The organism is Noviherbaspirillum malthae, from assembly GCF_015352985.1.
Taxonomy (GTDB): Bacteria; Pseudomonadota; Gammaproteobacteria; order Burkholderiales; family Burkholderiaceae_D; genus Noviherbaspirillum; species Noviherbaspirillum malthae.
Genome location: NZ_JACYXF010000033.1, coordinates 1 through 57,671, shown reverse-complemented (window position 1 = coordinate 57,671; position 57,671 = coordinate 1). Strand labels below are relative to the sequence as shown.

The following is a 57,671-nucleotide window of genomic DNA, read 5'->3' as shown; positions in this document are numbered from 1 at the left end:
GGACACTGAGGTGTGGATATCCATGGAATTCAGATCATTCAGATCAATACGGTGAAAAGCGGACTTGGTTTCATTCTACACCGCCGGTTTGCAGTCGAGACCGGCAGTCTGCCTGCCAGCCCGGCATCGCGCCGGCGCCATTCCGGCCCTATTTGTCGCTGCCCAGGATGCGGATCATCGAGTTGTTGATATGCGCCCGCATCGCAGCCGATGCGGCGGCGGCATCCTGCCTGACGATCGCGTCGATGATCGTCCGGTGCTCCTTGTCCGCCGAGGCCATTCTTTGCGGTCCCTGTTCGCGCGACAGATTGCGAGACAGCGACATGCTGAACAGTGTCTGGCTGCGTATCGCCTCCAGAACCGATTGGAAGAATGGATTCTTCGCCGCCATGGCGATCGCCATGTGCAGGGCGAAGTCTTCTTCCACGGCGATGTCTCCGCGCGCAATCACCGCCTGCAAACGCTGGTAGGCGGACTGGATGCGTTCGAGATCGGTATCTTCGCGCATCCGCGCTGCATGGTACGCCGCGCCGGCCTCGATGCCGCGCCGGAATTCGTAGCAGCGCTGGAAGTCGGCGACGCTGGCGATTTCGCTGAAGCTGAGCGCCGGCGCCTGCTGCGGCCGTCCGACGTAGCTGCCTGAACCCTGGCGCGAGACGATGATGCCGCCGGCCCGCAGGCGCGCCAGCGCCTCGCGTATGGTCGGGCGCGATACGCGGTACTGCTCGCTCAGCGCCTCTTCTCCGGGAAGACGATCGCCTTCTTTCAGCTCGCCTTCGAGGATGGACTTCAGAATCGCGTTATAAAGCACATCGGCAAGCTTCTCGCGCTTCTTGGTCGGGTATGGAGCATTAAGAACAAGTTTGGACGCCACGGCGAAATCACGATTCCTGTTTGGCTAACAGATGCGCTGGCCGCTACGGCGGGCATTTCAATGTGCTTGCAATAAGCAGACACCCGAGCATGCAATGCAGACAGAGATCTGATGGCGGTTGTAAGTACAGACATCTTACAACATTGTGGCGATGAAGTCATTCTCGGCCGAGTTGTAAAAACCTTTGCCTTCAATAAACACCTTGATCGCGAGCGCCATGAGCGCGTTTGCAATTGGCAATGACGTAAAGCTAACGTATCTGTAACTGCAGGTAAGAGTGTGAACGAGATATGTTTCAAGCTGACAGCTGTTCCGTGATGAAACTATTCTTTGCCATCGCCTTTACCTGGAAGCATCATGACCACCGCAGCCAATTTCCAACCCTGTCCCTTGTTTCATTTTCCTGGTTCGAAGCGCAGCACCATCGCCGCCTCCATCGCTCTGCTTTTCGCGGGCATGGCCGGCACCGCGTTCGCTGCCACCTTGGCGGTCGGCCCGGGAAAGCCGTATGCAGCCCCGTGCAAAGCCTTTGCCGCCGCCCAGGCAGGCGACATCATCGAGATCGATGGATCGGTGGCCTATACCGGGGATGTCTGCGGCATCTATGCGCATAACCTGACCATTCGCGGCGTGAATGGACGCCCGAAGATCGACGCGGGCGGCAAGAATGCGATGGGCAAGGGAACATGGGTCGTCGTCGGCAATGGCATCACGATTGAAAATGTCGAGATGTTCGGCGCCAAGGTCCCGGATCGCAACGGCGCTGCGCTTCGGCTCGAGGGTACCGGGTTCACCCTGCGCGGCAGCTACCTGCACGACAATGAAAACGGCATACTCTCGGGCGTCAACACGGCATCCGACATCCTGATCGAGAACACCGAGTTCGCGCACAACGGCTACGGCGATGGCTACTCGCACAACCTCTACATCGGCCAGGCAAGAAGCCTGGTGTTCCGCCACAACTATTCGCACGATGCCAACGTCGGCCACAACCTCAAGTCGCGCGCGCACACCAATACGATTCTGTACAACCGCTTCTCAAGCACGGTGCCCGGCCAGGCAGGCAGCGCGGCTAGCGGACAGCCAAGCTATGAAATCGATCTGCCCAATGCAGGCACGGCGTATGTCATCGGCAATGTGATCGAACAGCCTTCGATGAACCAGAATCCGGGCATGCTGGCCTTCGGCGAGGAGGGGGTGACGAATCCCGCCCAGGATCTTTATGTGGTGAACAACACATTCCTCAATAACGACAGCACGCGCGGCACGTTCATTCTGGTCGGATCATCGGTAACGACGCCGATCCTCATGCAGAACAATATATTCTCGGGTGTCGGAGAAGCCACGACTCAGGTATCGGCCATCGATAAAACCAACTACCGATCGCTCAGCCCGGCGTTCGTGAATCGCGCCGCTTATGACCTGCACCCGGCGGCCGGGTCGCCTGTCATCAACGCAGGATCTCCGGCCGGCAATTCGCGGACAGGCGTGTCGCTGACCGCAGTGTCGCAGTACAAGCATGTCGCGTCTGGCGAGCAAAGGCCGGTTGAGGGGCAGATCGATATCGGCGCGTATGAAGCGATGGCACCGACGCCAACACCAACACCAACACCAGCACCAGCACCAGCACCAGCACCAGCACCAGCACCAGCACCGAGTGCCGACACAACGGCACCAAAGGTTTACTTTGCGAGCCCGAAAAACGGGGCAGTGGTTTCCGGCACCGTCCGGGTGTCGGTACGCGCAAGCGACAACCGGGCCGTATCGAAAGTCGTATTGATGATCAATGGGAACCGGGTGGCGACGGCCGCAGGCGGCGCGCTGGACTATAGCTGGAGCACGCGCCGGCTGAGCGGAACGTACAACCTGACCGCCATTGCCTATGACACCTCGAACATCGAAGCGCGCAGCACGATCCAGGTCAAAGTTCAGCGGTAGAGGAATAGCTCAATCAAGCGCATACAGTGCCGGCGGCCGCTCACCGGCCAGCGCCTGCAGCAGATTGGTCGTTGCCAGTTCGGCCATCCTGTAGCGGGTCTCGTGCGTCGCCGATCCGATATGCGGCAGGGCGGTGACGCGCGGGTGCAGGCGTAGCGGTGAATCGAGCGGCAAGGGTTCGACGGAGAACACGTCGAGCCCCGCCGCCCGCAGATGTCCCTGGTTCAATGCCTCGAGCAGCGCATCCTCCTGCACGATGGGGCCGCGTGCGCTGTTGATCAGGATCGCTCCCGGCTTCATTGACTGCAGCTCGCGCCTGCCGATCAGGCCGCGCGTCTGTGCAGTGAGCGGCAGCGTCAGCACGACGATGTCGGAAACCGCAAGCAAGGCCTCCTGCGTGACGCGCGTGGCCTTGCCGGAAAGCTCCGGCATGTCCGACTCGCGCCGTCCGCAGTACAGCACCCGCATGTTGAAACCGAGCGCGGCACGCCGCGCCACCGCCTGTCCGATGCGCCCGAAGCCGATGATGCCGAGCGTCTTGCCATGCACATCCCAGCCGAACAGGTCTTCTCCGATGTTGCGGTCCCAGCGGCCTTCCCGCACATGCAGCGCCAGTTCCACCAGCCGCCGCGATGTCGCCATGACCAGCGCAAAGATGGTGTCGGCCGTGGTCTCGGTCAGCACGCCGGGCGTATGGCAGAGCAGGATGCCGCGCTCGCGCAGCGCGGGCAGCGCATAGTTGTCGACTCCGACCGAAATGCTGGAAATCACTTCGAGACGGGCGGCGCGCGCCAGCAGCTCGGGACCGATTGCATAGCTGGAACCGATCAGCCCATGTGTGACAGGCAGCGTCGCCTCGAACAGGGCGAGTTGATCCGGCTTGCGCGGATTGGCTACCGTGACGTCATGAACAGCCTGAAGGCGCGCCAGCTGGTCCGGCGGCATTTCGCGAAATACCAGAACCTTCTTGCGCGGCGCCGTGTTCATCTACATGCCCGCTTCGGTCAGCTGCGCCCTCGTCGGCAAGCCTTCGGTGTCGCCGAGTACCTGCACCGCGCGTGCGCCTATCCATGTAGCCCGGCGTACCGCCTGTGTAAGCGGCAATCCTTCCAGCAGCGCGCTGACGATGCCGACGGCGAAGCCGTCGCCGGCGCCGACGGTATCGATCACCTCCTCGACCGGGAAGCCCGGCGCATAGCCGCTTGATCTTTCATTCCCAAATTCGCCGTCGTAGTAGGCGCCGTCCGCGCCGAGCTTGACGACCACGAGTTCTGCGCCGCGTTCCCGGTAGAAGCGGGCAATGCCTTCGGGCGTCTGCTCGCCGGTAAGAAAGCGGCCTTCTTCCAGGCCGGGCAATACCCATTGGGCATGCGCCGCCATGCGGTTGATGCTGTCCCGCATCAGCTCCGGGGTGGCCCACAAGGTGGGGCGCAGGTTGGGATCGAAGGAGACGGTGCGTCCCGCCTCGCGCATCAATGTCATGGCGGCGAGGGCCGCCTCGCGGCAGGAATCGGATATGGCGGCGAACACGCCGGTCGCGTGCAGGTGGCGCGCCGACTGCAGCCAGGGCACATCGATATCGGCGACCGTCATCCGGCTGGCGGCGGAACCCTTGCGGTGGTATTCCACCGGCGGATCGCTGCCGTCGGTGACGCGGCCCTTGAACTGGAATCCGGTACGCTGCTCCTGATCGCAGACCACATGCGAGCAGTCGATGCCTTCGTTCTGCATCGCCTTGAGCAGATAGCGGCCCATGGAGTCGGTGCCCAGGCGGCTGGACCAGCCCACCTTGAAGCCGAGCCGCGCCAGTCCGATAGCGACATTCGTTTCGGCGCCTGCGGTGCGCTTGTGCAGTGTTTCGGCGTCCTCGATCGGCCCCGGGCGGTCCGTCACCAGCAGCAGCATCGCTTCGCCGAAAGTCACCACATCGAGAGCTTGTTTCATTGCATTGTCTCCTCGGCGTCCGCCGCCGCGATGGCGCGCAGGCTGCTGATTTCGGATTGCGTCACGGCGAGCAGGTCATCGCCGATCAGCGGATATTCGATGGCGCACGGCAGGCCGTTCGGCAGTGCGCCCAGTATCGACCGCCATGCGGCGCTCGACCGCGTCATCGGCACCGCGGCCCAGCGCTGCGCCTGATGCTGCACGCCCTTGCAGTGAATGTAGGCAACGCGCGAGCCAAAGACCGATGCTGCCTGCTGCGGGCATTCACCCGCCCAGTGCCAGTTGCCCATGTCGAAGGTCATCGGCAGCGCAAGCCCGGCCGCATCCGCCGCTCTGAAAAATTTCCGGAGCGCGCCGAGGGTGCCTGCAGTATCGGTCTGGTCGTTTTCGATAACTAGTTCGATGGCGGATTTGTTCAACTGGGTCTTCAACACAGGAAGAGAAGCGATCGATGCCGGGCTGAACTTCCCGATCGACATCTTCAGCCGCGCAGCACCGAGACGGCTTGCAATGCTCAAGCCCCGGTTGATTGCCGCCGTATCGAGTTCGCCGTCCTCTCCGAACATGCCCTCAGGGCTGGAGTACACGACGCGCAGCTTCATCCCGCGCAAGCCGCCGGCAAGGTCATCGACCTCGCCGGATTCGCCGCCGAGGTCCCGCAGCAATTCTCCGCGCACCTCCACGCCGTCGGCGCCGGCTTCATGCGCAAGCCGGGCGAACCAGAGCTGGCCGTGACGCCCGACTTCGGCGGCGCCGAAGGAGGACAGGGAAATGAAAACGGCGGAAAACTGATTCATTGTCGGATAGCGTAATTCTAGTGGGAAGCCAGGATCTGGCCGAGGAAGCTGCGGGTCTTTTCATGCTGCGGCTGGCTGAAGAACTGCGCGGGCGCCGCCTGTTCGAGTATGCGGCCGTCGGCCATGAAGATCACGCGGTCGGCGACGCTGCGCGCAAAGCCCATCTCATGCGTCACGCACAGCATGGTCATGCCGTCTTCGGCCAGGCCGACCATGGTGTCGAGCACTTCCTTGACCATTTCCGGGTCAAGGGCGGAGGTCGGTTCGTCGAACAGCATCACCTTGGGTTTCATGCACAGCGCGCGGGCGATGGCCACGCGCTGCTGCTGGCCGCCCGAGAGCTGGCTGGGATGCTTGTTAGCCTGGTCGGGGATGCGCACCCGCGTCAGGAAATGCATTGCGATGTCCTGCGCTTCCTGCTTCGTCATGCGTCCCGACTGCACCGGTGCCAGCGTGCAGTTTTCCAGCACCGTCAGGTGCGGAAACAGATTGAACTGCTGGAAGACCATGCCCACTTCGCGCCGCACCGCTTCGACGTTGCGTCCGCCCGCGGTGAGATCGATGCCGTCGACCATGATGCGGCCCTGCTGCACGGTTTCGAGCCGGTTGATGCAGCGGATCAGGGTTGACTTGCCGGAGCCGGACGGTCCGCAGATCACGATGCGTTCGCCGGCCTTCACCTGCAGGTTCACATCGGTCAGCACCTGGAAGCTGCCGAACCACTTGTTGATGCCTTCGAGGCTGACGATCGTCTGTTCCGATGCAGCATGGCTGGCGGCTGCGGCGCTTGCGCTTGCGGTCATGGCAGCCCCGCTCAGCTTCCGGACATGGCCGGCATGTCGGTCTCCAGCCATTTGCGGTACAGCTTGTTGAGCTCGCCGTTGGCCTTGTTGCGGGCGACGAAATCATCCACCGCTTTCTGCAGCTCGGCCTGACCGGGACGCATGGCAATGCCCATCACCTGCTGGCGCAGCACGAACTTGTTTTCGAAGCTGTTGGCGGGTACGCGCTTTTCGATCTGGGCCGCCACCGTGGTGGAGCAGCCGATCGCATCCACCTGTCCGGACATCAGCGCCTGCATGGCAGAAGCGTCGTCATCAAAGCGGCGGATCTCTGTGCCTTCCGGTGCGACTGCGGTCAGCGCGATATCCTGGGTGCTGGCGCGGGCCACGCCCACGCGCACACCCTTCAGGTCGGGCGCCGCCTTGACGTTGGCCTTCTTGCTGCCGTAGACCACGATGGTGGCCGCCGCATAGGGCTGCGAGAACTGCACCTGCTTCGAGCGCTCCGGCGTCACCGCCAGCGACGCCACCAGCACGTCGACCTTGTTGGTCAGCAGGAAGGGAATGCGGTTGGGGCCGGTCACCGGCACCAGCTTGAGATTGACGCCCATGTCCTTGGCCAGCAGGCGCGCCACATCGGCGTCGTAGCCGTCGGGCTGGTTGCTGCTGTTGAGGATGCCGTAGGGCGGGAAATCGACCAGCATGCCGACCGTGAGCTCGCCCTTTTTCTTGATGTCGGCCACTGTCTGCGCGGATACCGGCGAAGCGTTGATGCCCAGCGCGGCGATGCCAAGCGCAAGCATGGATGAAGTTACAAGGCGGCGTTTGGATAAGAAGGTCATGGCAAGTCTCCTGTGGTCGTCTGTCATCGATCTGGCGATGTGTTGTTCAAGATGTAGGGTGTCGAAAAGCGACGTGAATGCCTTCAGCGTGCCAGCGCGGCACTGCGCCGCCTTTCCATGTGCCCGGCCAGCAGCGACAGCGGCCAGCAGAGCAGGAAATAAATGACCGCCACCGCGCTGAACACGATCAGCGGCTGGAAGGTCGCATTGTTGATGATCTGCCCGGCGCGCGTGATTTCAGTGAAGCCGATGATCGCCGCCAGCGAGGTGCCCTTGATGATCTGCACCATGTAGCCCACCGTGGGCGGCAGCGCGATCTTGAAGGCCTGCGGCAGGATCACCTTCATCATGCGCGATTTGTAGGACAGGTTCAGCGCTTCCGCCGCCTCCCACTGGCCGCGCGGAATTGCCTCGATGCAGCCGCGCCAGATTTCGCCGAGGAAGGCGCTGGTATTGAGAATCAGGGCAACGCCGGCCGCCACCCAGGGATTGATGTCGAATCCGAGCACCGGTGCGCCGAAGAACACCAGGAACAGCTGCAGCAGCAGCGGCGTGCCCTGGAAAACGAGGATGAAGACCCGCGATGCGTTGCGCAGCAAGGGCAGGTCGGAGGTGCGGCTCAGCGCAATGGCGAGGCCGCCGAGCGCGCCGCCGATGAAGGCGATCAGGGACAGCGCCACCGTCCATTGGGCGGCTTCGAGAATGAACCACAAATCGCCGATGCCGAAGGTTCTCATGATCTGCGCTCCGGATAGCTCAGCCAGCGGCCGGAAATGAGCTTGAACAGCGCCGAAAAGGCCAGCGACAGCAGCAGGTAGATGACCGCCACCACGATATAGATTTCGAAACTGCGGAACGTCTGCGACTGCAGGTTGGCCGCGACCGAGGTGAGGTCATCGGCGGAGATCGCCGACACCACGCTGGAACTCAGCATCAGCAGGATGAACTGGCTGGTCAGCGCGGGGAAGATCGCGCGCAGCGCCGGCTTGAGAATGATGAAGCGGAAGATCTGCAGCCGGTTCAGGCTGAGCGCCAAGCCTGCCTCGATCTGGCCCTTGGGGATGGATTCGATGCCGGCGCGGATGATTTCAGTCGCGTAGGCGCCGAGATTGACCACCATCGCCGTCAGTGCGGCGGTATGCGCCGACCAGCGAAGGCCGAGCGCGGGCAATGCGAAGAAGAAAAAGAACAGCTGCACCAGGAAGGGCGTGTTGCGGATGATTTCGATATAGGCATTGACCAGCCAGCGCACCGGCGCCGGGCCCTCGGTCTTGCCCCAGGCACAGACGATGGCCACCACCAGGCCGATTGCCATGGCCAGGAAGGAAAGCTGGATGGTTACCCAGACGCCCTTCAGCAGCAGCGGCCAGGCGGCCAGCACGTCTCCGAATTGGAATGTGTAATTCACGATGCTCCCGACATGATGCGGTGGCTCATAAAAGACCTTCGCTGAGGCCTCGAAACCGATTCTACTGAAACCGGTTTCAAAGCGCAAGAAACCGGTTTCAGAAAAATGGATATTTCACTCCGGCATGGTCGAGCCGCGCGCCACCAGCTTGCCGGTCAGCAGGATCTGCCGCGGCGGCAGGTCGAAGCCGCCGATGCGTTCGATCAGGCAGCGCGCCGCCATGCGGCCCAGCTCATCGGTCGGCTGCGCGATGGTGGTGATGCCCGGGCCGACGAGAGGCGCCCACTCGGCATCGTCGAATCCGATCAGGCCGATATCCTTGCCTAGCGTCCAGCCGAGGCGCGCCGCGGCAGCCGCCACACGCAGCGTCATCACTGCATTGCCGGTGATGATCGCCGGGCGGCGGGAAGCGCGCTTGCCCAGCTTGCGCAGCGCCTGTTCCAGCGACTCGATGTCGTCTTCGCCGATTTCCTGGCTGGCGCCCCCGACCTTGGCGGAGCGGCCGGCGATGCAATGGCGGAAGGCGGTCTCGCGTTCGATGCGGGAGCTGACGTTGGACAGCGGCTGGGTCACGAAGAGCAGTTCGCGGTAGCCGGCGTCGATCAGGTGGTCGACTGCCGTACCCATGGCGCTGGCATTGTCCAGCGAAACGAAGTCTTCCTGCATGTCGGCATGGCGGCGGTCGACCAGCACCGCCGGCTTGCCGTAGTGATCGGACTGGCGCGCCTTGCCAGGCAGGTAACCGGAGGTATTGAGGATGAAGCCTTCGACCTGGTAGGAGGTGAGGGCGGCAATGGCTTCCTGCTCGCGCGCCCGGTCATTGCCGATGTTGAACAGGATCACCAGGTAACCCGCCTCGCGGCAAGCCGTCTCCACGCCGCGCAGCACGGCCACCGAATACGGATTGGCCACGTCGGCGACCACCAGTCCGATCAGGCCCGACTTGCCGCGCTTGAGCGACTGCGCCATCGGGCTCGGCGTATAGCGCAGGCTGGCGATGGCGGCTTCGACGCGCCTGGCGATGTCGGCGGACAGCAGCTTGTCTCCGTGATTGAGAAAGCGGGAAACCGTTGCCTTGGAGACGCCGGCTTTCCGGGCAACGTCGGCGATGGTGGTCTTGGCTGCCGCCGCTCGCTTCGGCGCGCCCTGCAGGGTCTTGGATGGCATAAGGAGTCGAAATGCGGCCTTTTTTTGAAACCGGTTTCAAGATCCTAGCATCAAGCGCCTTTCTGCGCCATGCCGGCGTAATGCGCCTGCGCCGCCGACCTCAGGAAGCCCAGCAGCTCCGCCGCGGTCGGCGAGAGCAGATGGCCGCGGCGGGTGATGATGCCGAATGAATCCATGGTGCAGGACAGCTGCAGCGGCAGGATGCGCAGGTCGCTGCCGGCGCAGTGCCGCGCCGCTTCGGCCGGCAGGATGGCCAGCATGTCGGTACGCTGGACGAGGGCGGCGAGCGTCTGCAATTCCACTGTTTCCACCAGCCGCGTGGGCGGGGCGACATCCTGTTCACGGAAGAGCATGTCGAAGCGGTGGCGCAGCCTTCCGCCCGGCGGCGGCACTACCCAGGCTGCTTGGGCCAGCGTCTGCCAGGACAGCTTGCGCCGTCGCTGCCAGGGGTGATCCCGCCGCGCGACAAAGCAGATCGGCTCCTGGTCGACCAGGGTTTCATAATCGTAGTTGACCTTGTCGCCGTCGACCACGAAGCGCCCGACCATGATGTCGATCTCCCCCTGGGCCAGGCGCGGAAACAGCACATCGCTGGATTCGACCACCACCGACACGCGCGCCATCCTGTCTTCGCGGTAGAACGCCTCGATGGCCTTGGGCACGATGCTGATGGCCGGCGCCATGATGGAACCGATGGCCACCCGCCCCGAACGGCCCGACTTCCAGTCGGCGATCTCGTCCCAGGCGGTGTTGAGGCCGCGCAGCACCATGCGCGCGTGCCGCACCATGGTTTCGCCGTACCAGGTGGCCTGCATGCCGCGCGGCAGCCGCTCGAACAGCTGCACGCCGAGCACTTCCTCGATCTCGCGCAGCAGCTTGGAGGAGGCGGGCTGCGTCATGCCCAGCACTTCGGCCGCCTTGTTGATGCTCTTGTGGTCGTGGATGGCAACAATCAGCCATAACTGCCTGGTCTTGAGGCGGTTGCGCACGAACCAGTGAGGTGTCTCCATCGCTTGTCTTCCTTGTTTGCAGGTATATCGAAAATGGCATAGGTATGGCGTGATTTTTCATTGGAATTATATGGTTGGCAAGCCTAAGATTCGATGGATAATCGAATCAACAAGAAAATAGGAGACAACGTGACAGATACGAGCGCACGCCGCTGCCTGCCCGACGACCTGGAGCAGGCCCTTCTCGTCGGACGCGTCTGGGATGCAAAGGTGGGCGGCCCGAGCGTGGTCGCCGTGCGCGGCGGCATGATGCACGACATCACCCCAGCCGTTCAGACGGTGTCCGACCTGCTGGAGGCCGATGACCCGGTCGCACTGGCGCGCACCGCGCCCGGCATCGAACTCGGACCGGTACAGGAGTTCATGCAGCGCAGCATCGAAGCCGGCGCTTCACCTCACCCGCAGCAGCATTTGCTCGCGCCCTGCGACCTGCAAGCCGTCAAGGCCTGCGGCGTCACGTTCGCGGTCAGCCTGCTGGAGCGGGTCATAGAGGAGCAGGCGCGAGGCAAGGCTGAAGATGCACCCAGGATCCGCGAAACCGTCACGGCACTGGTCGGCACCGATCTCTCGAAAGTGCGCCCCGGCTCCGACGCCGCAAACCGCCTCAAGACCCTGCTGATGGAACGCGGCGCATGGTCGCAGTACATGGAAGTCGGCCTCGGCCCGGATGCCGAGGTTTTCACCAAGGCGCAGCCCATGTCGTCCGTCGGTTTCGGCGCAGCGGTCGGCCTTGCCCACGACTCGCGCTGGAACAATCCCGAGCCGGAAGTCGTGCTCGCGGTCAACAGCCGGGGCAGGGTAGTCGGCGCAGCGCTCGGCAACGACGTCAACCTGCGCGACATTGAAGGCCGCAGTGCCCTGCTGCTAGGCAAGGCCAAGGACAACAATGCTTCCTGTGCAATCGGCCCCTTCATTCGCCTGTTCGACGACCGCTTCGATATCGACGCCGTGCGCCAGGCCGAGCTGTCGCTGCGCATCGAAGGCGCCGACGACGGCTTCGTGCTCGAAGGCAGCAGCCGCATGAGCGAGATCAGCCGCGATCCGCTGGAACTGGTCGCACAGACCTGGGGCCGGCATCACCAGTATCCCGACGGCTTCATGCTGTTCCTCGGCACCATGTTCTCGCCGATCCAGGACCGGGATGCCGCCGGCGCAGGCTTTACCCATCACCTGGGCGACATCGTCACGATCTCCACCCCGCGTCTCGGCGCCCTGGTCAATACCGTGCAGCTTTCCACCGAGATCGCGCCCTGGAGCTTCGGGGTACGCGATCTGTACCGCTACCTTGCTGGCCGCGGGCGTTGAACATGCACTCAAGCCTCTATTCACCACGAATCACAGCTTCAAGCCGGGAGCCGATATGAATGAAAGATGGAACTGGATGCGCCGGGCGGTCGAGGCGCTGCTCGCCCTGATGCTGTTCGTGATGTGCGTTCTGACGTTCGGCAACGTCGTGCTGCGCTACGGCTTCAACTCGGGCATTTCGTCGTCAGACGAGATCGCCCGCCTGCTGCTGGTGTGGCTGACCTTCCTCGGCGCGGTACTGGCCATGTTCGAGGGCGCGCACCTGGGCGTCGACACGATCGTGCGCCGCGCGCCCTTGCACATGAAGAAACTGCTTTTCCTGGTCAGCAATGCGCTGATGCTGATCTGCTGCGTGATACTGGCCAGCGGTAGCTGGAGCCAGGTCGTCATCAACCGTACCATCCTTGCGCCGGTGACCGGTTATCCGATCGCGTGGATGTATGCGGCCGGCCTGATGGCTGCAGTCGGCCTGGGTCTGGCGGTGCTGCGCAACCTCTGGCGGCTCGCCACCGGCAAGCTGTCGGCGGACGAACTGCTGCAGGTCACCGACAGCGAGGAAGAAATTCACGCCCCGCCGGATGAAACCCTTCCCCGCGGCGCGCAGGGGAGAACTACATGACGCTGCTCGTCTTTCTAGGCTCGCTGATGGGCGCGATGGGGCTGGGCATGCCGATCGCATTTGCGCTGATCGTCTGCTCGCTGGCGCTGATGCTGCAGATCGGCAATTTCGATGCGCAGATCGTGGCGCAGAACACGGTCAACGGCGCCGACTCCTTCATCCTGATGGCCGTGCCTTTCTTCATGCTGGCCGGCGAGTTCATGAATGCCGGCGGACTGTCGCGCCGCATCGTCAATCTCGCTTCCGCGCTGGTCGGGCATCTGCGCGGCGGGCTCGGCTATGTTGCCGTGTTCGCGGCCATTATCATGGCCAGCCTGTCGGGCTCGGCGGTTGCCGATACGGCCGCATTATCGGCGTTGCTGATTCCCATGATGCGCGAAGCGAAGTATCCGATCGGCCGGTCAGCCGGCCTGATCGCATCGGGCGGCATCATTGCGCCGGTGATTCCGCCGTCGATGGGCTTCATCGTCTTCGGCGTTGCGGCCCAGGTATCGATCACCAAGCTTTTCCTCGGCGGCATCGTGCCCGGCGTGCTGATGGGCGTGGGGTTGATCATTGCGTGGTGGGCGGTCTGCCGCAAGGATCTGCCCGAGACCCGTCCGCGCGCCAGCGGCGCGGAAATGCTCAAGGCGCTGCGCGATGGCGTCTGGGCGCTGGTCCTGCCCTTCATCATCATCGGCGGCCTGAAGTTCGGTATTTTCACGCCGACCGAGGCCGCGGTGGTGGTGGCGTTTTATGCATGGTTCATCGGCGCCTTCATCTACCGCGAGCTGACGTTCCCACTGGTCTACCGCAGCTTCGTCAACGCCGCCAAGATGACGGCCGTCATCATGTTCCTGGTCGCGGCCGCGATGGTGTCGGCCTGGCTGATCGCGGTGGCCGACATTCCCGCGCAGGTGCAGGCGCTGGCCGCGCCCTTCATCGACTCGCCGAGGCTGCTGATGCTGGTGCTGATGATCGTGGTGGTGCTGGTCGGCACGGCGCTTGACTTCGTGCCGACGGTACTGATCCTGACACCGGTGCTGATGCCGATCGTGAAGTCGGCCGGCATCGACCCGGTCTACTTCGGCGTGCTGTTCATCATGAACAATGCCATCGGCCTGCTCACGCCGCCTGTGGGCACCGTGCTCAATGTCGTCTGCGGGGTGGCGAGGATTTCGATGGAGTCGGTGATCAAGGGCGTGTGGCCTTTCCTGCTGTCGCAGTTGCTGCTGCTGGGAGTGCTGATCGCCGTGCCGGAGATTGTTACCTTGCCGCTGAAGTGGTTGACGATGCGGTAAAAGCATAAAGGATGCTCCTCCCTTCAAGGGGGACGTAGCAGGGGTTTCGCAAGGCATGCCTTGCGCCTGCGGAGTCGGAGCGGCTTGCAAGCCGCGAAGTGGAGGTTGGGGTGGGGATGGGTTGCAGTTACCTGCGATTGAACCCATCCCCACCCCAACCCTCCCCTTGAAAGGGAGGGAGCGAGGGTTCGGCGACGCATGCGTTGCGCTCGCGAATTCCTAACCACCTTCAATCAGCAACACCAAACAAATCAAACCCAGGAGACAACATGAAACTCATGCAACGCCTATCCATCCTGACCGCTGCCCTGCTGCTGGCCGGCGCCGCCAATGCACAGCAGGCAAAGGAACGCGTCATCCGCGTCGGCATCGGCCTCAACGACGAGCATCCTCAGGCAACCGCAGTACGCAAGTTCGGCGACCTGCTCAAGCAGCAGTCGGGCGGCAAGATCACCGTGCGGCTCTATCCTTCCGGGCAGCTCGGCAACGATGTCACCATGACTTCCGCGCTGCAGGGCGGCACGCTCGACATGACCATCCCCGATACCTCCACCCTGGTCAGCCATGTCAAGGACTTCGGGGTTATCAACCTGCCGTTCAGCATCTCCACCGAAAGAGAAGCGGACGAACTGCTCGACGGACCCTTCGGCGAAAAGATCCTTGCCAAGCTGCCGGAGAAGGGCCTGATCGGACTCGGCTTCTGGGAAAACGGTTTCCGCCACGTGACCAATTCCCGCAAGCCCATACGCAAGGTCGATGACTTCGCCGGCCTCAAGCTGCGGGTGATCCCGAATCCGCTGTTCGTGGAAACTTTCAAGGCGATGGGCGTCAACGGCATTCCCATGCCCTTCCCGGAAGTCTTCAGCGCGATGGAAACCCGTACCGTTGACGGCCAGGAAAATCCCGTCGCGACCATCCTCGCATCCAAGTTCTATGAAGTGCAGCAGCACCTGGTGCTGTCCAAGCACATTTATTCCAGCTGGGTTCTGCTGATGAGCAAGAAAACCTGGGACGGCCTGTCGCCCGACGAACAGAAGATGGTCACGTCGGCGGCCAAGGAAGCCAAGCTGTTCGAGCGCAAGACCATCCGCGAGTTCTCCACGAATGCGGTGAACGAACTGAAGAAGAACGGCATGACCGTGACCGAACTTTCGGCAGCGGAAGTCGATGCGCTGCGCACCAAGGTGCAGCCGGTCACCGCGCGCTTCTCGAATGAATTCGGCAGCGCGGCGGCCAGCGAGATGCAGGCCGAGCTGACCAAGATTCGCGCCAAGGTCAAGTAAAGCCAGCCAGCGCGGGACCGGTACCGGTCCCGCATACCCGATTCCAGCGTCGGCCCCGGTTCTTCCAGACCGGGCGGCCGCGACCGGTATCGCCCCTCTCATCCAGACAGGACAATCCAAATGAGCAAAGATGACGCAAAGCACGGCACACAGCCGGGCGGGCGGCTGCGCAGCCGCCGCTGGTTCGACGACCCTGCCGACCCCGGCATGACCGCGCTCTACATCGAGCGCTACATGAACTACGGCATCACCCGCGAGGAACTGCAGTCGGGCAAGCCCATCATCGGCATTGCCCAGACCGGTTCCGACCTGTCGCCATGCAACCGCCATCACCTGCAGCTCGCATCGCGGGTGCGCGACGGCATCCGCGATGCGGGCGGCATTCCGCTCGAGTTTCCCATGCATCCCATCCAGGAAACCGGCAAGCGGCCGACCGCCGCGCTCGACCGCAATCTCGCCTATCTCGGCCTGGTCGAGGTGCTGCATGGTTATCCGATCGATGGCGTGGTGCTGACCACCGGCTGCGACAAGACCACGCCCGCCTGCCTGATGGGCGCGGCGACCGTGAATATACCCTCCATCGTGCTGTCGGGCGGACCGATGCTCGACGGCTGGTGGAAGGGCAAGCTGGCCGGTTCTGGCACGGTGATCTGGGAAGCGCGCAAGCGGCTGGCGGCGGAAGAGATCGACTATCCGCAGTTCATGGACATGGTGGCCTCGTCGGCGCCTTCCGCCGGTCACTGCAACACCATGGGCACCGCGCTGTCGATGAATTCGCTGGCGGAAGCCCTTGGCATGTCCCTGCCCGGCTGCGCGGCGATTCCCGCGCCGCACCGCGAGCGCGGCTGGATGGCTTATGAGACCGGCCGCCGCATCGTCGGCATGGTGCATGAAAACCTGCGGCCGTCGGACATCATGACGAAGCAGGCCTTCGAAAATGCCGTGGTCGCGGCGGCGGCGCTGGGCGCCTCGTCCAACTGCCCGATCCACATGGTGGCGATCGCGCGCCACATGGGCGTCGAACACTCGCTGGAAGACTGGCAGCGGCTCGGCGCGGAAGTGCCGCTGCTCGTCGACTGCCAGCCGGCAGGGCGCTTCCTCGGCGAGGCCTTCCACCGCGCCGGCGGCGTGCCTGCGGTGATGAAGGAACTGCTCGATGCGGGTCTCCTCCATGGAGATGCGGTCACCGTCACCGGACGCACGCTCGCCGAGGATCTTGCGAGCGTCAAGGAAGAACCCGACCGCAATGTGGTACGCCGCTTCGACGATCCGCTCAAGCATGCTGCGGGATTCGTGGTGCTGTCGGGGAACCTGTTCGACAGTGCCGTCATGAAGATCAGCGTGATCGACGAGGAATTCAGGAAACGCTTCCTGTCCGATCCCGAGCATCCCGACTGCTTCGACGTGAAAGCCGTCGTGTTTGAAGGACCCGAGGATTATCACGCGCGGCTCGACGATCCGGCGCTGGAGATCGATGAACGCTCCATCCTCGTCATCCGCAACTGCGGCCCGGTCGGCTATCCCGGCGGCGCGGAGGTCGTCAACATGCAGCCGCCGGCGGCGCTGATCAAGGAGGGCGTCGGAACCCTGCCGACCATGGGAGACGGACGGCAGAGCGGCACCTCGGCAAGCCCGTCGATTCTCAATGTGTCGCCGGAGGCGGCAGTCGGTGGCGGCCTGGCCTTACTGAAAACCGGGGACATGCTGCGCATCGACCTGAAGCAGCGCAGCGTCAATCTGCTGGTGTCGGATGTCGAACTGGAGGAGCGCCGCAGGAACTGGGTGCCGCCCAAGCTCGACAACAAGACGCCCTGGGAAGAGATCTACCGCAGCATGGTGGGGCAGAACGGCACCGGCGCCTGCCTGGAGCCTGCGGTGCGCTACATCAATATCATCGAAACGCGCGGCGAGTCACGGCACAATCACTGAGCCGGCTTGCCCCAAGACGAGTGACGGTGCGGCCGGTCAATCTTTCAGGGCCGCATCGTCATGAACCATCGCTTGTCCGTCGTGGTCAGATTTTCATTGCATAATTGGAACTGGACCAACACAAGGACGACAATGAAAGTCATTGATCTGGAGAATGTGCAGCTCGATCACTGGGTCGCAAAGGCCGAGGGCATCGAAGTGAAATACACGCATGCCGGCGAGTACTGGCGCGTCATGGACGAACCGACGGAAATCCAGTGGATTCCGCACAAGGACTGGACCCAGGGAGGTCCGATCATCGAACGCGAAGGCATCGGATTTTATCGCGCTCCCAGCCCGGACCAGCCCGACTATGGCGATGAGCCCTGGATTGCTTCCGATGCGCGCGATACCTACACGTATCGCGGGAGCACGCCGCTGATAGCGGCCATGCGCGTGTATGTCGCAAGCAAGTATGGAGAGAATCTGCCCGATCTGTGAATTGTCCGGGAACCTTTGGCGGCAGATGTATCAAAATGTACGCGGGGCCCTTCTCTAACCCGTTAATCATCAGGGCAGTGACGGTTTGCCGCCCTATTCTCGATATGGAGAGTACCCGGGCCTCGTCTTCGCTTTTTCCTTCCTGAATACTTCCATTTCGCGACTTCCTGGATTGCAATCATGCAAACCTGTGCGACTGCTGCCGCCATTCAATTGACCGCGCCGTCCACTAGCGAGCGGGTACCGCGACGTTGGCGCCATGCCCAGCTCAGCAAGGGCCAGAACAGAATAAGGAAGGTCAGCGCCGCCAGTCCGCCGGCAATCGGCCGGGAGAAGAAGGGCGCGATGCTGTAATCCGACTTGATCATCGAGGTCACGAAATTCTCTTCCAGCATCTGTCCCAGCACCACGCCGAGAATGGCCGGGGCAGTGGGAAATCCGTTCTCTTCCAGAAGAAAAGCCAGCAGGCCGAAGCACAGGATCAGCACGACGCCGAACACGGAGTTGTTGATCGCAAACGAACCCACGATGCAGAACAGCAGAATGGTCGGCATCAGGATGCTGCGCGAAATCTGCAGCACCTTGCGCGCAGCCTTGATCATGGCCCAGCCGAAGGGCAGCATGATCAGGTTGGCCAGCACGAACACGAGAAAGACCGCATAGATGTCCTGGGGGTTGTTGACGAAGATGGTCGGGCCGGGATTCATGCCTTTCATGTAAAGCACGCCGATGGCAATGGCCGTGATCGAATCGCCCGGAATGCCGAACACCACCGCGGGAATCCAGGCACCCGCGAGCGAGCTGTTGTTGGCCGCGCCGGATTCGATGATGCCTTCCACATGGCCGGTGCCGAATTTCTCAGGTTCCTTGGAAAAGCGCTTGCTCATCGCATACGACATCCACGATGCCATGTCCGCGCCCGAACCGGGCTGGATGCCGATCACCGTGCCGAAGGCGCTGCCGCGCAGGATGCCCCACTTGTAGCGCTTGGTCAGGTCCCACATCCCCTTGAAGACATTGCCTACCTGAGCCACCTTGGTCTTCATTTCCGGCGCGGTATCGACCGCATAGCGCAGGATTTCCGAGACCGCGAACATGCCGACCATCATCGGGATCAGGCTGATGCCGCTGGCCAGTTCATTGTTGCCGAAGGTGAAGCGCGGCAGGCCGGCGGGATTTTCCATGCCGACGCAGGCGATCAGCAGGCCGAGCATCAGCGACATCACCGCCTTGAGAATGCTGTCCGAGCCGATGAACACCGCGCCGGCCAGGCCGAGCACCACCATCCAGAAATATTCGAAGGAGCTGAACTTCAGCGCCACCTCGGCCAGCATGGGCGCGGACGTCATCATGACGATGGTGCCGAACAGGCCGCCGATCACCGAAAACACCAGGCCTGCGCCGAGCGCAATGCCGGCCTGGCCCTTGAGCGTCATCGCATAGGCTTCATCGGTGTAGGCGGCGGACGCCGGCGTGCCGGGGATGCGCAGCAGCGCGCCCGGAATGTCGCCGGAGAAGATGGCCATCGCCGAGGCGGTGACGATGGCAGCGATCGCCGGCACCGGCGGCATGAAGAAGGTGACCGGCACCAGCAGCGCGGTGGCCATGGTCGCCGTCAGGCCGGGAATGCAGCCGACCACAAGGCCGTACAGCGCCGAGGCGGTGATCACCATCAGCACATAAGGGTCGAAGACCAGTTTGAGTGCGAGCAGATAAGCGTCCATTACCAGGCTACTCCCTGAAGCAGGCCCCAGGGCAGGGGCACCTTGAGCATCTTGTAGAAGATCGAGTGAATGAGCAGGGTGGCGGCGACGGCTGTGAGCAGCGCCGTCATCCACTTCACGCTGAAGGCGCGCAGCAGTCCTGTCATCAGCAGCATGCCGGTGATGACGAAACCGAGCGTCTGCGCGGCTGCCAGGTAGAACAGCAGGGCGCCGACCACGGCAACGAAGCGCAGGATATGCGGCGGCGAGCGCAGCCATGCGCCGCCTTCGAACCAGCGCTGCCCGGAACGCAGGCCGCGCGCGATCAGTAGCAGGGAGCATACGCCCAGGATGGAAGCGATCAGGGTGGGGAAGGCGCCGGGTCCGATTTGCTGCCCGGGAATGGCGGGGAAGGCGCGCGAGGCGATGACGACTGCGATCGCCAGGATGAGAAACAATGCGCCGAAAACGGCATCGTTGAGTTTCATTGGGTTGCCTTTCAAGGGCGGATGATTAAGGCGTCGGAGCGATAGCAAGTCAGATGCTAAGACCATCTTTGCATCAATCAGTACCAACATTTCGCCAAAGCTTTGAAGTTCCCTCCCCTTCAAGGGGAGGGTTAGGGTGGGGATGGGTTCACACGCATAAGGCTAAAACCCATCCTCCTCCCAGCCTCCCCCTTGAAAGGGGAGGGGGTTTCCTTTACTAGGCAATCAGCTCTAGCCACCAGTTGCGGTACATGCGTTGCACAGTCCTGCAAAATCTTCATTAAAGGAGAGAGAGTGCAAAGTGCCGACAAACCGAGGTAAAGACTCTCCTCAATTTAAAACATCACTTCGCAATCCCCACTGCCTTCATCGTCGCCCCCAGATCTTCATCCGACTTCGCCATGAACTTGCCGAACTCCTGCTGCTGCGCCCAGACCACGCCGAAACCGCGCTGGACCATGAAGTCCTTGTATTCCTTGCTGTCGTAGACTTTCTTCAATGCGGCGGCAAGCGAGTTCTCGACATCCTTCGGCAAGCCCTTGGGCGCAACGATGCCGCGCCAGGCGCCGAGCTTGGTGGTGCTGCCGGTGACCGACTTGAGTGTCGGCACGTTCGGGAACAGGGCGGAGGGCTGCTCATCCATCACCGCGAGAGAACGCACCTTGCCGGCCTCGATCAGTGCGCGCGCCTCGGGCAGCGAGCACGGCACCACTTCGACGCCGCCGGCCACCAGATCCTGCAATCCCGGCGCCGCGCCGTTGCTCGGCACCCAGGGCACGGATGCCGGATCGACCTTCAGGTCCTTGAGCATGCTGGCGATCGCGAGATGCCAGATGCCGCCCTGGCCGGTGCCCGATGCCTTGTATTTCCCGGGGCTGGCCTTGATCGCATTGACCAGGTCATTGACCGACTTGTACGGCGAATCTGCGCGCACCTGAACGCCGGCCGGATCGAAATTGACCAGGCCGATCGGCGTGTAATCGCTGTACTTAAGCTGGGTGAGTCCCATCCAGTGCATCATGCCGATCTCGACGGTCGCCATGCCGATGGTGTAGCCGTCGGGCGTGGACGACGCGATTGCCTGGTGTCCCACGACGCCGTTGCCGCCGGCGCGGTTGACGACATTGACCGGCTGCTTGAGTTCCTTCTCCAGCAGGCTGCCGATGATGCGCGCGGTGGCATCAGTGCCGCCGCCCGCGTTCCACGGTACGATGAGCGTGATGGGTCGCTCGGGATAGGCGGCATGCGCCAGTCCGGTGAGGGTTGCGAAAGCGGCGGCGAAGGTGGCTGTGAATAGTCCTTTGAACACGGTTCTGCGATCCATTGTCTGCTCCTTGTTATAGAAATATGGTCGTGCCGTTGTTGCGTTGTTGCGTTGTTGCCTTTATTGCTTTTTTGCTCTTGCTGCTGTTCCGATGCATCCTATGCCGGCAGCCGGCCGAAACGGTGTTACGGCATCAGCTGTCCGCCGTTCACTTCGACGATCTGTCCCGTCACATAACCGCTCAGCCGGTTCGATGCGAGGTAGAGGAAGGTGCCGGTGCATTCGTCGGGCGTGCCGGCGCGGCGCATCGGGATGCCGGCGTTGAAGGCTTCCATCTGCTCCGCGGAGGTATGCCTTTCATGGAAGGGCGTGGCGATGACGCCGGGTGACACCGCGTTGACGCGGATGTTGTCGCCCACGAATTCCTTGGCCATGCCGCGCGTGACGGTGCTGACGAAACCCTTGGACGCGGCATACAGCAGCGCGCCGCCTCCGCCGCCATGACGCGCAGCGATCGAGGTGACGTTGATGATGTTGCCGCCGCCCTGCCTGCGCATGTGGGGCACCGCCTCCTTGCACGCCATCAGCACCGAACGCATGTTCAGGTGTGCGACCTGGTCGAAGAATTCATCCGTCATCTCCGTGATGGGGCGGCGGCTCACCAGGTCGCCGGCATTGTTGATCAGCACGTCGATGCGGCCGAAACGGGAGACGGTCTGCTCGACCAGCGACTTGATGGCTGCGCTGACAGTCACATCAGCCTGCAGCGCGATCACTTCGCCGCCGGCAGCTTCGATATCCCGCACCACCTGCCGGGCCGGGCCTTCGCTGCGGTTGTAATGGACCGCCACCTTGCATTGGTTGGCTCCGAAGGCGCGTGCCACCGCTGCGCCTATCCCGGTGCTGCTGCCGGTAATGAGTACGACCTTGCCTTTCAAGTCTTCGATCATGCTTGTCCCTGCTTGTGCATCAATGGTTGAAAACACGGTCACATCGTCGGCCCGAGTATCCACGGCGCGAATTCATCCTCGCCGAAGCCATGCTCCTCGCTCTTGCTGCGCCGCCCGGATGCCGTTTCAATAATCAATCGGAAAATCTGTTCGCCCGATTCCTGCACGGTCAAACCGCCGTCGAGAATGTCGCCGCAGTTGATATCCATGTCCTCGCGCATGCGGTGATACATCGGCGAATTGGTGGCCAGCTTCAGCGATGGCGAAGGCTTGCAGCCGTACACCGAGCCGCGTCCCGTGGTGAAGCAGATCATGTTGGCGCCGCCGGCTACCTGGCCGGTCGCCGATACCGGGTCGTAACCGGGCGTGTCCATGAACACCAGGCCCTTGGTCGTGACGGGCTGCGCGTACTCGAAGACATCGGCAAGGTTGCTGGTACCGGCCTTGGCCACCGCGCCGAGCGATTTTTCCAGGATGGTGGTGAGGCCGCCCGCCTTGTTGCCGGGCGAGGGATTGTTGTTCATCTCGCCGCCGAGGCGTGATGTGTAGGCTTCCCACCACTTGATGCGCGCCACCAGTTTCTCGCCCACTTCGCGGGATACCGCGCGGCGCGTCAGCAGGTGCTCGGCTCCGTAGATTTCCGGCGTTTCGCTGAGGATGGCCGTGCCGCCGTGCTGCACCAGCAGGTCCATTGCCGCACCCAGCGCGGGATTGGCGGTGATGCCGGAATAGCCGTCCGAGCCGCCGCACTGCAGGCCGATGGTCAAATGGCTGAGCGGCACCGGTTCGCGCTTCACCCGGTTCGCCGCTGGCAGCAGTTCCCTGACCAGGGCGATGCCGCGTTCGATGGTGGCGCGGGTGCCGCCCGACTCCTGGATCGTCATCGTGCGCAGGCGAGCGGACTCGGCAAGATTTTCCGCGCCGAGCAGCGAGCTGACCTGGTTGGATTCGCAGCCGAGCCCGATGAACAGCACCGCCGCGAAATTGGGATGGCGGATGTAGCCCGCCGTCACGCGCCGCAGCAGATCGATGGCTTCTCCGTTCGAAGCCATGCCGCAGCCGGACTTGTGGGTGATCGCCACCACGCCGTCGATGTTGGGATAAGCGGCCAGCGCATCGCCGCGGAAGGCATCGGCAATCTGCCGGCATACCGTGGCCGAGCAGTTCACGCTGCTGATGACGCCGATATAGTTGCGCGTCGCCACGCTGCCGTCTTCGCGCACGATGCCATCGAAGGTCAGCGGGACTTCCGCCTTGTGTTCCGGCTTGCGGTCGGCGCAGAACGCGTAGTCGCGTTCGAAGTTCCCCATCGACAGATTGTGCAGGTGAATGTGTCCGCCGCGCGGAATGGCGCGCGTGGCGAAGCCGATGATCTGGTTGTAGCGCCGCACCGGTTCGCCGACTGCAATGTCGCGCGCCGCAATCTTGTGTCCGGCAGGCACGGTATCGGCCATCGTCAGCCGTTCTTCCGGCACTTCCGTTCCGGCGCGCAGCTCCTGCATCGCGATCAGCACGTCGTCGTTGGCATTCAGGCGCAGCACGCGGGCGGCATTGCTTCGCTTGCCGATCGCATCGACCGGTATCAGGGTTTCATGTGCCACGGGGTCTCCTGTTCCTATGTTTTGAATGCGTCTTGCGCAAACCTGCGGCTCGCGGAAAGTCTATGTCAGTTTATTGGATAGGTAAAGTGGTAATACCAATATCCTATCAATGGTCTCTTAAAGGATTTTGCTTCTGCCACACGACAGCATTGATGCATCTCAATTCCCGGCGAAATCCGCAAGGGTTTGTGGACAGGCTGCCGCCGCCTCAATACAATTGGACAATTGGTCAGACCAGTGGCGATGATAACAAAATTTAACCGCAAGGAGACGAAAATGCAGGATCGCAATCACTACGATTTTTCGGGGCGGCATGCAGTCATTACCGGAGGCGCGGCCGGCATCGGTCTCGCTATCGCGCACCGTCTGGCCGAGGGCGGCGCCACTGTCAGCCTGTGGGACAGGGATGCGGCGGCACTGGAGGAGGCCGCCGCGCAGTTTGAACGGCAGCGGGTGCAGATGGCGGTAGTCGACGTTGCCGACGAACAGTCTGTTGCACAGGCGCGCGATGTCACGCTGGATCGCTTCGGCAAGATCGATGTGCTGGTCACCAGTGCGGGCATCACAGGCCCCAACATGAGCGTGGCCGACTACCCTCCCGAAGAATGGGACCGGGTGATGAACATCAACCTGCGCGGCCCTTTCCTCTGCTGCCGGGCGCTGGTGCCCGGCATGCGGGAGAGAAATTACGGACGCATCGTCAATATTGCCTCCATCGCAGGCAAGGAGGGCAATCCGAATGCGTCGGCCTACAGCGCGTCCAAGGCGGGCGTGATCGCGCTCACCAAGTCGCTGGGCAAGGAACTGGCGCAGACGGGCATTCGCGTCAACTGCATCACGCCGGCAGCGGTGCGCACCGGCATGTTCGCGCAGATGACCCAGCAGCACATCGATTACATGCTGTCCAAGATTCCGATGAACCGCTTCGGTACCGTGGACGAAGTCGCGGCGCTGGTCACCTGGCTGGCTTCCGCCGAGTGCTCTTTTTCAACGGCGGCAGTGTTCGATGTCTCCGGCGGAAGGGGAACCTACTGATGAGGGACGGCACGACTCCCGGCGCGCGCTACGCAGCCGAAGACCTGAGCATTTTCGCGATCCGCCTGCTGCAGGCCGCCGGCATGGACGCGGTCATGGCCGACACCGTGGCCCATGTGCTGGTGGAAGGCGACCTGCTCGGACACGACACCCACGGGCTGGCGCTGCTGGCGCCTTACGTGCGCGAACTGGAGCAGGGAAGCATGGCGCGCGCAGGGGAAGCCATCGTCGTCTCGGACCGCGGCGCCGCGCTCGCCTGGGACGGCAGCCGGCTGCCCGGCCCTTGGCTGGTGATGAACGGAATCCATGCCCTGATGCCGCGTGCACGCGAGTACGGCAGCGCCACGCTCGTCATCCGGCGCAGTCACCATATCGCCTGCCTTGCGAGCTATCTGCTGCGGGCAACGGAGGAGGGCTTCATGATCCTGCTTTCCTGCTCCGATCCTGCGGTGGCCAGCGTGGCGCCGCACGGCGGCAAGCGGGCGGTCTTCACGCCCAATCCGATTGCAGCCGGCATTCCCACCTCGGGCACTCCTTTCCTGATCGACATCTCCGCTTCGATCAAGACCAACGGCATGACGGCCCGGCTGCACAAGGCCGGCATGATGTATGAAGAGGAATGCCTGCTGGACGGCGAGGGCCGGCCCAGCCGTGATCCGGCCGTGCTGGCGGCCGACCCGCCCGGCACCATTCTCCCGCTTGGCGGGATTGCCGGCGGACACAAGGGGTTCGGCCTGGCCCTGCTGATCGAAGCGCTCACCGGGGGCCTGTCCGGTCATGGCCGTGCCGATCCGCCGGAAGGCTGGGGCGCGAATATCTTCCTGTCGCTGTACGATCCGGACGCCTTCGGCGGCCGCGATGCCTTCCTGCGCCAGATGGACTGGGTGGCAGAAGCCTGCCGCACCAATCCGCCGCGTCCGGGCTTTGCGCAGGTCCGCATGCCCGGCGACCGCGGCCTCGCCCTGCGGGAAGAACAGGCAAAGAAGGGAATCGCATTGCATCCGGCAATAGCCCCGGTGCTGGCGGAATGCGGGCAGCGCTACGGGCTGGCATTTCCAGCGCCACATTGAGACAGCAGGCCGGCGGCGCGTGACGGTCGCGCCGCATGATTATTTCGACATTGGCCTAAAGGTCATACAGCCTGCGGACGCGGCCTGCTGCATAATTGAAACCAACGCGTAACTTCCGTATCAGAACACCGTCATGCCCATTCAAGCCATCGAGCCCAAGCGGCTCTATCGACAGATCAGCGAACAGCTGCGCACTCTCATCCAGCGAGGCGAATTCCCGGTCGGCTCGCGCCTGCCCGCCGAGCGCGACCTGTCCGAAAAGCTCGGCGTGAGCCGGCCGTCGCTGCGCGAGGCGCTGATCGCGCTGGAAGTCGAAGGCTATATCGAGGTGCGCATGGGTTCGGGCATTTATGTCTGCGAACCGCCCTCGAATCAGACCGGACATGATCTCGATGGCGAGGAGGGCCCGCTGGAACTGATCCAGGCGCGCGCCCTGCTGGAAGGCGAGGTGGCGGCGCTCGCGGCAAAGGCCGGACGCAAGGCGCAATTCGATGCGGTCGAGGAAGCCATCGACGCGATGGAAGCCGATGCCGATGCCGGCGTCAAGCCGCTGGAGACGGACCGGCTGTTCCATATCCGCGTCGCCGAGGCGACCGGCAACAGCGTCCTGGTGGGTACCGTGCGGCGGCTCAACGACCTGCGCCTCGGCCCGCTTTACGACCAGCTGCACAGCCATTTCGAAACCGAGGATACCTGGCGCCAGGCGATCGAGGAACACCGCGAGGTGCTGGCCGCGCTGCGCGCCAAGGACCCGACGAAGGCAAAAGCCGCGATGCGCAAGCACATGGATATTGCCTACAAGCGCATGACGGCCACGCTGACGCCGACGCCCAAGCCGAAGACGGCGGTAAAGACGGTGCGCAGTGCTGCGCGCAAGACGGCGTTGCCTGCCAAGGGTATCAAGAAAGTCGGATAAGGCTGTATTGCGCCTTTCTCGCGCGGGAGGGGCTTAAACAGTTTTTGCAAACCATCGGTTTGCGCTGCTGAAGCCAACTTGGCTTGCAAGCCAGGTCGTAGGGAGCGGAGCGAAGGCAGGGGATGATGGGGCTTGCAGATACTTCTAAGGTCTTGGCAATCCCCCTCACCCCGCCCCTCTCCCGCCTGCGGGAGAGGGGTGTCACTCTCCGTATCCAAAACTTTGCCAGTGCTGCCCGGCCCCCTTCTCCCGCAGGCGGGGCGCAGGCAGGGTTTCGCAAACCGCAGTTTGCGCTGCCGAAGCCGACTTGGCTTGCAAGCCAAGTCGTGGGGCGCGGAGCGAGTGTTGGGGATGAGGGGAGTAGCAAGGGCTTCCAAGGTTTTGGCAATCCCCCCAGCCCTCTCCGATAGAAAACTTCAAAGCCCTTGTTCGCCAAGGGAAGGATCAACTTCAATCTGCCTGCACCGCAGGCATTGCCACACTGAACCGTCCGCCCGCTTCCAGAAGCTGTTCCCAAGTCGTTCCATCAATAGGAATCCCACTTTCCCCACGTTCACGCCGCCTCGCCAGCTCCGGCTCTCCCGGCACCTGTATCTCTCCGGCTCCCTCCTGCAGCGGCGAAGCTTTTACCCATTCCAGAAATGCCTCCGCCTCGGCTTCCGCGTCCGGCGCATCCAGCGCCGCCGGGTCCAGGATGACCGACAGCATGCAATTGACAATGGCATTGGTCCGAACGATGGACTCCGCATGCGTCGTGAAGCCGCCGCTCAGCGCCCCGGCGAATACTTCGCACATCGCCGCCAGCCCGTATCCCTTGAATTCGCCCAGCGTCAGCAGCGATCCGCGCGGCGCCTCGTGCATCACCTTCGGATCGGTGGTCGGCTTGCCTTCATGATCGATCACGCATCCTTCCGGCAGCTGCACGCCCTTGTTGTAGGCCACCCGGGTCTTGCCGAAGGCGACGCGGCTGGTGGCGAAGTCGAGCACCAGGGGCGGTTTGCCGCGGCGGGGATAGGCGGCGCAGAAGGGATTGGTGCCGAAACGGGCATCGATGCCGCCGAACGGCGCCACCAGGGGGTCGCCAGCGACATTGACGAAATGAAAGGACACCAGCCCGGCCGCGGCGCATTGCTCGGCCCAGTGTCCGATGCGGCCGATGTGATGCGCATTGCGCAGGCCGACGGCGCACAGCCCTAGCTTTCTCGCGCGGGCAATACCCATGTCCATGGCCTCCTTGGCCACGACCTGGCCGAAGCCCAGCCCGCCTTCCACCGTGAGCACCGCCCCGGCGTCGCGCGCAAGTATCGCGTGGCGGTTCAGCTTCAGTTCACCGTCCGACAGCGAACGCAGATAGCGCGGAATCATGCCTACGCCATGCGAATCGTGGCCGGAAAGATTGGCCTGGACCAGGTGGTCGGCAACCAGCATCGCTTCTTCTTTATCGCTGCCGGCGCCGCGCCAGATTGCGCTGACGAACTCATGCAAAGCCTCGGACGAAATTCTGATGCCTGAAGAAAACTGCGCAGTGTCGTTCATGTGTCTCCTGTCGTTTGTCTGAATGAAGCCAGTTGCTTGAGCAGCACGCGACGGCGTGTTTTATCTGCTTGACAAGCAGGTCTGGAAGTGAAATTATCCGGTCTATTGGTAAGGCCAATTTACCAAAGTTTGGTAAAAAAAGCAGCCCGGCGAAATTCCCGAACGACGGAACCGATCCATGCCGATACAACTCATCGAACCGCAGCGCTTGTATCGCCAGATCGCGGACCAGCTGCGTGAGCTGATCCGCTGCGAGGAATTCGAGCCCGGCAGCAGGCTGCCGCCGGAGCGGGATCTGGCAGTGCAGCTCGGCGTATCGCGTCCCTCGGTGCGGGAAGCGCTGATTGCGCTGGAGGTTGAAGGCTGCGTGGAAGTTCGCAAGGGTGCCGGCATTTATGTCTGCGAACGCAAAGCCGAGCGCGGAGTGCCGGCCGACTTGCTGACCGACATGCATGGACCGCTGGAACTGATCCGCGCCCGTGCCGTGGTCGAAGGAGAGATCGCGGCAATGGCGGCACATGCGGTCAAGCCGAAGCAACTTGCGCTGCTGGACGATGCGCTGGAAATGATGCGCCGCGAAGCCGATGCAGGCGGCGTGCCGATGGCAGGCGACCGGCTGTTTCACCTGCGGCTGGCCGAGATCGCCGGCAACAGCGCATTGACCAGCGTGGTAGCGCTCCTGTTCGACCAGCGCAACAACCCGATCTCGGCCAAGCTGGGGCAGCATCTGGAAAATGCCGCGAGCTGGAATGCCGCGATCGAGGAACACAGGAAGGTAATCGTTGCGGTTGCCGGAAGAGACCCGGCGGCTGCGCGTGCGGCGATGCAGAAGCACATGGACCGCTCGCACCGGCGCCTGACCAAGCGCCTTGATTAAGTTGATTGGCGCTGATAACCGACGAGGAATAATGCCATGCCGTTGTCATGCAAGATCCATGCAGCCAGGGACCTGCGCTTCGAGCAGCAGGCCGATGCCGAACTCGGACCGCATCAGGTCGAAGTGCAGCTCGGCGCGGCGGGCATCTGCGGATCGGACTTGCATTATTACTTCCACGGCCGCGCCGGCGCTTTCCAGATCCGGGAGCCGCTGACTCCCGGGCATGAAGCGTCGGGTGCGGTATTGCGCACGGGCAGTGCGGTGAAGGGACTGAGTCCCGGCACGAAGGTCGCCATCAATCCGTCGCAGGCTTGCGGCAGCTGCGGATATTGCCGCAAGGGCAGGGAGAATCTCTGCACGCAGATGCGCTTTCTCGGCAGCGCCAGCATCTTCCCGCATGTGCAGGGCATGTTCCGCGACCGTTTCGTGGTGAATGAGCGCCAGCTCACAGCGGTCGGCACCGATATTACCTTTGGAGAACTGGCTTTCGCCGAACCGCTGGCGGTCGCGCTGCACTCGGTGAACCGCTGCGGCCCGCTGCTCGGCAAGACGGTGCTGGTGACCGGAGCCGGCACCATCGGCTGCCTCATCGTCATGGCCGCACGCGTGGCGGGCGCTGCCAGAATCATTGCTTGTGATGTAGCCGAACATCCGCTGCAGGCCGCTTCCGCATCGGGGGCGGACATGCTTGTGCGCAGCGATGCATCAGGCAATCCCGGATTGTCGGACAGCGCCGATATCTGCCTGGAAGCGGCGGGCAACGTCAAGGCACTCGCCGCGTGCATCGATGCCTGCCGCCGCGGCGGCCGCATCGTGCAGGTCGGCACGCTGCCGGCGGACGGCGTGCATTTCCCGGCCAATGCCGTCATGGCGCGCGAACTCGAGTATGTCGGCGCCTTCCGTTTCGGCATCGAGTTCGATTGGGCCGTCGATTACCTGGTGTCGCGGCGCATCGATGCGCGGCCGCTGCTCACCGCGCAGCTACCGCTCAAGGATGCCGCGGCTGCATTCGATCTGGCGGCGGACAAGAGCAGGAGCACCAAGGTGCAGCTGGTCGGGGAGGCGGCGATGGCATAGAACCATAGACGCGTGCACTCATGAACGGCTGCACATACGAACATCGACGTATCGACCTACCGAGATCCCGCAGGCTCGAAGCCTGCCGAAACATCAATAACAAGAACCGAATCATCCAATCAAGGAGACCGCCATGAAATACTGGAAGCAAACCCTGTTCGTCGTTGCCGCGTCCGCACTGGCCATCAGCGCAAGCGCACAGACCAAGCTCAAATGGGCGCATGTGTATGAAACCTCCGAGCCCTTCCACAAATGGTCGGTCTGGGCCGCAGGCGAAATCGGCAAGCGCACCAACGGCAAGTACCAGATCGATGTCTATCCGGCCTCGCAGCTGGGCAAGGAAAACGACATCAACCAGGGACTGGCGCTCGGAACGGTAGACATCATCATTTCCGGCTCCAGCTTCGCCAGCAAGTCGTATCCGCCAATCGGCGTCACCTATTACCCTTATGTGTTCCGCGATGCCGATCATCTGATCAAGTACACCAAGAGCGACGTCTACCGCGACCTCACCAAGGGCTATGAAGACAAGACCGGCAACCGCATCGTCGCCACCACGTACTACGGCGCGCGCCAGACTACGTCCAACAAGCCGATTGCGAAATGCAGCGACATGAAAGGGCTCAAGATCCGCGTGCCCGACGTGCCGGCGTATCTTGCAATGCCGCGCGCCTGCGGCGCCAATACCTCGCCGATCGCGTTCGCGGAGGTGTACCTCGCGCTGCAGAACGGCACCGTCGAAGCCCAGGAAAATCCGCTGACCACGATCGAGGCGAAGAAGTTCTACGAAGTGCAGAAGAACATCGTCCTGACCGCGCACATCGTCGATCACCTCAATACCGTGGTTTCCGGCAAGCTGTGGAAGCAGCTGTCCGATGACGAGAAGAAGCTCTTTACCGAAGTGACGCAGGAAGCGGCGCAGAAAGCCAGTGCCGACGTCGTGGCGCGCGAGAAGGAACTGGTCGATGTGTTCAAGCAGAAGGGTCTGTCGGTGACGGAAGTCAATCGAAACGAGTTCCGGGATACCGTGCTCAAGACGGTGAAGTTCGAAGACTTCGGCTATCGCAAGTCGGACTGGGAACGCATCCAGGCCATCAAGTAAGCACAGGTGCGGCGGCGCCGAACGCCGCCGCTCTCCATCCACATCCGACAAGGTGTTTCATGGAACAAGCTGTCAAGCATCCCGCCGTCAGCGCGGAAGAGCTCGCCCACAGTTTCGACGAGGCCGACCAGGTTGAAGTCAGCCTGTCCGGCTTTTCGACGGAAGACTGGATCACGCTCGGCATTTTCTGGATCATGGTCGCGCTGGTCTTCCTGCAATTCTTTTCCCGCTATGCGCTCAACGACTCCTATGCCTGGACCGAGGAACTCGCAACCTACTGCCTGATCGGCGTGGTGTTCATCGGCGCCTCCATGTGTACGCGCAAGGACAGGCACATCCAGGTCGATATCCTCTACCGCTTCATGCCCGCGGCGTTGTGCCGCCTGATGTCCACCGTGGTCGACCTGCTGCGTGTCGGCTTCATCGGCTATGTCACGCTGCTGGTCTGGAAGTACACCGAAATCGTCGGCGACGAGCCGATGACCACGCTGATCAACTGGCCGAAGAACATCGTCTACTGGGTGGCACTGGCCGGCTTTGCGATCATGACCATCCGCGCGGCGCAGATCGCATGGAAGAACTGGCGGCAGGGCTATTCCATCCTGGAAAAGCCGGAAGCCTACGACGGCACGGAGGACTGACATGGGCATACTTATCGGATCCTTCCTGGTGCTCATGCTGATCGGCATGCCGGTTGCGCTGGCCATGGTGATTGCCTCGATGCTGTACATCATCGCTACCGGCTCGGTGCCCGACGTGGTGGTGGCGCAGCGCATGATCGCCGGCGTGGAAAGCTTTCCTCTGCTGGCCGTGCCGTTCTTCATCCTGGCCGGCAACCTGATGAATATCGCGGGCATCACCGGCCGCATCTACAACTTCGCGGTGGCGCTGGTGGGCTGGATGCGCGGCGGGCTGGGACAGGTCAATATCATCGGCTCTGTAATCTTCTCGGGCATGTCCGGTACCGCTATCGCGGACGCCGCCGGCCTTGGCACGATCGAGATCAAGGCGATGAAGGACCATGGCTATTCGCCGGAATTCTCGGTCGGCGTGACCGCCGCATCGGCTACGCTCGGGCCCATCATTCCTCCGTCCCTGCCGTTCGTGATCTACGGCATGATGGCCAACGTTTCCATCGGCGCGCTCTTCCTTGCCGGCGTCCTTCCGGGCGTGTTCATGACGCTGCTGATGATGTTCACGGTAGCCTACATCGCCCGCAGGAACAACTGGGGCGGCGATACCGCGTTCTCATGGAAGAGCCTCGGCAGCGCGGGCACCGAAGTCCTGGTCGTGCTGGCGTTCCCGCTGGCGGTCTGGCTGCTGTGGAAGGCCGGCATGTCGGTCAACATGGCGGTCGGCATTTCGCTGGCCCTGCTGCTGGCGCTCGACTGGTATTTCGATTTTTCCGCAGTGATGGCGCTGATGGCGCCGGTGATCCTGATCGGCGGCATGACGCTGGGCTGGTTCACCCCGACCGAAGCGGCGATGGCCGCGGTGGCCTGGGCGCTCTTCCTCGGCCTGGTGCGCTACCGCTCGATGACGCTCAGGGCGCTCGCCAAGGCCACCTTCGACACGATAGAAACCACGGCCAGCGTGCTGTTCATCGTGACCGCGGCATCGATCTTCGCCTGGCTGCTGACTACCAGCCAGGCGGCGCAGATGCTGGCCGACTGGATCTTCAGCGTGACGCAGAGCAAGTGGGTATTCCTCGCGCTTGCCAATGTGCTCATCCTGATCGTGGGCTGCTTCATCGATACCACGGCCGCGATCACGATCCTGGTGCCCATCCTGCTGCCCATCGTCCTCAAGCTCGGCATCGATCCCATCCACTTCGGCCTCATCATGACGCTCAACCTGATGATAGGCCTGCTCCATCCGCCGCTGGGGATGGTGCTGTTCGTGCTGGCGCGGGTGGCGAAGCTGTCGGTCGAACGTACCACCATGGCGATCCTGCCCTGGCTGGTGCCGCTGTTCATTGCCTTGATTGCGATTACCTATATTCCGCAAATCACCCTGTGGCTGCCAAACATGGTGAACGGCGTCAAGTAGATTTGTTGCAAAGGAAGATGCCGGCACCGGCATCTTCCGCTATGACAAGGCCACCGGGTTCGATACATGCAAGGGCGGCTTGCGGCCGAACAGATCCGGCCGGTGGCGCTCCAGGTCGGCCGCCACCTGAAGAAGCTGGTATTCGCCGAACCAGCGGCCGTACAGCTGCACGCCTGCCGGAATGCCGTTCCGGTCAAGGCCGGCAGGGAGGCTGATGGCCGGAATGCCGGCATCGCTTGCCGGTATCGCATAGCGGCCGGCGTCCAGCAGCTCCTCGACATAAGTTCCAAAGTCGCGGTCGTTCATCAGCGAGAACGGTCCGTTGGCCTTCGGTGCCGGGATTGCAAAGACGGGCGCCAGCAGCAGGTCGTAGCGCTCGAAGAAAGTCCCCAGGGCCAGCGCATGTGCATTGTTGGCGGCCTGGTGGCGCAGCACCGCGTTCTTGTCGTAGCGCTGCGAGGTCTGCCAGAACTTGCGGGCCATCGGCGTCAGCTGTTCCAGCAGGTGGGGCGGCAGTTCGCCGCCATGATCGAGCGTCCACATCGCCGGGCGCATGCCCAGCCAGAACGTCTTGAACGAAGGCCAGAAGTTCTCCCACTGGGTGAGCTCGCCGTCGTCGATTTCTTCCACTTCGTGCCCCAAGGCCTGGAGCGTCTGCGCGAACGCGCGTGTCAGTTCCGCGATGGAAGGATCGGGAGCCGTCGCGCGCCCCCAGCGTCCGGTGGAAAAACCTATCTTCAGTTTGCCGGGGACTTCCTGGAGAGCCTCAATGAAAGGCTTCGCAGGAGAGGGAACGGCAATGAAATTTTTTCCCGGTGGGCGATGTGCCGCAGCCGCATCGAGAAAGGCGGCGGTATCGCGCACCGACCGTGAAAACACGCCTTCCCCCAGCGTTGCATTGCCGTATTCGCTGAAAGACCACGGTCCCGGCAGCCGGCCGCGCGTGACCTTGAGCCCGACGAGACCGGTGAGGGCGGCAGGAATACGCGTCGAACCCGCGCCGTCGGTCGAGTGGGCTAGCGGAACGGCGCCGCTTGCCACCAGCGCCGCGCTGCCGCCGGAGGAGCCCCCCGGCGTGAATTCCGTATTCCACGGATTGCGCGTGACCTTCAGTCCGCGGTAATTCGTGGTGGTGTCGTAGGTCATGCCCATTTCGGCAGTGGTTGAACGTCCCACCGCCACGAGGCCGCTCTGGTGCAGGTTATCGAAGAGGGGATCGGTGCGGCCGGCGCGCCGGCCTTTCCCTAGCACCGATCCCGACTCCCGCAGCCGCCCCTTGATTGCGGACCCGAGATCCTTGATGAAGAAAGGAACGCCGCCCAGCGGCCCGTTCAGGTCGGCGCCGTCGCGCGAAGGATTTTCGGCGATGTCGTTGAAGACTTCGACTACCGCGTCGAGCCTGGAATCGAGACGGCTCGCCGCGTGGATTGCCTGGCGCGCCGCCTCGCGCGGCGAAAGGTGTCCGGCGCGGATCAGCTTCGCGAGTGCTACGGCGTCGGTGTTGCCCCATTCATCCCAGCTTAATGCCAGGCCATGTTCTATTGTCATGTCTTGTTCTTTTCAGGTCGTCAATGCGTGGTGTGTGGCGCCGAGCTTGCCTCCGACTGCGCGATGCAGCCGGTCGGCATACGCCGCGATCGTCAGATCGTCGAACGGCTTGCCGATCAGGCAGGCGCCGAAAGGAAGGCCGTCTTGGCGCAGACCGGCCGGCACGCTGATGGCGCTCAACCGCAGGGGATTGGCGTGATAGGTGTAGTAGCCGAGGTTGCCGTTTCGCCGAACCGGGTCGGCCTCTACTTCGTCGCAGCGGTATATCGTTCCGGCGGTTGGAGTCAGCAGGAATGCGGCGCGGTCGAGTTCGCGCCAGGCCAGCTGCTTCAGCTCCTCCAGGCGATATTGCGCGGCAAAGGCATCGGCTGCGCTGTACCGGCTCGATGCCTCGATAGCCTGCCGGACCACGGGATGCACATGCGGCGACCCGCTTTCCACATGCGCGCCGTAGGTAACATGGCGTTCGGCGATGAACGGGCTGCCGAACACCAGCCGTCCGGCCTCGGCGAAAGGAGTGAAATCCAATTCAACCAGTGTTCCGCCCAGTTCTCGCAGCAGGTCGACGGTATGCCGGAATTGCGCTTCCGCATGGGTATCGCCGAAGAACGTCAGGTGCGCCCTGTCCGGTATGCCAAACGTAAAATCCGATGCGGCCGCCGCAGGTGAGGGAGCTTGCGCAGCCGAATAGATGTCGCGCGGATCATGGCCTTTGATTACATTGAACACGGCCAGCGCATCCGAGGTTGTCAGTGCAAACACGGGCGGCACGTCAAAACTGCGGTTGCAGTAAAGGAATCCATGGCTGCTCACCAGGCCCGGCGTCGGCTTGAAGCCGACGATGTTGTTGAAGGCGGCCGGCACCCTGCCGGAACCGCCGGTATCCGAGCCGATCGAGAATGCGACCTGGCCGGTGCTCACTGCCACCGCAGAGCCTGAACTTGATCCGCCGGGAATGTATTCGCCGTTGAACGGATTGCGGCAGTAGCCTGCTGGAGACCGGATGCCGACCAGGCCGGTGGCGAACTGATCCATGTTCTGCTTGCCGATCAGGATGGCGCCGGCGGCTTCCAGTTTCTCGACGACGGCGGCGGTGCGTTCGGCGATATAGGTGAAGCTCGTGCATCCTGCGCTGGTCGGGAGTCCGGCAACATCGATGTTGTCCTTCACGCCGTAGGGCAGGCCGAACAGCGGCAGGTCATGGGCTTGCTCAGCCAGGCGTTCGATGCGCCGCGCTGCCTGGAGAGCCTGTTCGAGAGGAACGAGGTGCGTCCAGACAAAGTCGCCGTGACGGGCCTGCAGCCGGCGGTAAACTTCCTTCACCAGCGCGGAGGGCGCGAGGCCTTCGCCATAGGCGCGCCGCAGCGAAGCGAAATCGAAACTGAGTTCGTCAAGGAATGACATCATTGTCCCTATGCCGACCAATGCAGCAAGCGTTTTGACATGGCTTGAAAGCCGCGATCCGACAGCATCGATACCAGCCCGAGTATGACCAGGCCGGCCATCATGTGGCCGATCTGCAGATTCTGCTGGCTGATTTCGAGACGGTATGCGATGCCCGCATAGGCGCCCGCGAGTTCCGCCGCCACGAGCGTATAGAAGGCGATGCTGACCGAAGCGCGCAAGCCGACGAATATGACCGGCAGCGCATCGGGAAACTGGACGGACCACAACAGTTGCCAGCGCGTCGCGCCCAGGCTTTGCGCGGCGCGGATCAGCGTTTCGCTGGCACGCTGCACGCCCATATGCGTGGAGAGCCAGACGGTGAAGAAGACGCCCCAGAACACCAGAAACCACTTGCCCAATTCCGTCAGACCGAACCAGACGATCACGATGGGAACGAATGCAATCGGCGGGATGGGGCGGAGCAGCTGGAACACCGGCGTCAGCAATCCGGCGAGGAGGGGCAACGCACCGGTAAGAACGCCCAGGGCGATCCCGGCCGCGGCGCCGGCGAGGTAGCCGATCGTCACGCGGCAAAGGCTCCATAACGTATCATGCACGCCGTCTCCGTTCGCCAGGTAATCCCAGCAGGCGGCGGCCACGATAGTCGGCGGCGGAAAGAGCAGGGGGTTGACGATTCCGCTGGTCGCTATCGCCTGCCAGATACCCAGAAAAACGGGAATCGACAGGACGCGGGCCAGCAATACGGGCGAAGCTGCTTTCATGATGCGGTCACAGTCCCGAAAGACGGACGCGGTCCGGGGCGATCTGCTTCAGCGGCGCGGAATGAATCACCTTCGTGAAATCGGGCAGCGTCGCATTCGGCGGTGCATTGCCCGTTTCGATACGCCACTGCGCATGGTTGTTCAGCGTCGACAGTACCCGTTCGTCGAGAACCAGTTCAAACACGTAATCGTTCCAGATCTCGGCCAGGTCTTCCTTCTTCATTCCGGTCGCGCCGGCAATGAGGGTGATTGCCTCTTCGCGGTTGGCCTTGAGCCAATGCTCGGCCTCGAGCGTGGCCTTGAGAAAGGACGTGATGGTCTTGGGGTGCGAGGCCGCATAGGATTCCTGCACGACGAGATTGAAGGTTTCCGCGTACACGCCCCTGGTATCGATCTCCTTCACATTCGTACCCAGTGCCTTCCTGCCGTTGGCGATATGGGGTTCCCAGGTGTTGTAGGCATCGATGCTTCCGGTGCCCAGTGCGGACACCATGTCCTGCGGCCGCAGGTTGACCAGCGTGACATCGTTCTTCGTCAGCCCGGCCTTCTTGAGCAGGGTCAGCGTATAGATCTCGCTGCCTGTTCCCGCCGTATATCCAAGGCGTTTGCCTTTCAGGTCCGCAGGCGAATTCACGCCCGATGCCTTGCTGACCAGGGTCTTGTCATCCGAGTATTCCATCCGTGCCAGGAGCGCGATCTTCTGGCGCGCCAGCGCGGCGGCGGTAATCGGTGCTTCGGCGGTGGTGGCGATATCGGCGCCGCCACCCAGCACGGTTTCGAGCGCTTGTCGTCCGGTGGTGAAATTGCTGACTTCCACGTTCAGTCCATGCTTGTCGAACAAGCCTTTCTGCTTGGCGATGATGACCAGGCCGGAAATGGGGGCGAGGTTCTGCGCGAGGCGTATCTTTTCCTGCGCGAGCGCCTGGCCGCTGGCAAGCAACGCCAGTACGAGTGCGCCGATCCCGGCGGCAAGGGTTTTTCTTGTAGTCATGAGGTTCTCCAGCGTTGGAATGGAAGGGAGCGAGCGTCAGGCCGCCGCACGGTAGGCATGATTCGTTTCGCTTTCAAAGGTGCGGATGCTTTCATCGCGGATCAGGCTGTGTACGCGTGCGCGGAAAGCGAGGAAATCGGGGGCCGTCACGGTATCGCCGGTGCGCGGGCGCGGAAGCGTCACGGGAACGATTTCCTTGATGCGTCCCGGGCGCGCGCTCATCACGTACACCCGGTCGGATAGAAAAATGGCTTCGTCGATGTCGTGCGTGATGAACAGCACCGATATGCCGAGCGATTCCCATAGATCCGTCAGCAGCTGCTGCATGATCGAGCGGGTTTGCGTGTCCAGTGCGCCGAACGGCTCGTCCATCAGGAGAATGCTGGGATTGGCGGCGAGCGCCCGAAGGATGCCGACGCGCTGCTTCATTCCTCCCGATAGCTGATAGAGATAATGCCGTTCGAACTGCGACAGGCCGGACAGCCTGAGCAGGCGCCGGGCTTCCTCGATCCGCGTCCTCCTTGGCACACCTTGAAGCTTGAGCCCGAACTCGACGTTGCCGAGCACAGTCTTCCATGGAAACAGGGAGTACTGCTGGAACACGACGCCGCGGTCGGACGCCGGCCCCTGTATGGGCTTTGAGTCGATGGTAATGCGCCCATGCGCAGGCTTGATGAAGCCGGCAATGGCATTGAGCAAGGTCGACTTTCCGCAGCCGGACGGTCCAACGATGCTGACGAACTCTCCAGGCGCGATACTGATCGACACATCGTCGACAGCGACAGTCGTCGCGCCGCGTCCGGCGTTAAATTCAATCCTGAGATTCTGTACGTCCAGATGACCTGCTTTCGCGGGCAGTGTGGAGGCCACGGGCATTGTTCCGCTCCAATTCTGCGATGGTGTTCATAACCTGTCATGAACAGTTGACAGCGCAGATGCTAACTTCCAGATGTCGCAAGTACAACGAAGCAAAACGAACTTCGATATTCAGGCCGCCCGCATATGAATATGCCTGTTCCGGCTTTGCCTGGAAGGATCCAGCCCGTTTCTGTCAGCGCCCCGTCAGCTTTTCGACAGGGGCTTGAAAGCCAGTCCCTATAGCATGGAGACCAGTCTCCTCTAGACTTCGCCCGAGAGGCGATTGGCCCGCTGCCGCATGGCGCGGGCTTTTTTCATGCTCGCGCCATTATTTGGCATTTGCATATGTCCCCGGAAAATTTCTACATGTTTAGCGGGCTTGTCTGCATGGCAACCTTTCGGGCAGGTTTGAACGAGCTTATCCCTTCAGCGCAACTCGGCGAACGTCTCGCGCGCGACCTCATCGGACATGGCGAATACCCGTTTCAGGAACAGCCCACGCGCCTTGCGGGATAGAAGGAAATGCCGCGGCATTGTTTAAGCACGCGGCGCGCTTTGATTGCTCAACGACTTCATATACTGCTCATCAGTCCCTACACGCATATAGCCCTCGCATTCATATAGTTGTTAACGCCACCCCTTTCAAGGTCTTACTTAACGAGGCCATTCTTGAGGACTCGCGCGGTGGCGACATGCCGGCGTGCGACAGCGGCTGAGACGTAGCCTTTCTTTGCCGATGGCTTCGGACCACGCGTATGCTTTCGCAGTGACTTGGGATTGGCATGTAGCGCTATTTGCAGCAATACCTCCGCCAGCTGGTCTGCGGTCGTGTTGTCGTAAGGCGCCCATGCTGTTGGTATCACAGCCATTACCATGCCGGCATAGTGCGTGCGGATTTCATCAGCAAAGCAGTAAGACGACAGTTCTATGTCATCCTCCTGCAGCTCATGCGCGACCCACACCGCCGATTGCAGTACCGCCAGCACGTTATACGCCATTACCGCCACGCCAAACGCAAACAGCGCGGCACGAGGATGGCCCAGCGACTGTACCTCGCTATTCCAGCGAAATCGATACACGCGGGCCACGCTGCGTGCGGTGAACTTCCATGCCGGCAAATTGGTCAGCAGCCGAATCACGGTGTCACCGTCCTCGGTGGGATGCTCCAGGTGCAGTTCGACTCGGCGCAGCCGCAATGGTTTGCCCTGTTCATCCTCGATCGATACCGCTTGCTCATGCACGATGCCAGTGTCGATCCTGCCGCGCAATTGCATCGGTTCGAGCTCCTGTGGACTGGGCGTGCGGCCATGTTCACGTACGATGAAACAACTGCCGCGTTCTTGCCAGCGACAGAAGATGGCCCGCGTGCTGAAGTTGCGGTCGGCAATCCACAGCTGGCCTGGCTGCGCCTGTTGCTGGATGGCCTGCATCATCGTGCGTTCATTGGCATGGCCATCTTCGCAGGGCAGCATGTCAACCACGAGATCCGTATCCGGGTCGTACACCACCAGCGACTGCCCTGGCAGCGCCGCGCCACGAAAGCCGCGCAGAGGCTTGAGACGCTTCTCGCTGGCCGGCAGATGATTGCCATCGACGATGCGCAGTTGGTAGCCGGGTACCATGGGCGCTTTACCGCCCAGCATGGGAGCCAGGACTTCACCCAAGCGAGTCGCACTGCCTTGCACCAGGGCACGGACCAAGCCAGGCGATGTGCCGTTGATCTTGTCGTACAGCGCTTGCAGGGAGACGGGTAGGTCCTTGCAGGCCTTGGCAGCGGCATGCAAGGAAGGACGCATGCCCACGGCTACCACGGACATGAGTTCGACCGTCGTAGAGAACAGCAGCTGACGGGTGTACTGTAAGCCGCGCTCCTGTTCAAAGAGCTCATCGATCCAATCCGGCTCCAGCGCTCGTTGCATGGCCAGCCTCGCCATGACGGTTACCGGGCTTTGCTCAACACAACGTTGCACCACCGCATCCATAACCATTGCACGCACCTCCGTGCCGCTTGGATGCCTTATCTCCTGTCTGGTGCCTCAATCACCCTATAAGGATCACCTTGAAAGGGGTGGTTGTTAACGCGCTTGCTATTTGATCGACATTGCGAGGCATTATTATTTCCGGCAAGCGACGTAACCGACAGGCGCGGCGGCCTTATATTGTATTTTTACAGCATTCTCGGTAACGAATTGCGCCTTGCAAAAGATTCGCAGTGCTGATCCGTGATCGACTCTATATGCATGGCAACCGCACGCATTTCGTGTGACAAAGATGTCAGGATGGCTGAAAGCGATGCAATCAAAATCGTTTCGGCTGCCGGGCTCAGGGCTATGTTGGCTTGGGGAGAAGCTGTGTGCCGCATGCTGGACAGTATCGGAAGTGATATGCCTCGAGCGCGGATATCATCTTTTCCGATATCGCGTACGTGCGGCGACAGGACGCGTCGCCGCGGGCCAGCTCGGCGCAATACACACTGACGGTATCGTCAACTTCCGATTGGCGAAACAAGCGGGACATGAGCCATTCCGTATCAGTCTTAACGCCACGGCCCAGATCGTAACGGTGAAGCTACCCGACGATGTGATCGCATCGCGAGGACGGCAGCGCGGCAATTGAGGTCATCATCCATCGCCCTGGCTGCGCATGTCATCAAGGTCATTCAGGATCTTGTCGATTGCTTCGAGCGCCTGACGCAGCGGTTCCGGTTCTTCGGTGCCGGCATCGAGCAAGGCATGGATCCGTTCTGCATTGGCGCGCAGGATATCTGGCGCCTCTGCAATCGCGAAACGTAAACGCGACCAATCCCCGCTGTCCATGCGAACCTCCAGTCTCGACGCGTAACACTGTATATATAGCAGTGGTTTTATGCGTTGATTCCTGCCGGTGGTTTAATCCGTATCAAGGGAGCAGGCAACTGGCATGATGGAGTAACGCAGGCGGATCCGAATCAGCAGAGATCTGCCGGACTATCGCATTGCGCGATGCCTCGCTCCGCGAGCGGGCACGAGCACCCCGTAATTACGGGGTGCTCGGAAGGTTATATTTGAAATCGTCGAAGACGGTCACGCTATCGGCTTTGGTCCAGACCCCGACTTTACCCGCCCCGGAGATGTGGTTGTCCGTGGTATCGATATACGTCTTCCCATTCAGTGAAACTTGAATGCCCTGACTTTTGTAGCTGACCCGTAGGGTGTGCCAGGTATCAGGCGTGACCGGCGCATCGACGTATTGAATCGTCTTGCGAACCCCATTGACGGTGTAATACAGCGACACGTTGCGCTCAAGCGCGTTGGCGCGCGCCACATAATAATTTCTTCCATCCTTCCATCCTTCCATCGCCAGACCAGACCGCCTGCCTGATCATCCTTTCCGGCAACGGGTTTGAACCTGACTTCCACGGCGCCGTTTTCGGCGACCGAGTCGCTGCGTACGCACCAGAGGAACGGCGCTACGCCGCCTTGCTTCAACACATTCGGTGGTGAAGGAGCGGAGTGATCTTCTGTCACCACCCAGAGAGGATTGCCGGCGCCTGTCGTTCCGCAGTGCCAGCCGGCAGGCGGTTGGCCGGCAATGTCAGAGTCAAAGTTGATGGTGTCGGAAAACGCCATTGGCGCCATGGTGAAGATGCACGCGCCGAAGAGTAGAGCCTTCATTTCAACCTCACATGCAAATCTCGCCAGCCTCATCTTGTTCCAGGCGGCCAATTGTGTGTCTCGGCCTGGCATTGCTTACACCAGACATCCAGTGCGTCGTACATGACCATGCCGTGCTTGAGCATTTCATGCTCATCAGTAAACGTGGCGGACAGGCCGAGCGATCTACTGAACGGGCTGCCGATTGCGTGGGCAGTTTCAGTTTTGGCGTGTCGGCGCCGCGGACAATTGCCGCTGGCTGCCGGAGCGCCTGCACTTTGAAGTCGTCTTTCTGGAGGAAGGCGTCGAAGCTCAGCCTTTCAGCAGTGGGTAAAGAATCAGACCAAGTACCGCAGCACCAGCAATGATGACCGGCTCCTGCAGTTTCTTGAATTTCCAGAGTAGCGCGATCGTTGCCAACGCGATGAGCGCCGTCGGCATGTCAATGATCGAGCGTTTTGCAATCACAATGACGGAACCGGCAATCGCGCCGATGGCTGCTGCCGTGATGCCGTCGACAAAGGCGACCACGCCGGGCAGTTTTCCGTACTTCTTGAAGTACGGCGCCGGAATCACGGTAAACAGGTAGCATGGAATGAACGTGGCGAGCGCCGCGACTGTGGCGCCTGGCAGTCCGGCAATCAGATAACCGATGAAGCCAACGGTGATCACCACGGGTCCAGGGGTAATCATGGCGACCGCAACCGCGTCGACGAATTGCTTTTCCGTGAGCCATTGATGTTCGGTTACTGTGCCGCCGTAGAGGAACGGCACGATGGCCAGTCCAGAACCGAATACAAATGCACCGGCCTTGGCAAAGAACAGTCCGATCTGGGTCAGGAGCGACACGTCCATTGATCCGAACAGGCTTCCAGCAACAGGCGCTTGCGTCAGCGCGGCGGCATTCAGGCTACCCTTGCCAAGCCATTTCGGCGGCGCGCGCAGCAGCCAGACCAATACGCCCGCGGCGATGAACAACCAGGCGATTTCCGATTCGGTAATGACGGTTACGACGGCAAGCAGCAGGTAAATTGCCCACAGCAGCTTGTCCTTGCCGACGCTCTTTTCGGTGAGCTTTTTAGCGCTCAAGGTAATGATGCCGATCACGGCCGCGCCGACACCGTAGAACACAGCCTGCATCCAGGATATGCCGCCAAAGCGGACGTATGCCCAACCCAGGGCGACGACAATCAGGAATGAGGGAACGACGAACGCGATGCCGGCCAGCGTCGCGCCGAGAATGCGGTAATGGACATAGCCCAGATAGATGCCCAGCTGTGCCGCAAGAGGCCCTGGTGCCAGCTGGGAAAGGGCCAGCCCCTCCTTGTAGTCGGCTTCGGTGATCCACTTCCGGTCCTCGACCAGATCGCGATGCATATAGCCTACCAAAGCCACGGGGCCGCCGAACCCGATTGTCCCCAGGCGCAGCATGTACAACACCATCTGCCAGAGGGTATAGATTGGTCTATCTTCAGATCGGCTCATTTCGTCTTGTCTTTGTTGTAGTGGGTATAGAGGGAATCGAGGACGCCACCGATTTCAGCCAGCAGTGCATCATCGTTATCCAAACGGGCGCGCGCACCGGTCAAAATGGCTTCGAAGCCAGCGGCCTCCGGCGGAATGACGCCGCCAACATCGAGTGCGTGGACGAGCGCCGCGAGTTTTTCCATGCTAGGCGTCATTTCGATGTTGAAACTGACAAGCAGCACTTCGAACGTGACCTTGTCGTTCACATGCGTGAATGCCGCATCGTCGAAATCGAAACCGAGAGCCTCCTTCGGGCACTGCGCAGGGCTGTCCAGCCAAAGGAACTTGGCATCGGAATCGATGAACCTGCGGATCAGCCACGCGCTTGCGACGCGGTCGACCCAGAGATTGCGGCGCGTCGCCCAGGTACGCCCCTGGTAATCGGCGCGAGACAGGCGGGGAATCGGCCGTTCCTGCGCATGAGGCTCACCGGGCGACAGCGAGGCATTCACCGCCTCTTCAAAGTCTCCCCATGCTGCTTCTGCGTCAAGCGAAGCCCGATTTGGAAAAAAATCGATCCGTACGAGCGCGTCCCGTTCCTTGCGCAGGCGCTTGAGCGCTTTCGCGATCTCAGCGGGTGTTTGAGACGTCAGCGCTTTTCGCGCCTCGGTCAGGTTGACGTTCATTTGCGCGTACTCGGAAGACCGGTCGAAAAGCGCCTGAAACGCTTCATTGTCGGCAGCTGAACGCGGCGCAACATCCACCACCCACGCCTGCCCGCCTTCATTGTTGGTTTGGGCAGCCAAGTCCGCGAGAGCCTCAGCGTGGCTCTCGCGATAAAGAAGAAGGTAAGCGCCGTCACGCAACGCGACGCATCCAAGCGCCTTGATGGCGCGCCATAGACGCATTCGTGCCGTTGCACTGGACGTTGGGAGCGATGCAATTAGCAGCAGCCACCGATGATTTTCATAGTTCATGTCACGTATTCTACAATTTGTAACGAGCATTACAAGAACAATTTCCTTGATCAGCGAGTCCAAGGAAATAGGCATCGGATTGTTCCTTGATGCATGGAAAACGACCGGGGCATGTCTTGGCGGAGCGCCGTTAGACGCTAGCCATGCGCGTCGTCGGCTGCGATTCCGGGAGTGCAACGAATGGAGAGTGCGCTATGCACGGCGGTGTCTTTTATGCCTTGATGGCGGCGGTTCTTTTTGGCGCCAGTACGCCATTTGCAAAGACCCTCGTCGGACAGCTCGCACCTGTTACCTTGGCCGGATTGCTGTATCTAGGCAGCGGCATTGGTCTGCTGACCTGGTTTTTCCTTTGAAAAGTCGTTACGCAGAGCAGGCCGCAATCCGATATCGCGCTCCTGACCATGCCGGACTTACCATGGTTGGCCGGCGCCATCATCGCGGGCGGCATCGCCGGGCCATTGCTGTTGATGCTGGGCCTGACGCTGACGTCGGCGTCTTCCGCTTCGCTTCTGCTCAACATGGAGGGAGTTCTCACCGCGTTGCTGGCCTGGTTTGTCTTCAAGGAAAATTTCGACAAGCGAATCTTCGCCGGCATGGTGCTCATCGTGGTCGCTGGCATCAAAGGCTTGGTCGCCGGCTCCGTGAACCTGGGACTGGCTTTCATTCTTGGCTACGAACTGCCGGAAACCCGAACCGCGCTGATCGCGGGTGTCGTGGGATTGTCCGGGTATGGCCTGAGCCTGGTGATGTTCGTGCTCGCGCTTCGCCACCTCGGCACGGCCAGAACGGGCGCTTACTTTTCCGCCGCGCCTTTTGTCGGAGCGGCGCTTTCCCTCATCATGCTGGGCGAATCGCCGGGGCTGGTGTTTTGGGTCGCGGCCGCCTTGATGGGCGCGGGAATCTGGCTGCATCTGACGGAATCACACGAGCACGAGCATACCCATGAGTCGATGGATCATACGCACGCGCATCGGCATGATGAACATCATCAACACGAGCATGATTTTGAATGGGACGGGACCGAACCCCACGTTCACGCGCACTCGCATGGGGTACTTCGGCATTCGCACAAGCATTACCCGGATATCCACCATCGCCACCAGCACTGAATAACAGGGCGCCGATGACCGATGGCCGATGGCCGAAATGCTCATGGTCAGGTGGATACATGTAAATACGCAACTCCGGATGTGCATGGATCGCTTGGGTTCCTTGTTATAATCCGCTCACTTGTTTGCCTTTCACTCCACCGTGCGCCGCATTGTCTGCATTTTCCTGCTGATGTTGTTGCCCTTGCATAGCTTTGCCGTGCAGGGTGGCTGGCTGTCGGCGGGACAGGCTTACGACCTCGCGCACGAGTCCGAGCATCTGCAAGGCACGAGTCACCACCATGGCGACGACGGCACAGTGCATTACGACGATTCCGGCGAGTCGACGAAGCACTTTTCCGAGCACTCCGCATCGCAACCCGCATTCGGTCTGCCTGCGCTCTGCCTGCCACCGCTGTCATTCGAGTCCGTCACGGCGACGCCGACGCGACTGGCGCAATACATTCCGGACCCGATACCAGAGCGGCCGCAACGACCGCCTTCCGCCCTCGGCTGACATGCCGAGGGTATTTCTGCACACTCCTTGACCATTCCTGCGTCTTTCTGCGCGGCATAACGCCCGTGGGGTGCGGCTGCCTTCGGCCAGTTTTCCTGGACACCGAATGGAGAAGGCATGCGTGCTCGTTACTGGATTTACCGTAGTTGTGTGTATTCCGTCATGGCGCTGGCCGCGCCCATGGCATTGGCTCAAGCTGCATTTCCCGGCTTGAAAGCTGCCGTTGATGCGGCATGGCAGCGTTCGCCCCAAGCCCGCACCCTGGAGGCAAGGCGTGATGAAACGCTGGCTGGCCGGGAAGCGGCGCAATCGTGGGTTGCCGGCTCGCCGACGGTAGGACTGGCACAGCGCAGCGACCGCTGGACCGACCAGAACGGCGTTCGGGAAACCGAGGTTTCTGTCGCCGCGCCGGTTTGGCTGCCGGGTCAAAAGGCGGCGCGGGAATCCCTCGCGCAAAGCAACTCGGACGATCTGGAGGCGCAGATCGCCGCGACCCGGCTGGCACTGGCTGGCGAGGTGCGTGAACGCCTCTGGGCCGTTGCTGCTGCCCACGAATCGCTCTCCGAAGCCGAGGACCACCAACGCCACCTGGAAGCGATCGCCGAGGAAGTGTTGCGCCGAGTGAAGGCGGGAGACCTGGCGCGTACCGACGGCATGCTCGCCCAGCAAGAAGTGTTGGCCAGCCGCGGCGCGGTCGCCGCTGCAGAGGCAAAGCTGCAGGAAGCGTTGGGACGCTACCGCGTGTTGACCGGTCAGCCGTCAATCCCGGCGCTGGACGTCGAGCCGATTGCCGGCAACATCGCCGAGCCCCATCCACGTCTTGCGGCGGTACGCACCACGTTGCAGCGATCCCAAGCATCTTTTCAGGTGGTCAACCGCACGCGCAGCGACCCACCCATCGTGGGCATATCAATGCGGCGCGAGCAAGATAACCTTGCCGGCCCGGCCAGCCGCAGCATTGGCATTGCCGTGCAGATTCCATTCGGGACCGCCGCCCGCAATCGCCCCTTGGAAGCTGCCGCCCGCACTCAGATCGAGACTGCGACTGCAGAAGCGGCGCAGGCCGAGGTCCTGTTGAATGAAGATATTGACCTCGCCCGCGCGCAGCTGGACGCAGCCTGGCGATCCCTGGAAGCCGCCTCATCGCGTGCTTCGCTCACCCGGCAACATACCGAACTCATCGAAAAGGCGTTCAAGGCAGGCGAGCGCGGCCTGGCTGACTTGCTGCGCTCGCAGGCGTTGTCCCATGAAGCCGGGGTCGCGGAACGCCAGCAAAAGGTTGCGCTGGGCCTTGCGCACGCACGTCTGAATCAAGCTTTAGGAATCCTCCCATGAAACTCATCTCTGGTCTCTTCCTGTATTTCGCGCTGGGCTCGGCTGCCGTTGCCGCGCCGGGCGCACACGGCCCCAACGGCGAGCACCTCGATGCTCCGGGTGGTCACGCACACACCGATGCAGGGCCGCGCATCGAAACCTTTACCGAGACGTTCGAGCTGGTCGGGCATCTGCAGGGCGATGAACTGTCCATCCTGATTGACCGCTATGCGACTAATGAGCCCGTACTGGACGGCACACTGGAAGTCGAACTGAACGGACTGAAGGCGCCGGCCAGGTTCCACGCCGACCATGGCGACTATGCGGTTGATGACGCCAAGTTCCTCCAAGCACTGGCCAAGCCCGGCAAGCATTCACTGGTATTTACCCTTGCCGCTGGCGAGGAAACCGATCTTCTCGAAGGAACGATGGAGGTCAAGGCTGAGGAGGCCGGCCATGGACGCTCGCACGAGGGCGAGCATGGCGATTCCCATGGTCACGCTTATTCGCTGAAGACCTGGCTCATCGGCGGAATTCTCCTTTGCATTCTGATGGTTGCGATGCTCATTCCCATGCTGCGCCGTAAATCCCAATCAGGAAAATAACCATGCGTACGAAACTCACTCACCTTCTGCTTGTTTTGCTGTCCGCCGGCGTACTGTCCTCGGCATCGATTGCAGCGCCGGGGGCACACGGCCCGAATGGCGAACACCTGGATGCTCCCGGAGGCGCGTCGGCTTCCGGACTGGCACGACTGCCTGACGGCAGCGTCAACGTACCCAAACAGGCGCAACGGCGGATGTCCATCCGAACCCTGATGGCGGAGGAAGCCGAGCATCCACTGACCGTGGAGCTCAATGGCCGGGTCGGCATCGACCCGAACGCCGGCGGCCGCGTCCAGGCTCCCTTTGCCGGTCGTATCGAGCCGGGCCCGAAGGGGCTTCCGGTCGCGGGACAACGCGTGGAGAAAGGACAGGTTCTGTTGCACCTGCGTCCCACGGCGGGCGCCATCGAGCGAGGCAATCAGCAGGCGCAGCTGGTGGAGATACAGTCAAGCCGGCGCCTGGCGGAACAACGGGTGAAGCGACTTGAATCCCTTGAGGGAACGGTCCCGCAAAAGGAGATCGAAGCCGCGCGCGCCGAGCTGGCCAGCCTTACCGGCCGTGAACGCGCGGTCTCGCGCAGCGTCGCAGGCAACGAAGCAATTACCTCGCCGGCTTCCGGCATCGTTGCCACGGCAAATGTGCTGAACGGCCAGATTGTCGAGACGCGTGACGTGTTATTCGAGATTGTCGATCCGAACCGCATGATCGTGGAAGCAGTGACCACCGATGTTTCCCTCGCCGGGCGCATCATGAACGCCTCGCTTGCCGGATCCGAGGGGGTCGAACTGACCTATCTGGGCAGCGCGCGCAGCCTGCGCGACGGCGCACTGCCTGTCACGTTCCGCGCCAATGCCAAGAACGTCCCGCTGGCGGTTGGCCAGCCGGTGACCGTGGTCGCCAAGCTGACCGACAAGGTCAAGGGCATTGCGCTGCCTGCCGAGGCGGTGGTGCGCAACCAGAACAACGAATCGATCGTATGGATCAAGTCCGGCAGCGAGCGTTTCATTGCCCAGCCGGTCGAGTTCAAGCCGCTCGACGCCAAAACGGTTGTGGTGGTCAAGGGCCTCAGTCCTGAAAACCGGGTGGTGGTATCCGGCACAGCATTGATCAACCAAATCAGGTAGGAACGAGTGCATGTTTAATTGGATAGTTCGTTTCAGCCTGGCCAACAGGATCTTTATCCTGGCAGCCGCTGCGCTGCTCGTGGTCTACGGCACCCTGATGGTGACCCGCACCCCGGTGGACGTATTCCCGGACTTGAACAAGCCGCTGGTCACCGTGCTGACGGAGGCCGGCGGCATGGCACCGGAAGAAGTCGAGCAACTGGTGTCGTTTCCCATCGAGACATCGTTGAACGGGATGCCGGGCGTGACGCGGGTGCGCTCGGTGTCCGGTGTCGGCTTGTCGATCGTCTATGCCGAATTCGACTGGGGTACCGACATCTACCGCAATCGTCAGCTGGTTTCAGAGCGCCTGACTCTGGTCAAGGAACAGCTTCCGGGCAATATCACACCCATCATGGGGCCGGTATCGTCGATCATGGGCGAAATCATGCTGATTGCGCTGCCCATTGATGTCTCGAAGGCCAATCCGATGCAGGCGCGCGAGTACGCCGACTTCGTGCTCCGGCCGCGCCTGTTGTCCATTCCCGGCGTCTCCCAGGTCATTCCGATCGGCGGAGAAGTCCGGCAGTTGCGCGTTGAGCCCGATACCGCCCGCATGGCCCAGTTCAATGTGACGCTCGACCAGGTCGAGGCCTCCGTCAAGGGATTTGCCGCCAATACCAGCGGCGGATTCATCGACCTCAACAGCCGCGAATATCTGATCCGCAACCTCGGACGCACGAACCGGCTGGATGACGTCAAAGGGCTGGCAGTGGCCTACCGCGGCGGCGCTCCGGTGCTGCTTGAACAGGTGGCTTCGGTACGGTATGCGCCTGCGTTCAAACGCGGCGACGCCGGCATGAACGGCAAGCCGGCGGTGATTGTCAGCGTCCAGAAGCAGCCGGCCGCCGACACCGTCAAGCTGACGCGGGAAATCGAAAATGCGCTGGGCGAGCTGAAGCAGGGCCTGCCTGCGGGTTTGTCGGCTCCCGAGGTATTGTTCCGCCAGGCTGACTTCATCGAAGCGTCGATCAACAATGTGGTCGAAGCATTGCGGGACGGCGCAATCCTGGTCGCCATCATCCTGTTTGCGTTCCTGCTCAACTTCCGCACAACGGCGATATCGTTGATTGCCATTCCGCTTTCGCTGGCCGTGACGGCGCTGGCATTCCATCTGCTGGGGCAGTCCATCAACGTGATGACATTGGGCGGCCTTGCCATTGCCATCGGCGAGCTGGTGGATGACGCGGTGGTCGACGTGGAAAACATCCTGAGACGATTGAAGCAAAGACGCAGCGACGACAATGCACCTTCGGTACTGGAAATCATCTGGCAGGCGTCGGTAGAGGTGCGCTCCGGCATCGTCTACGCGACGATCATTGTCGTACTGGTGTTCGTGCCGCTGTTTGCCCTTCCCGGCATCGAGGGGCGCCTGTTTGCACCGCTCGGGATTGCCTACATTGTCTCGATCCTGGCGTCGATGCTGGTTTCGATGACGGTCACGCCGGTCTTGTCGTACTTCATGCTGCCCAACATGAAGCAGCTTGCGCATGGCGACAGTCCGCTTGTGCGTCGCCTCAAGGCCTGGGATACCCGTGCGCTGGAATGGTCTTTCCCGCGCGCGAAAGGGATCCTTGCCGTTGCCGGGATCGCGGTCATCGTGGCGGCGGCGAGCGTGCCGTTCTTCCCGCGAGCGTTCTTGCCGCCGTTCAACGAAGGTTCGCTGGTGATGGGCATGACATTCACGCCCGGAACGTCGCTTGCAGAAGCCAACCGCATGGGGTCATTGGCGGAAACGCTGATACGGGAAGTACCGGAAGTGACCAAGGTTGGACGCCGGACGGGACGTGCCGAGCTGGATGAGCATGCGGAAGGTGTTCATTCGGCTGAAATCGACGTCGACCTGAAGCGTTCGGATCGGGATCGCGAGGCAATCATGGCAGACATTCGCTCCCGCCTTGCCGTGATCCCTGGTTCCATCGCAATCGGCCAGCCGATCTCCCATCGTCTTGACCATTTGCTGTCCGGTGTCCGTGCGCAGATTGCCCTGAAAATCTATGGCGACGACATTGACACCTTGCGTGGCCTGGCTGAAGGGCTTCGTGGGCGCCTGGCAAATGTGCCGGGACTGGTCGACTTGTCAGTGGAGCGGCAGGTACTGATCCCGCAGATCAAGGTGCGGGTGGACTACCGGAAAGCCGCACAGTACGGGCTGACGCCGGGCCAGATCCTGACATCGCTGCAGACGCTGTCCGAGGGAGCACGGGCGACCCAGGTCGTTGACGGTCCGCGCCGCTTTGACTTGATGGTGCGGCTGCCTGACCAAAGCCGCTCGCCGCAGGATCTGTCGAGGACAATGCTGGACAGCCCGGCTGGCCGCATCCCGTTATCGGCAGTCGCGGCGGTGGAAGAAGGCGACGGGCCCAACCAGATCGGTCGCGAGAACGGCCGCAGGCGCATTGTGGTGTATGGCAATACGGATGGTTCCGACATGTCGCGCATCATTGCCGATGTGCGCAAGGCGATCGCGGCAACACCGCTTCCCGCCAGTTACTTCATCAGCATCGAGGGCCAGTTCCAGGCGCAGGAACAAGCAACCAGGTTGATCGTCGGCTTGTCCCTGATCTCGCTGGCGATGATTTTCCTGGTGCTGTACTCCCGCTACAAATCCGGCATCCTTGCCCTGGTCATCATGGGGAATATCCCGTTTGCCCTGATCGGAAGCGTGATTGCGATGTGGATTGCCGGGGTGTCGCTGTCGGTTGCCTCGATGGTCGGCTTCATTACGCTGGCGGGCATCGCCACGCGCAACGGCATCCTGAAGGTCAGTCACTACATCAACCTTTGCAAATTCGAAGGCGAGGCGTTCAGTCAGGCGATGATTATCCGCGGCTCGCTGGAAAGGCTCACGCCGGTGCTGATGACGGCACTGGTCGCGGCTTTTGCGCTGGCGCCGCTGCTGCTGGCAGCCGATGCACCCGGCAAGGAAATCCTGCATCCGGTTGCGGTGGTCATCTTCGGCGGTCTGGTCAGCTCAACGATTCTCGACTCGCTGCTGACACCGTTGATCTTCTGGCTGGTAGGCCGCAAGCCGCTGGAAGCGATCATCGCCGGCGAGGCGAAGGAAGCGTATTGACAATGGGCATTTGCGGCGGCGCCCATACCGAGCCGCTGCACCTATGGAGAAAGCGATGAAGAAACTACTGGCCCTCGCGGCAATGACAATGGCACTCTCGGGCAACGTGTTCGCGCATGGTGACAAGCCCAAGCATGGCGGGGTCGTCAGCACCGCAAACGACATGAGCTTCGAGCTGGTCAACAAGGATGGCAAGGCGATCGTCTATGTGAATGACCATGGCAAGCCGGTCGACACGGCGGGCGCAAGCGGCAAGCTGACCGTCCTGAACGGAACCGAGAAGACGGAAGTGGCGCTTGAGCCCGCAGGCAGCAATACCCTGACTACCAAGGACGATGCAAAACTGGCGAAGGGAAGCAAAGCGATTGCGGCGATTACCTTCGCCGACAAGAAAGCGGTGAACGCGCGCTTCTCGGTCAAGTAACCGCCGGTGCGGTTATGATGCGAGATACTGCGCCAAGCGAGTGAAAAAGCGCAGCACCGGCCTCGATGGCCGCAGCCTGGAGTGGCTATAAAGAGAATCTCGCATGCGACGGCCGCCTTCGGGTGGCCGTTGTTTTTTCACCTGCGGTTTTTGCATATGACGCCATCACGTCATCGCTCTGCCGCTGGGCCGGTTTTGCGCCGGATTTCCGTCTCCGAAGGGATTTTCGGAATGCAAGCTCTCTTTCTTAAGGTCCGCCAAACAGGCCCGATTTCGAGAACGAAAAGCCTTTCAGATTCTCGTTATTTACATATAAAGCAAGTCACTCCCTGATGGGAGGCGTAGCTGATCCTTTGGTTAAGGCTTTGGTCAACTGCTGCATGATGCCGCATGCTCGCGACCTATCCAGATCTAGGTCCGAGCAATTTCAAGAGCTTCTCACCGCCTTCCAAGCACGGCAATTTTCCAGAATGGCAGGGGGAGGGATCGCTCGTCTGCCGACCGCATCCGGAGGATTATTTGCCACAGTCCACAGCCCACAGCCCGCGCGGTTACTGATACTCAACGCTGTCTTTTCGAAGCGTCCGGTTTAATTTCCGCTCTTTCGGTCTCGGTGGACGCCATCCCGAGCGTCTGGGGAGAACTGGTCAATTTAACCGTGGCCACCTTGTTTTCAATCGCCTCGGAGATATGCCGGCGAAGCAAACTTGCTGCCGAGATCGTATCTCCTTGTTCAATGGCGTCGAGGATTTGCAGGTGATCGTCGGTGACATGCACTTGTCGCGGCTGGGCTTGCTTCTCTTGGCGATACTCAGCCAGCCGGCGCATCTGGTACAGATTTCTCAATATCTGTAACGCAAGCTGGTTATGTGACCATGACAGGATCGTTTCATGGAAACGCGCATTGGACTCGAACCGGTCCGAGGCAGAGATGACGTTGTGGCCGCCTTTGAGAATGGCTTCCTGCTCCTTGCGCAAGGCACGCAGTTGCACAATGTTCGGCCTGAACCGGGGACTGAGGATTCCAGCCGGCTCGAGTGCAAGACGGAGCCGATACATGTCGTCATAGGCGTCCTGGTTGTCAATGATCGGCAGGAAGCGCACCCCGTACCCCGCCTCCTTGACTGCCCATCCTTCTCGCTGTGCAATCGTGACGACTCTCCGTATTCCCGAGCGCGTGGCACCGAGCTTGCGCATCAGGTCGGACTCGGTCATCGATCCGGCGATGTCGCCGTTCAGGCGCGCTTCTGCAAGCTGGAGGTAGAGAGGATCTTCCGGCTGGCGAAGCCGGTCGAGTACCGCTTCGGGGATGGAGCCTGCGTCCACGGCCAAGGTGTACCCCTTGCTTTTCTCATAGGTCGCGACTCCTTCGTTTACGAGGTAGTCCAGCACCACACGCACCGGTGTGCGGGAAGTGCCGGTGACTTCGGCGAGCACCGTCTCGAGCAGCCTGTCGCCAGCCAGCAGTTGGCGTTCGCAGACATAGCGCACGATTTCCTTGAGGGTCTTGTTCTGTCCGACCGTAAGCATTCCCGATGACATTGACATCCTTTCTTTGTGGTGCGAGCGAATTATGCACCTTTCAGTTACCCGCAGTCTCTAGCGAAAACGCATATCCAGGTTCAAGAGCAGTTGCCGCGCGGGACGATCACGCAATTCGATACCGGCCGAACGACGTAATCGAACGCGCATTACGTATTTAAGAGTACATAAATACATAAAATCCTCTTTTTTGAGCACAACCGCCACTCTCCGCCGTAAAGGATGCACTGGAAAGATGCATGAGGAAATGCGCTTCTATTGCCTTGCCTGCACTTTCTTTCTGTTTGAGTTTTTTAGTGCGAATATACACTTGGCGCAATCCTTTCTTTGGGAGCGTGCATTGGCCTGCCAACCTAAATTGCCGGCAGTACTCGGCGCAAGCGTACTTGACACGCTGGACACTCCAGCCTTGGTAGTCGACCTTGACTTATTTGACAGCAACATCGAGCGAATCACTACGGCCTGCAGGGAGGCGAACGTTGGATGGCGGCCGCACTGCAAGCCGCACAAAAGCGGTGAGTTGGCGCGGCTCCTGATCGAGCGGGGCGCGCTCGGCGTCACGTGCGCAAAACTGTCCGAGGCAGTCGTGATGGCCGATGCCGGCATTCAGGACATTCTCATCGCTAACCAGATTACGGCGCCCGCCAAAATCGAGCGGCTCGTGGCGCTGCGCAGTCGGGTGGACGTGGCCGTATGTGTGGACAACGTTGATAACGCCAGGGTACTGAGCGACGCGGCGCTCCGTGCTGGTTGTCGACTGAGGGTACTGATTGAGGTGGACACCGGCACCCGTCGAGCCGGCGTGCTTCCCGGAGAACCGGTCGTTGAACTTGCCAGATCGCTGGTCGAGCTGCCGGGCCTTGATTTCGCAGGCGTAATGACATGGGAAGGGCATACCACGCAGATCGTCCCGCCGGAAGCCAAGGAGGCGGCGATCCGAGATGCGCTCGGCTTGCTGACCGAATCTGCCGACAGGTGCAGGAGTGCCGGCATGCCCGTTCGAATCGTTAGCTGCAGCGGCACAGGGACTTATCAAACGGCATGCCGTCTTCCCGGCGTAACGGAGATTGAGGCAGGAGGCGGCATCTTCGGCGATGTCCGGTACAGCACCAGGTATCACGTTGACCTGGATTACGCCCTCGTCATCCTGGCGACGGTAACGAGCCGACCTACCTCTCGGCGCATCGTGGTAGACGCCGGAAAAAAGGCGCTCAGTACGGACGCCGGCACGCCTTTGCCAATCCTTTTGTCGCAGGTGGAGTCGGTCAGCTTCTCCGCGGAGCACGGAAAGATTGAATTGAGCACGCCTTCGGATACGCCGCGCGTAGGCGAGAGGATTGCCCTGGTGCCCGGTTACGCCGACACCACGATCCACCTGCATCGGTGCATTTACGGCGTACGCGGCAACCGCATTGAAGCCGTTTGGCCCCTGCGAGAAGACTCGCGGCTGCTTTAGGCGGAATCGAGCCTGACCATGTTGCACCCGGAACGATCGTTATTTCCAACGATGGAACATTAGGAGCTTTGACCATGACTCACTTCTCTCGTCGCGACTTTCTCGCTGCTTCTGCCGCGATCACCGCCAGCTACATGGCGAGCCCTGTATATGCCAACAATTATCCCGGTCGCCCGATCCGGATCATCAGTCCGTATTCACCCGGCGGCGGCGCCGATATGGTCGCCCGCATGGTGGCGCAAAAATTGACGGAAACCATGGGCTGGACCGTCATCGTTGAAAACAAGCCCGGGGCCAACTCGATGATCGGAGCGGGCGCCGTCGCCAAGAGTGACGCAGATGGTTATACGCTGCTCATCACGGACACGGCGCATGCCACGAATCCCGCGGTACAGCCGAAGATTGCATTCGACACAAGCAAGGACTTTGTGCCGATTACCCTCATCGGTTCGTCGCCGCAATTGCTGGTGGCGAATCCATCCTTTCCGGCCAACTCGCTCAAGGAGATGCTTGCGTTGCCGCGCGATCGCGTGAACGGTTCGGCCGTGGGCACCGGCGGCTCGGGATCGGTGGCCCATCTGCTGTCGGAAATGTTGAAGCTCAAGTCCGGGATTGATCTGGTGCATGTGCCTTACAAGGGCGGCGGCGCGGCGCTCACCGATGCGGTCGGCGGTCAGATTCCGCTGGTGATCAACTCCATGCCGGCCGCCATGCCGTTTATCGAGCAGAAGCGGCTGAAGGTGCTCGCTATTGCCAGCCCGGCACGCAGCCCCAAGCTGCCGCAGGTGCAGACGATCTCCGAAAGTGTTTCGGGAATCGTTGGAAGCGCCTGGTATGGTGTGCTTGCACCCGCAAAGACGCCGGCCAACGTCCTGCAGCAAGTGAATGCAGCGATCGCGAAAGTGCTCGTACTGCCCGATGTCAAGGCCAAGCTGGCGACATCGTACATCGACCCATTGCCAGCAGGACCGGAGGCATTCTCGAAGTTCCTGAATGAAGAGATCGCCCGCTGGCAGTCGGTTGCCAAGCAAGCCAACATCAAGCTCGACTAATACCAATCCCAAGGCATAACGTGACGGATGAAAACAATCGATTTTTTCGTCTGGCAAGACCGAGGTTGCAGATCAGGAGTTCGGGGCGGGGCTATGGATGACGAGCGCAAAGCGGGCACGCGGAAAAAGACGTGATCTCATGGCATGTTATGACTCGGGATTGGCACAAGTGCATGACGCTGCATCGCGAATTCGTTTCCGTTCGCGCAAATATCGCCTTCAGGTCTGAGCAAGATGCCATGCCATAACAGCCTCCGCTTAGCCGTGAGGGCCGGGCCGACTTCTTTGAGCCGGTTCTGAATGCAGTTCCTTTGATGGTGCAACTCGACAGGAAAACGCTCTAGCGGTACTTTGTTAAATCCGGAGATAGAGGTTAATGCCGCAGCCCGACGTAAGGAAGGCTAAGAGCGCGGCGAGCTCTGGTGGTGGGCGCGCGTCCGAACAGGCCTGCCAGCAGGACATGAGCC

Annotated in this window: 51 protein-coding genes and 2 pseudogenes (1 of these 53 running past the window's edge); 24 read left to right on the top strand and 29 right to left on the bottom strand. The window is 61.6% G+C overall.

The genetic code is table 11. From position 1 onward, the window contains the following. Both IGW03_RS24800 and IGW03_RS24795 read right to left on the bottom strand, forming a co-directional pair. A protein-coding gene (locus IGW03_RS24800; protein ID WP_194725212.1) for a FadR/GntR family transcriptional regulator crosses the window boundary here: on the bottom strand, window positions 1-24 show its 5' end (the start). The gene continues 729 nt to the left of window position 1, outside the view; 24 of the gene's 753 nt are visible here — the first part of the coding sequence; it begins with the start codon at window positions 22-24; the stop codon falls past the left edge of the window. Window positions 25-148: 124 nt separating this feature from the next. Beyond that, the gene (locus tag IGW03_RS24795) at window positions 149-874 is read right to left on the bottom strand and encodes a FadR/GntR family transcriptional regulator (protein WP_194725211.1); all 726 of its coding nucleotides are present in this window, start codon (window positions 872-874) and stop codon (window positions 149-151) included. Between the two features lie 357 nt (window positions 875-1,231). Here IGW03_RS24795 and IGW03_RS24790 point away from each other — a divergent pair, with 357 nt between their 5' ends. Then, a complete protein-coding gene (locus IGW03_RS24790) occupies window positions 1,232-2,812 on the top strand; it encodes an Ig-like domain-containing protein (RefSeq protein ID WP_194725210.1) in 1,581 nt (526 codons plus the stop codon). Window positions 2,813-2,821: 9 nt separating this feature from the next. Here the strand turns inward: IGW03_RS24790 and IGW03_RS24785 are convergent, their stop codons facing one another. From IGW03_RS24785 to IGW03_RS24745, 9 genes are all read right to left on the bottom strand, one after another. Next, window positions 2,822-3,799 (bottom strand): 2-hydroxyacid dehydrogenase, encoded by a 978-nt coding sequence (locus IGW03_RS24785; protein WP_194725209.1) that lies wholly within the window; start codon window positions 3,797-3,799, stop codon window positions 2,822-2,824. Continuing rightward, window positions 3,800-4,756: a sugar kinase gene (locus IGW03_RS24780; RefSeq protein ID WP_194725208.1), complete on the bottom strand. Its 957-nt coding sequence runs from the start codon at window positions 4,754-4,756 to the stop codon at window positions 3,800-3,802. It lies immediately after the preceding gene. Beyond that, a complete protein-coding gene (locus IGW03_RS24775) occupies window positions 4,753-5,553 on the bottom strand; it encodes a sugar phosphate isomerase/epimerase family protein (protein WP_194725207.1) in 801 nt (266 codons plus the stop codon). The genes IGW03_RS24780 and IGW03_RS24775 overlap by 4 nt, the downstream gene beginning before the upstream one ends. Window positions 5,554-5,570: 17 nt before the next feature. Further along, window positions 5,571-6,356 carry an amino acid ABC transporter ATP-binding protein gene (locus IGW03_RS24770; RefSeq protein WP_194725206.1) on the bottom strand — a complete coding sequence of 262 codons (786 nt, stop codon included), beginning with the start codon at window positions 6,354-6,356 and terminating at the stop codon, window positions 5,571-5,573. 11 nt (window positions 6,357-6,367) lie between these two features. After that, window positions 6,368-7,177 (bottom strand): transporter substrate-binding domain-containing protein, encoded by an 810-nt coding sequence (locus IGW03_RS24765; RefSeq protein ID WP_194725205.1) that lies wholly within the window; start codon window positions 7,175-7,177, stop codon window positions 6,368-6,370. A gap of 83 nt (window positions 7,178-7,260) precedes the next feature. Then, complete coding sequence (locus IGW03_RS24760) at window positions 7,261-7,914, bottom strand: amino acid ABC transporter permease (protein WP_194725204.1); 654 nt, start codon at window positions 7,912-7,914, stop codon at window positions 7,261-7,263. Beyond that, a complete protein-coding gene (locus IGW03_RS24755) occupies window positions 7,911-8,585 on the bottom strand; it encodes an amino acid ABC transporter permease (RefSeq protein WP_194725203.1) in 675 nt (224 codons plus the stop codon). The genes IGW03_RS24760 and IGW03_RS24755 overlap by 4 nt, the downstream gene beginning before the upstream one ends. A 114-nt stretch (window positions 8,586-8,699) precedes the next feature. Further along, window positions 8,700-9,752, bottom strand: a complete 1,053-nt coding sequence (locus IGW03_RS24750) for a LacI family DNA-binding transcriptional regulator (RefSeq protein ID WP_194725202.1) — start codon at window positions 9,750-9,752, stop codon at window positions 8,700-8,702. A 50-nt stretch (window positions 9,753-9,802) separates the two neighbouring features. Continuing rightward, complete coding sequence (locus tag IGW03_RS24745) at window positions 9,803-10,762, bottom strand: LysR family transcriptional regulator (RefSeq protein WP_194725201.1); 960 nt, start codon at window positions 10,760-10,762, stop codon at window positions 9,803-9,805. A 129-nt stretch (window positions 10,763-10,891) separates the two neighbouring features. Here IGW03_RS24745 and IGW03_RS24740 point away from each other — a divergent pair, with 129 nt between their 5' ends. The 6 genes from IGW03_RS24740 (at window position 10,892) to IGW03_RS24715 (ending at window position 17,658) form a co-directional block, all read left to right on the top strand. Continuing rightward, a complete protein-coding gene (locus tag IGW03_RS24740; RefSeq protein WP_323745027.1) occupies window positions 10,892-12,067 on the top strand; it encodes a fumarylacetoacetate hydrolase family protein in 1,176 nt (391 codons plus the stop codon). 55 nt (window positions 12,068-12,122) lie between these two features. Continuing rightward, window positions 12,123-12,686: a TRAP transporter small permease gene (locus tag IGW03_RS24735; protein WP_194725199.1), complete on the top strand. Its 564-nt coding sequence runs from the start codon at window positions 12,123-12,125 to the stop codon at window positions 12,684-12,686. Continuing rightward, window positions 12,683-13,966: a TRAP transporter large permease subunit gene (locus tag IGW03_RS24730; RefSeq protein WP_194725198.1), complete on the top strand. Its 1,284-nt coding sequence runs from the start codon at window positions 12,683-12,685 to the stop codon at window positions 13,964-13,966. The genes IGW03_RS24735 and IGW03_RS24730 overlap by 4 nt, the downstream gene beginning before the upstream one ends. Before the next feature lie 278 nt (window positions 13,967-14,244). Next, window positions 14,245-15,249, top strand: a complete 1,005-nt coding sequence (locus IGW03_RS24725) for a TRAP transporter substrate-binding protein (protein WP_194725218.1) — start codon at window positions 14,245-14,247, stop codon at window positions 15,247-15,249. Between the two features lie 120 nt (window positions 15,250-15,369). Continuing rightward, window positions 15,370-17,178, top strand: coding sequence for an IlvD/Edd family dehydratase (locus IGW03_RS24720; RefSeq protein ID WP_194725197.1), 1,809 nt, complete (start codon window positions 15,370-15,372; stop codon window positions 17,176-17,178). Window positions 17,179-17,310: 132 nt separating this feature from the next. Beyond that, a complete protein-coding gene (locus IGW03_RS24715; protein WP_194725196.1) occupies window positions 17,311-17,658 on the top strand; it encodes a phage protein NinX family protein in 348 nt (115 codons plus the stop codon). Window positions 17,659-17,867: 209 nt separating this feature from the next. Here IGW03_RS24715 and IGW03_RS24710 read toward each other — a convergent pair whose 3' ends face one another. The 5 genes from IGW03_RS24710 to IGW03_RS24690 all read right to left on the bottom strand — a co-directional run bounded on the left by IGW03_RS24710 (window position 17,868) and on the right by IGW03_RS24690 (window position 23,664). Continuing rightward, the gene (locus IGW03_RS24710) at window positions 17,868-19,382 is read right to left on the bottom strand and encodes a tripartite tricarboxylate transporter permease (RefSeq protein WP_194725195.1); all 1,515 of its coding nucleotides are present in this window, start codon (window positions 19,380-19,382) and stop codon (window positions 17,868-17,870) included. Beyond that, on the bottom strand, window positions 19,382-19,849 hold the full coding sequence (locus IGW03_RS24705) for a tripartite tricarboxylate transporter TctB family protein (protein ID WP_194725194.1): 468 nt from the start codon (window positions 19,847-19,849) through the stop codon (window positions 19,382-19,384). Before IGW03_RS24705 ends, IGW03_RS24710 begins: the two co-directional genes overlap by 1 nt. A gap of 343 nt (window positions 19,850-20,192) precedes the next feature. Continuing rightward, entirely contained in the window at window positions 20,193-21,173 is a 981-nt protein-coding gene (locus IGW03_RS24700; protein ID WP_194725193.1) for a tripartite tricarboxylate transporter substrate binding protein, read from the bottom strand. A gap of 125 nt (window positions 21,174-21,298) precedes the next feature. Beyond that, entirely contained in the window at window positions 21,299-22,060 is a 762-nt protein-coding gene (locus IGW03_RS24695; protein WP_194725217.1) for an SDR family NAD(P)-dependent oxidoreductase, read from the bottom strand. A gap of 41 nt (window positions 22,061-22,101) precedes the next feature. Continuing rightward, window positions 22,102-23,664: a UxaA family hydrolase gene (locus IGW03_RS24690; protein ID WP_323745026.1), complete on the bottom strand. Its 1,563-nt coding sequence runs from the start codon at window positions 23,662-23,664 to the stop codon at window positions 22,102-22,104. Between the two features lie 276 nt (window positions 23,665-23,940). On the opposite strand from IGW03_RS24690, the gene IGW03_RS24685 reads away from it, so the two are divergent. The 3 genes from IGW03_RS24685 to IGW03_RS24675 all read left to right on the top strand — a co-directional run bounded on the left by IGW03_RS24685 (window position 23,941) and on the right by IGW03_RS24675 (window position 26,685). Next, entirely contained in the window at window positions 23,941-24,699 is a 759-nt protein-coding gene (locus tag IGW03_RS24685; RefSeq protein ID WP_194725192.1) for an SDR family NAD(P)-dependent oxidoreductase, read from the top strand. Continuing rightward, on the top strand, window positions 24,699-25,769 hold the full coding sequence (locus IGW03_RS24680) for an Ldh family oxidoreductase (RefSeq protein WP_194725191.1): 1,071 nt from the start codon (window positions 24,699-24,701) through the stop codon (window positions 25,767-25,769). Before IGW03_RS24685 ends, IGW03_RS24680 begins: the two co-directional genes overlap by 1 nt. 133 nt (window positions 25,770-25,902) lie before the next feature. Continuing rightward, on the top strand, window positions 25,903-26,685 hold the full coding sequence (locus IGW03_RS24675; RefSeq protein WP_194725190.1) for a FadR/GntR family transcriptional regulator: 783 nt from the start codon (window positions 25,903-25,905) through the stop codon (window positions 26,683-26,685). 450 nt (window positions 26,686-27,135) lie between these two features. Here IGW03_RS24675 and IGW03_RS24670 read toward each other — a convergent pair whose 3' ends face one another. Beyond that, window positions 27,136-28,221, bottom strand: coding sequence for a malate/lactate/ureidoglycolate dehydrogenase (locus IGW03_RS24670; protein ID WP_194725189.1), 1,086 nt, complete (start codon window positions 28,219-28,221; stop codon window positions 27,136-27,138). A gap of 178 nt (window positions 28,222-28,399) precedes the next feature. Between IGW03_RS24670 and IGW03_RS24665 the strand changes: the two genes are divergently transcribed. From IGW03_RS24665 to IGW03_RS24645, 5 genes are all read left to right on the top strand, one after another. After that, entirely contained in the window at window positions 28,400-29,098 is a 699-nt protein-coding gene (locus IGW03_RS24665) for a FadR/GntR family transcriptional regulator (RefSeq protein WP_194725188.1), read from the top strand. A 36-nt stretch (window positions 29,099-29,134) separates the two neighbouring features. After that, window positions 29,135-30,175, top strand: a complete 1,041-nt coding sequence (locus IGW03_RS24660) for an L-idonate 5-dehydrogenase (protein ID WP_194725187.1) — start codon at window positions 29,135-29,137, stop codon at window positions 30,173-30,175. A gap of 133 nt (window positions 30,176-30,308) precedes the next feature. Further along, complete coding sequence (locus IGW03_RS24655) at window positions 30,309-31,277, top strand: sialic acid TRAP transporter substrate-binding protein SiaP (RefSeq protein WP_194725186.1); 969 nt, start codon at window positions 30,309-30,311, stop codon at window positions 31,275-31,277. Between the two features lie 59 nt (window positions 31,278-31,336). Continuing rightward, entirely contained in the window at window positions 31,337-31,918 is a 582-nt protein-coding gene (locus tag IGW03_RS24650) for a TRAP transporter small permease (RefSeq protein WP_194725185.1), read from the top strand. Window position 31,919: 1 nt separating this feature from the next. Then, window positions 31,920-33,326, top strand: a complete 1,407-nt coding sequence (locus tag IGW03_RS24645; RefSeq protein ID WP_194725184.1) for a TRAP transporter large permease — start codon at window positions 31,920-31,922, stop codon at window positions 33,324-33,326. A 39-nt stretch (window positions 33,327-33,365) separates the two neighbouring features. Here the strand turns inward: IGW03_RS24645 and IGW03_RS24640 are convergent, their stop codons facing one another. From IGW03_RS24640 to IGW03_RS24595, 11 genes and pseudogenes are all read right to left on the bottom strand, one after another. Further along, window positions 33,366-34,874: an amidase gene (locus IGW03_RS24640; RefSeq protein WP_194725183.1), complete on the bottom strand. Its 1,509-nt coding sequence runs from the start codon at window positions 34,872-34,874 to the stop codon at window positions 33,366-33,368. 12 nt (window positions 34,875-34,886) lie between these two features. Beyond that, window positions 34,887-36,281, bottom strand: coding sequence for an allophanate hydrolase (locus IGW03_RS24635; protein ID WP_194725182.1), 1,395 nt, complete (start codon window positions 36,279-36,281; stop codon window positions 34,887-34,889). Between the two features lie 5 nt (window positions 36,282-36,286). Then, window positions 36,287-37,042, bottom strand: coding sequence for an ABC transporter permease (locus IGW03_RS24630; RefSeq protein WP_194725181.1), 756 nt, complete (start codon window positions 37,040-37,042; stop codon window positions 36,287-36,289). A gap of 7 nt (window positions 37,043-37,049) precedes the next feature. Next, the gene (locus IGW03_RS24625; RefSeq protein ID WP_194725180.1) at window positions 37,050-38,033 is read right to left on the bottom strand and encodes an ABC transporter substrate-binding protein; all 984 of its coding nucleotides are present in this window, start codon (window positions 38,031-38,033) and stop codon (window positions 37,050-37,052) included. Window positions 38,034-38,069: 36 nt separating this feature from the next. Continuing rightward, entirely contained in the window at window positions 38,070-38,909 is an 840-nt protein-coding gene (locus IGW03_RS24620; protein ID WP_194725179.1) for an ABC transporter ATP-binding protein, read from the bottom strand. Between the two features lie 632 nt (window positions 38,910-39,541). Next, entirely contained in the window at window positions 39,542-40,825 is a 1,284-nt protein-coding gene (locus IGW03_RS24615) for an IS4 family transposase (RefSeq protein ID WP_194725215.1), read from the bottom strand. Between the two features lie 687 nt (window positions 40,826-41,512). Then, window positions 41,513-41,707 carry a hypothetical protein gene (locus IGW03_RS24610; RefSeq protein ID WP_194725178.1) on the bottom strand — a complete coding sequence of 65 codons (195 nt, stop codon included), beginning with the start codon at window positions 41,705-41,707 and terminating at the stop codon, window positions 41,513-41,515. Window positions 41,708-41,909: 202 nt separating this feature from the next. Then, window positions 41,910-42,227, bottom strand: coding sequence for a hypothetical protein (locus tag IGW03_RS38305; RefSeq protein WP_228536055.1), 318 nt, complete (start codon window positions 42,225-42,227; stop codon window positions 41,910-41,912). 346 nt (window positions 42,228-42,573) lie between these two features. Continuing rightward, a pseudogene (locus IGW03_RS38300) lies at window positions 42,574-42,845 on the bottom strand (chromate resistance protein ChrB domain-containing protein); the annotation flags it as partial. Further along, entirely contained in the window at window positions 42,836-44,008 is a 1,173-nt protein-coding gene (locus IGW03_RS24600; RefSeq protein ID WP_194725177.1) for a chromate transporter, read from the bottom strand. The pseudogene IGW03_RS38300 and the gene IGW03_RS24600, both read right to left, overlap by 10 nt. After that, the gene (locus IGW03_RS24595; protein WP_194725176.1) at window positions 44,005-44,967 is read right to left on the bottom strand and encodes a chromate resistance protein ChrB domain-containing protein; all 963 of its coding nucleotides are present in this window, start codon (window positions 44,965-44,967) and stop codon (window positions 44,005-44,007) included. The genes IGW03_RS24600 and IGW03_RS24595 overlap by 4 nt, the downstream gene beginning before the upstream one ends. 194 nt (window positions 44,968-45,161) lie before the next feature. Here IGW03_RS24595 and IGW03_RS24585 point away from each other — a divergent pair. The 7 genes and pseudogenes from IGW03_RS24585 to IGW03_RS24555 all read left to right on the top strand — a co-directional run bounded on the left by IGW03_RS24585 (window position 45,162) and on the right by IGW03_RS24555 (window position 53,154). Beyond that, window positions 45,162-46,076 (top strand): annotated as a pseudogene (locus tag IGW03_RS24585) (DMT family transporter). A 121-nt stretch (window positions 46,077-46,197) separates the two neighbouring features. Next, on the top strand, window positions 46,198-46,572 hold the full coding sequence (locus tag IGW03_RS24580; protein ID WP_194725173.1) for a hypothetical protein: 375 nt from the start codon (window positions 46,198-46,200) through the stop codon (window positions 46,570-46,572). Between the two features lie 117 nt (window positions 46,573-46,689). Continuing rightward, the gene (locus IGW03_RS24575) at window positions 46,690-47,907 is read left to right on the top strand and encodes a TolC family protein (RefSeq protein ID WP_194725172.1); all 1,218 of its coding nucleotides are present in this window, start codon (window positions 46,690-46,692) and stop codon (window positions 47,905-47,907) included. Further along, the gene (locus IGW03_RS24570; protein WP_194725171.1) at window positions 47,904-48,491 is read left to right on the top strand and encodes a hypothetical protein; all 588 of its coding nucleotides are present in this window, start codon (window positions 47,904-47,906) and stop codon (window positions 48,489-48,491) included. Before IGW03_RS24575 ends, IGW03_RS24570 begins: the two co-directional genes overlap by 4 nt. 2 nt (window positions 48,492-48,493) lie before the next feature. Continuing rightward, entirely contained in the window at window positions 48,494-49,615 is a 1,122-nt protein-coding gene (locus tag IGW03_RS24565; protein ID WP_194725170.1) for an efflux RND transporter periplasmic adaptor subunit, read from the top strand. Between the two features lie 10 nt (window positions 49,616-49,625). Then, the gene (locus IGW03_RS24560) at window positions 49,626-52,730 is read left to right on the top strand and encodes an efflux RND transporter permease subunit (protein WP_194725169.1); all 3,105 of its coding nucleotides are present in this window, start codon (window positions 49,626-49,628) and stop codon (window positions 52,728-52,730) included. A gap of 55 nt (window positions 52,731-52,785) precedes the next feature. Beyond that, entirely contained in the window at window positions 52,786-53,154 is a 369-nt protein-coding gene (locus IGW03_RS24555; protein ID WP_194725168.1) for a hypothetical protein, read from the top strand. Between the two features lie 561 nt (window positions 53,155-53,715). On the opposite strand, the gene IGW03_RS24550 is transcribed toward IGW03_RS24555, so the two are convergent. Beyond that, window positions 53,716-54,645 carry a GntR family transcriptional regulator gene (locus IGW03_RS24550; protein WP_194725167.1) on the bottom strand — a complete coding sequence of 310 codons (930 nt, stop codon included), beginning with the start codon at window positions 54,643-54,645 and terminating at the stop codon, window positions 53,716-53,718. Window positions 54,646-54,931: 286 nt separating this feature from the next. On the opposite strand from IGW03_RS24550, the gene IGW03_RS24545 reads away from it, so the two are divergent. Beyond that, entirely contained in the window at window positions 54,932-56,152 is a 1,221-nt protein-coding gene (locus IGW03_RS24545) for a DSD1 family PLP-dependent enzyme (protein WP_194725166.1), read from the top strand. A gap of 74 nt (window positions 56,153-56,226) precedes the next feature. Next, on the top strand, window positions 56,227-57,204 hold the full coding sequence (locus IGW03_RS24540) for a tripartite tricarboxylate transporter substrate binding protein (protein WP_194725165.1): 978 nt from the start codon (window positions 56,227-56,229) through the stop codon (window positions 57,202-57,204). Window positions 57,205-57,671: the final 467 nt, after the last annotated feature.

Coding starts and splice junctions, on each gene's coding strand:
- IGW03_RS38305 (WP_228536055.1), bottom strand. CDS start 42,227: ATGGAAGGATGGAAGGATGGAAGAAATTATTATGTGGCGCGCGCCAAC.
- IGW03_RS24640 (WP_194725183.1), bottom strand. CDS start 34,874: ATGACAATAGAACATGGCCTGGCATTAAGCTGGGATGAATGGGGCAAC.
- IGW03_RS24570 (WP_194725171.1), top strand. CDS start 47,904: ATGAAACTCATCTCTGGTCTCTTCCTGTATTTCGCGCTGGGCTCGGCT.
- IGW03_RS24630 (WP_194725181.1), bottom strand. CDS start 37,042: ATGAAAGCAGCTTCGCCCGTATTGCTGGCCCGCGTCCTGTCGATTCCC.
- IGW03_RS24770 (WP_194725206.1), bottom strand. CDS start 6,356: ATGACCGCAAGCGCAAGCGCCGCAGCCGCCAGCCATGCTGCATCGGAA.
- IGW03_RS24710 (WP_194725195.1), bottom strand. CDS start 19,382: ATGGACGCTTATCTGCTCGCACTCAAACTGGTCTTCGACCCTTATGTG.
- IGW03_RS24705 (WP_194725194.1), bottom strand. CDS start 19,849: ATGAAACTCAACGATGCCGTTTTCGGCGCATTGTTTCTCATCCTGGCG.
- IGW03_RS24575 (WP_194725172.1), top strand. CDS start 46,690: ATGCGTGCTCGTTACTGGATTTACCGTAGTTGTGTGTATTCCGTCATG.
- IGW03_RS24650 (WP_194725185.1), top strand. CDS start 31,337: ATGGAACAAGCTGTCAAGCATCCCGCCGTCAGCGCGGAAGAGCTCGCC.
- IGW03_RS24655 (WP_194725186.1), top strand. CDS start 30,309: ATGAAATACTGGAAGCAAACCCTGTTCGTCGTTGCCGCGTCCGCACTG.
- IGW03_RS24760 (WP_194725204.1), bottom strand. CDS start 7,914: ATGAGAACCTTCGGCATCGGCGATTTGTGGTTCATTCTCGAAGCCGCC.
- IGW03_RS24555 (WP_194725168.1), top strand. CDS start 52,786: ATGAAGAAACTACTGGCCCTCGCGGCAATGACAATGGCACTCTCGGGC.
- IGW03_RS24600 (WP_194725177.1), bottom strand. CDS start 44,008: ATGAGCCGATCTGAAGATAGACCAATCTATACCCTCTGGCAGATGGTG.
- IGW03_RS24595 (WP_194725176.1), bottom strand. CDS start 44,967: ATGAACTATGAAAATCATCGGTGGCTGCTGCTAATTGCATCGCTCCCA.
- IGW03_RS24610 (WP_194725178.1), bottom strand. CDS start 41,707: ATGGACAGCGGGGATTGGTCGCGTTTACGTTTCGCGATTGCAGAGGCG.
- IGW03_RS24735 (WP_194725199.1), top strand. CDS start 12,123: ATGAATGAAAGATGGAACTGGATGCGCCGGGCGGTCGAGGCGCTGCTC.
- IGW03_RS24745 (WP_194725201.1), bottom strand. CDS start 10,762: ATGGAGACACCTCACTGGTTCGTGCGCAACCGCCTCAAGACCAGGCAG.
- IGW03_RS24615 (WP_194725215.1), bottom strand. CDS start 40,825: ATGGCGAGGCTGGCCATGCAACGAGCGCTGGAGCCGGATTGGATCGAT.
- IGW03_RS24545 (WP_194725166.1), top strand. CDS start 54,932: ATGCATGAGGAAATGCGCTTCTATTGCCTTGCCTGCACTTTCTTTCTG.
- IGW03_RS24560 (WP_194725169.1), top strand. CDS start 49,626: ATGTTTAATTGGATAGTTCGTTTCAGCCTGGCCAACAGGATCTTTATC.
- IGW03_RS24635 (WP_194725182.1), bottom strand. CDS start 36,281: ATGATGTCATTCCTTGACGAACTCAGTTTCGATTTCGCTTCGCTGCGG.
- IGW03_RS24785 (WP_194725209.1), bottom strand. CDS start 3,799: ATGAACACGGCGCCGCGCAAGAAGGTTCTGGTATTTCGCGAAATGCCG.
- IGW03_RS24675 (WP_194725190.1), top strand. CDS start 25,903: ATGCCCATTCAAGCCATCGAGCCCAAGCGGCTCTATCGACAGATCAGC.
- IGW03_RS24540 (WP_194725165.1), top strand. CDS start 56,227: ATGACTCACTTCTCTCGTCGCGACTTTCTCGCTGCTTCTGCCGCGATC.
- IGW03_RS24730 (WP_194725198.1), top strand. CDS start 12,683: ATGACGCTGCTCGTCTTTCTAGGCTCGCTGATGGGCGCGATGGGGCTG.
- IGW03_RS24725 (WP_194725218.1), top strand. CDS start 14,245: ATGCAACGCCTATCCATCCTGACCGCTGCCCTGCTGCTGGCCGGCGCC.
- IGW03_RS24685 (WP_194725192.1), top strand. CDS start 23,941: ATGCAGGATCGCAATCACTACGATTTTTCGGGGCGGCATGCAGTCATT.
- IGW03_RS24565 (WP_194725170.1), top strand. CDS start 48,494: ATGCGTACGAAACTCACTCACCTTCTGCTTGTTTTGCTGTCCGCCGGC.
- IGW03_RS24715 (WP_194725196.1), top strand. CDS start 17,311: ATGAAAGTCATTGATCTGGAGAATGTGCAGCTCGATCACTGGGTCGCA.
- IGW03_RS24750 (WP_194725202.1), bottom strand. CDS start 9,752: ATGCCATCCAAGACCCTGCAGGGCGCGCCGAAGCGAGCGGCGGCAGCC.
- IGW03_RS24625 (WP_194725180.1), bottom strand. CDS start 38,033: ATGACTACAAGAAAAACCCTTGCCGCCGGGATCGGCGCACTCGTACTG.
- IGW03_RS24720 (WP_194725197.1), top strand. CDS start 15,370: ATGAGCAAAGATGACGCAAAGCACGGCACACAGCCGGGCGGGCGGCTG.
- IGW03_RS24665 (WP_194725188.1), top strand. CDS start 28,400: ATGCCGATACAACTCATCGAACCGCAGCGCTTGTATCGCCAGATCGCG.
- IGW03_RS24790 (WP_194725210.1), top strand. CDS start 1,232: ATGACCACCGCAGCCAATTTCCAACCCTGTCCCTTGTTTCATTTTCCT.
- IGW03_RS24660 (WP_194725187.1), top strand. CDS start 29,135: ATGCCGTTGTCATGCAAGATCCATGCAGCCAGGGACCTGCGCTTCGAG.
- IGW03_RS24765 (WP_194725205.1), bottom strand. CDS start 7,177: ATGACCTTCTTATCCAAACGCCGCCTTGTAACTTCATCCATGCTTGCG.
- IGW03_RS24700 (WP_194725193.1), bottom strand. CDS start 21,173: ATGGATCGCAGAACCGTGTTCAAAGGACTATTCACAGCCACCTTCGCC.
- IGW03_RS24670 (WP_194725189.1), bottom strand. CDS start 28,221: ATGAACGACACTGCGCAGTTTTCTTCAGGCATCAGAATTTCGTCCGAG.
- IGW03_RS24620 (WP_194725179.1), bottom strand. CDS start 38,909: ATGCCCGTGGCCTCCACACTGCCCGCGAAAGCAGGTCATCTGGACGTA.
- IGW03_RS24780 (WP_194725208.1), bottom strand. CDS start 4,756: ATGAAACAAGCTCTCGATGTGGTGACTTTCGGCGAAGCGATGCTGCTG.
- IGW03_RS24680 (WP_194725191.1), top strand. CDS start 24,699: ATGAGGGACGGCACGACTCCCGGCGCGCGCTACGCAGCCGAAGACCTG.
- IGW03_RS24775 (WP_194725207.1), bottom strand. CDS start 5,553: ATGAATCAGTTTTCCGCCGTTTTCATTTCCCTGTCCTCCTTCGGCGCC.
- IGW03_RS24645 (WP_194725184.1), top strand. CDS start 31,920: ATGGGCATACTTATCGGATCCTTCCTGGTGCTCATGCTGATCGGCATG.